General features: G+C 41.2%; 51 protein-coding genes and 1 riboswitch (2 of these 52 only partly in view). Of the genes, 39 read left to right on the top strand and 12 right to left on the bottom strand.

Annotation, left to right across the window (positions count from 1 at the left end; all coding sequences use genetic code 11):
• Positions 1-5,018, bottom strand: the 5' portion of a protein-coding gene (locus NYR25_08020; protein UWF33519.1) for a bifunctional glycosyltransferase family 2 protein/CDP-glycerol:glycerophosphate glycerophosphotransferase. The gene continues 13 nt to the left of window position 1, outside the view; only the first 5,018 of its 5,031 coding nucleotides appear in the window; its start codon is at positions 5,016-5,018; its stop codon lies beyond the left edge, outside the window.
• A 176-nt stretch (positions 5,019-5,194) separates the two neighbouring features.
• Between NYR25_08020 and NYR25_08015 the strand changes: the two genes are divergently transcribed.
• From NYR25_08015 to NYR25_07995, 5 genes are all read left to right on the top strand, one after another.
• Entirely contained in the window at positions 5,195-6,010 is an 816-nt protein-coding gene (locus tag NYR25_08015; GenBank protein UWF33518.1) for an ABC transporter permease, read from the top strand.
• A gap of 14 nt (positions 6,011-6,024) precedes the next feature.
• Complete coding sequence (locus tag NYR25_08010; protein UWF33517.1) at positions 6,025-7,086, top strand: ABC transporter ATP-binding protein; 1,062 nt, start codon at positions 6,025-6,027, stop codon at positions 7,084-7,086.
• A 132-nt stretch (positions 7,087-7,218) separates the two neighbouring features.
• Positions 7,219-8,946 (top strand): 6-pyruvoyl-tetrahydropterin synthase-related protein, encoded by a 1,728-nt coding sequence (locus NYR25_08005; protein UWF33516.1) that lies wholly within the window; start codon positions 7,219-7,221, stop codon positions 8,944-8,946.
• Between the two features lie 220 nt (positions 8,947-9,166).
• Positions 9,167-10,315, top strand: a complete 1,149-nt coding sequence (locus NYR25_08000; GenBank protein ID UWF33515.1) for a beta-lactamase family protein — start codon at positions 9,167-9,169, stop codon at positions 10,313-10,315.
• A 73-nt stretch (positions 10,316-10,388) separates the two neighbouring features.
• On the top strand, positions 10,389-11,594 hold the full coding sequence (locus NYR25_07995; protein UWF33514.1) for a CDP-glycerol glycerophosphotransferase family protein: 1,206 nt from the start codon (positions 10,389-10,391) through the stop codon (positions 11,592-11,594).
• 214 nt (positions 11,595-11,808) lie between these two features.
• Here the strand turns inward: NYR25_07995 and NYR25_07990 are convergent, their stop codons facing one another.
• A complete protein-coding gene (locus tag NYR25_07990; protein ID UWF33513.1) occupies positions 11,809-12,573 on the bottom strand; it encodes a DUF4811 domain-containing protein in 765 nt (254 codons plus the stop codon).
• Positions 12,573-14,051, bottom strand: a complete 1,479-nt coding sequence (locus NYR25_07985) for a multidrug efflux MFS transporter (GenBank protein ID UWF33512.1) — start codon at positions 14,049-14,051, stop codon at positions 12,573-12,575. Before NYR25_07985 ends, NYR25_07990 begins: the two co-directional genes overlap by 1 nt.
• 151 nt (positions 14,052-14,202) lie before the next feature.
• On the opposite strand from NYR25_07985, the gene NYR25_07980 reads away from it, so the two are divergent.
• The 9 genes from NYR25_07980 (at position 14,203) to NYR25_07940 (ending at position 22,354) form a co-directional block, all read left to right on the top strand.
• Positions 14,203-14,655, top strand: a complete 453-nt coding sequence (locus tag NYR25_07980) for a MerR family transcriptional regulator (GenBank protein ID UWF33511.1) — start codon at positions 14,203-14,205, stop codon at positions 14,653-14,655.
• A gap of 52 nt (positions 14,656-14,707) precedes the next feature.
• Positions 14,708-14,832: riboswitch (FMN riboswitch) on the top strand.
• A 125-nt stretch (positions 14,833-14,957) separates the two neighbouring features.
• The gene (locus tag NYR25_07975; GenBank protein ID UWF33510.1) at positions 14,958-15,539 is read left to right on the top strand and encodes an ECF transporter S component; all 582 of its coding nucleotides are present in this window, start codon (positions 14,958-14,960) and stop codon (positions 15,537-15,539) included.
• 589 nt (positions 15,540-16,128) lie between these two features.
• Positions 16,129-16,623, top strand: coding sequence for a biotin transporter BioY (locus NYR25_07970; GenBank protein ID UWF33509.1), 495 nt, complete (start codon positions 16,129-16,131; stop codon positions 16,621-16,623).
• A 284-nt stretch (positions 16,624-16,907) separates the two neighbouring features.
• Complete coding sequence (locus NYR25_07965; protein ID UWF33508.1) at positions 16,908-17,060, top strand: teichoic acid D-Ala incorporation-associated protein DltX; 153 nt, start codon at positions 16,908-16,910, stop codon at positions 17,058-17,060.
• A gap of 14 nt (positions 17,061-17,074) precedes the next feature.
• Complete coding sequence (gene dltA, locus NYR25_07960; GenBank protein UWF33507.1) at positions 17,075-18,601, top strand: D-alanine--poly(phosphoribitol) ligase subunit DltA; 1,527 nt, start codon at positions 17,075-17,077, stop codon at positions 18,599-18,601.
• Positions 18,601-19,800, top strand: coding sequence for a D-alanyl-lipoteichoic acid biosynthesis protein DltB (gene dltB, locus NYR25_07955; protein ID UWF34730.1), 1,200 nt, complete (start codon positions 18,601-18,603; stop codon positions 19,798-19,800). The genes dltA and dltB overlap by 1 nt, the downstream gene beginning before the upstream one ends.
• Before the next feature lie 17 nt (positions 19,801-19,817).
• The gene (gene dltC, locus NYR25_07950; GenBank protein UWF33506.1) at positions 19,818-20,060 is read left to right on the top strand and encodes a D-alanine--poly(phosphoribitol) ligase subunit DltC; all 243 of its coding nucleotides are present in this window, start codon (positions 19,818-19,820) and stop codon (positions 20,058-20,060) included.
• 10 nt (positions 20,061-20,070) lie between these two features.
• Positions 20,071-21,339: a D-alanyl-lipoteichoic acid biosynthesis protein DltD gene (dltD, locus tag NYR25_07945; protein ID UWF34729.1), complete on the top strand. Its 1,269-nt coding sequence runs from the start codon at positions 20,071-20,073 to the stop codon at positions 21,337-21,339.
• A 184-nt stretch (positions 21,340-21,523) separates the two neighbouring features.
• Positions 21,524-22,354: a YitT family protein gene (locus tag NYR25_07940; GenBank protein UWF33505.1), complete on the top strand. Its 831-nt coding sequence runs from the start codon at positions 21,524-21,526 to the stop codon at positions 22,352-22,354.
• A gap of 540 nt (positions 22,355-22,894) precedes the next feature.
• On the opposite strand, the gene NYR25_07935 is transcribed toward NYR25_07940, so the two are convergent.
• On the bottom strand, positions 22,895-24,754 hold the full coding sequence (locus NYR25_07935; protein ID UWF33504.1) for an FAD/NAD(P)-binding protein: 1,860 nt from the start codon (positions 24,752-24,754) through the stop codon (positions 22,895-22,897).
• 259 nt (positions 24,755-25,013) lie between these two features.
• On the opposite strand from NYR25_07935, the gene NYR25_07930 reads away from it, so the two are divergent.
• A complete protein-coding gene (locus NYR25_07930; protein ID UWF34728.1) occupies positions 25,014-25,652 on the top strand; it encodes an HAD family hydrolase in 639 nt (212 codons plus the stop codon).
• Between the two features lie 116 nt (positions 25,653-25,768).
• Here the strand turns inward: NYR25_07930 and NYR25_07925 are convergent, their stop codons facing one another.
• The gene (locus tag NYR25_07925; protein UWF33503.1) at positions 25,769-26,014 is read right to left on the bottom strand and encodes a hypothetical protein; all 246 of its coding nucleotides are present in this window, start codon (positions 26,012-26,014) and stop codon (positions 25,769-25,771) included.
• A 296-nt stretch (positions 26,015-26,310) separates the two neighbouring features.
• Here NYR25_07925 and NYR25_07920 point away from each other — a divergent pair, with 296 nt between their 5' ends.
• From NYR25_07920 to NYR25_07895, 6 genes are all read left to right on the top strand, one after another.
• Positions 26,311-26,883, top strand: a complete 573-nt coding sequence (locus tag NYR25_07920; protein ID UWF33502.1) for a CPBP family intramembrane metalloprotease — start codon at positions 26,311-26,313, stop codon at positions 26,881-26,883.
• 18 nt (positions 26,884-26,901) lie between these two features.
• Positions 26,902-28,242 (top strand): MATE family efflux transporter, encoded by a 1,341-nt coding sequence (locus NYR25_07915; protein ID UWF33501.1) that lies wholly within the window; start codon positions 26,902-26,904, stop codon positions 28,240-28,242.
• A gap of 71 nt (positions 28,243-28,313) precedes the next feature.
• On the top strand, positions 28,314-28,856 hold the full coding sequence (locus NYR25_07910) for a hypothetical protein (protein ID UWF33500.1): 543 nt from the start codon (positions 28,314-28,316) through the stop codon (positions 28,854-28,856).
• A 143-nt stretch (positions 28,857-28,999) separates the two neighbouring features.
• Positions 29,000-29,527 carry a hypothetical protein gene (locus tag NYR25_07905; GenBank protein UWF33499.1) on the top strand — a complete coding sequence of 176 codons (528 nt, stop codon included), beginning with the start codon at positions 29,000-29,002 and terminating at the stop codon, positions 29,525-29,527.
• Positions 29,528-29,820: 293 nt separating this feature from the next.
• Complete coding sequence (locus NYR25_07900) at positions 29,821-30,552, top strand: hypothetical protein (GenBank protein UWF33498.1); 732 nt, start codon at positions 29,821-29,823, stop codon at positions 30,550-30,552.
• 497 nt (positions 30,553-31,049) lie between these two features.
• Complete coding sequence (locus NYR25_07895; protein ID UWF33497.1) at positions 31,050-31,874, top strand: hypothetical protein; 825 nt, start codon at positions 31,050-31,052, stop codon at positions 31,872-31,874.
• Positions 31,875-32,011: 137 nt separating this feature from the next.
• Here NYR25_07895 and NYR25_07890 read toward each other — a convergent pair whose 3' ends face one another.
• The 3 genes from NYR25_07890 to NYR25_07880 all read right to left on the bottom strand — a co-directional run bounded on the left by NYR25_07890 (position 32,012) and on the right by NYR25_07880 (position 35,791).
• Positions 32,012-32,977, bottom strand: coding sequence for an ROK family protein (locus tag NYR25_07890; GenBank protein UWF33496.1), 966 nt, complete (start codon positions 32,975-32,977; stop codon positions 32,012-32,014).
• A gap of 649 nt (positions 32,978-33,626) precedes the next feature.
• Entirely contained in the window at positions 33,627-34,439 is an 813-nt protein-coding gene (yidA, locus tag NYR25_07885; protein UWF33495.1) for a sugar-phosphatase, read from the bottom strand.
• A gap of 11 nt (positions 34,440-34,450) precedes the next feature.
• On the bottom strand, positions 34,451-35,791 hold the full coding sequence (locus NYR25_07880; protein UWF33494.1) for an HD domain-containing protein: 1,341 nt from the start codon (positions 35,789-35,791) through the stop codon (positions 34,451-34,453).
• A gap of 158 nt (positions 35,792-35,949) precedes the next feature.
• Between NYR25_07880 and NYR25_07875 the strand changes: the two genes are divergently transcribed.
• The 6 genes from NYR25_07875 to NYR25_07850 all read left to right on the top strand — a co-directional run bounded on the left by NYR25_07875 (position 35,950) and on the right by NYR25_07850 (position 41,899).
• On the top strand, positions 35,950-36,387 hold the full coding sequence (locus NYR25_07875; protein ID UWF33493.1) for a DUF1934 domain-containing protein: 438 nt from the start codon (positions 35,950-35,952) through the stop codon (positions 36,385-36,387).
• A 44-nt stretch (positions 36,388-36,431) separates the two neighbouring features.
• Complete coding sequence (rpoE, locus tag NYR25_07870) at positions 36,432-36,968, top strand: DNA-directed RNA polymerase subunit delta (protein UWF33492.1); 537 nt, start codon at positions 36,432-36,434, stop codon at positions 36,966-36,968.
• Between the two features lie 212 nt (positions 36,969-37,180).
• A complete protein-coding gene (locus tag NYR25_07865) occupies positions 37,181-38,785 on the top strand; it encodes a CTP synthase (protein UWF33491.1) in 1,605 nt (534 codons plus the stop codon).
• Positions 38,786-38,979: 194 nt separating this feature from the next.
• Positions 38,980-40,251, top strand: coding sequence for a UDP-N-acetylglucosamine 1-carboxyvinyltransferase (locus NYR25_07860; GenBank protein ID UWF33490.1), 1,272 nt, complete (start codon positions 38,980-38,982; stop codon positions 40,249-40,251).
• A gap of 27 nt (positions 40,252-40,278) precedes the next feature.
• Positions 40,279-41,553, top strand: a complete 1,275-nt coding sequence (gene rho / locus NYR25_07855; protein ID UWF33489.1) for a transcription termination factor Rho — start codon at positions 40,279-40,281, stop codon at positions 41,551-41,553.
• Between the two features lie 100 nt (positions 41,554-41,653).
• Positions 41,654-41,899 carry a type B 50S ribosomal protein L31 gene (locus tag NYR25_07850; protein UWF33488.1) on the top strand — a complete coding sequence of 82 codons (246 nt, stop codon included), beginning with the start codon at positions 41,654-41,656 and terminating at the stop codon, positions 41,897-41,899.
• A 95-nt stretch (positions 41,900-41,994) separates the two neighbouring features.
• Here NYR25_07850 and NYR25_07845 read toward each other — a convergent pair whose 3' ends face one another.
• The gene (locus NYR25_07845; protein UWF33487.1) at positions 41,995-43,221 is read right to left on the bottom strand and encodes a multidrug efflux MFS transporter; all 1,227 of its coding nucleotides are present in this window, start codon (positions 43,219-43,221) and stop codon (positions 41,995-41,997) included.
• Between the two features lie 77 nt (positions 43,222-43,298).
• Between NYR25_07845 and NYR25_07840 the strand changes: the two genes are divergently transcribed.
• The 10 genes from NYR25_07840 (at position 43,299) to NYR25_07795 (ending at position 52,493) form a co-directional block, all read left to right on the top strand.
• Positions 43,299-43,988 (top strand): class A sortase, encoded by a 690-nt coding sequence (locus tag NYR25_07840; protein ID UWF33486.1) that lies wholly within the window; start codon positions 43,299-43,301, stop codon positions 43,986-43,988.
• 70 nt (positions 43,989-44,058) lie between these two features.
• Positions 44,059-44,640 carry a LemA family protein gene (locus NYR25_07835; GenBank protein UWF33485.1) on the top strand — a complete coding sequence of 194 codons (582 nt, stop codon included), beginning with the start codon at positions 44,059-44,061 and terminating at the stop codon, positions 44,638-44,640.
• Between the two features lie 23 nt (positions 44,641-44,663).
• Positions 44,664-45,560, top strand: coding sequence for a zinc metalloprotease HtpX (htpX, locus tag NYR25_07830; GenBank protein UWF33484.1), 897 nt, complete (start codon positions 44,664-44,666; stop codon positions 45,558-45,560).
• 47 nt (positions 45,561-45,607) lie between these two features.
• Complete coding sequence (locus NYR25_07825) at positions 45,608-46,393, top strand: hypothetical protein (protein UWF33483.1); 786 nt, start codon at positions 45,608-45,610, stop codon at positions 46,391-46,393.
• Between the two features lie 218 nt (positions 46,394-46,611).
• Complete coding sequence (locus tag NYR25_07820; protein ID UWF33482.1) at positions 46,612-47,991, top strand: UDP-N-acetylmuramoyl-tripeptide--D-alanyl-D-alanine ligase; 1,380 nt, start codon at positions 46,612-46,614, stop codon at positions 47,989-47,991.
• 571 nt (positions 47,992-48,562) lie between these two features.
• Positions 48,563-50,101 carry a DEAD/DEAH box helicase gene (locus NYR25_07815; GenBank protein UWF33481.1) on the top strand — a complete coding sequence of 513 codons (1,539 nt, stop codon included), beginning with the start codon at positions 48,563-48,565 and terminating at the stop codon, positions 50,099-50,101.
• A 214-nt stretch (positions 50,102-50,315) separates the two neighbouring features.
• A complete protein-coding gene (gene acpS, locus NYR25_07810; protein UWF33480.1) occupies positions 50,316-50,669 on the top strand; it encodes a holo-ACP synthase in 354 nt (117 codons plus the stop codon).
• A gap of 2 nt (positions 50,670-50,671) precedes the next feature.
• Complete coding sequence (alr, locus tag NYR25_07805) at positions 50,672-51,799, top strand: alanine racemase (protein UWF33479.1); 1,128 nt, start codon at positions 50,672-50,674, stop codon at positions 51,797-51,799.
• 54 nt (positions 51,800-51,853) lie between these two features.
• Positions 51,854-52,102 carry a hypothetical protein gene (locus NYR25_07800; GenBank protein ID UWF33478.1) on the top strand — a complete coding sequence of 83 codons (249 nt, stop codon included), beginning with the start codon at positions 51,854-51,856 and terminating at the stop codon, positions 52,100-52,102.
• A 28-nt stretch (positions 52,103-52,130) separates the two neighbouring features.
• A complete protein-coding gene (locus tag NYR25_07795; protein ID UWF33477.1) occupies positions 52,131-52,493 on the top strand; it encodes a type II toxin-antitoxin system PemK/MazF family toxin in 363 nt (120 codons plus the stop codon).
• Positions 52,494-52,583: 90 nt separating this feature from the next.
• On the opposite strand, the gene cbpA is transcribed toward NYR25_07795, so the two are convergent.
• From cbpA to NYR25_07780, 3 genes are all read right to left on the bottom strand, one after another.
• On the bottom strand, positions 52,584-53,231 hold the full coding sequence (gene cbpA / locus NYR25_07790; GenBank protein ID UWF33476.1) for a cyclic di-AMP binding protein CbpA: 648 nt from the start codon (positions 53,229-53,231) through the stop codon (positions 52,584-52,586).
• 55 nt (positions 53,232-53,286) lie between these two features.
• Entirely contained in the window at positions 53,287-54,660 is a 1,374-nt protein-coding gene (locus NYR25_07785) for a L,D-transpeptidase/peptidoglycan binding protein (GenBank protein ID UWF33475.1), read from the bottom strand.
• A gap of 241 nt (positions 54,661-54,901) precedes the next feature.
• Positions 54,902-55,873, bottom strand: coding sequence for an L-lactate dehydrogenase (locus NYR25_07780; protein ID UWF33474.1), 972 nt, complete (start codon positions 55,871-55,873; stop codon positions 54,902-54,904).
• A gap of 241 nt (positions 55,874-56,114) precedes the next feature.
• Here NYR25_07780 and pth point away from each other — a divergent pair, with 241 nt between their 5' ends.
• Together pth and mfd are read left to right on the top strand one after the other, a co-directional pair.
• Positions 56,115-56,672 carry an aminoacyl-tRNA hydrolase gene (gene pth / locus NYR25_07775; GenBank protein UWF33473.1) on the top strand — a complete coding sequence of 186 codons (558 nt, stop codon included), beginning with the start codon at positions 56,115-56,117 and terminating at the stop codon, positions 56,670-56,672.
• Between the two features lie 10 nt (positions 56,673-56,682).
• Positions 56,683-57,671, top strand: partial view of a transcription-repair coupling factor gene (gene mfd, locus NYR25_07770; GenBank protein ID UWF33472.1) — the start only. It continues 2,509 nt past the right edge of the window; the window shows 989 of its 3,498 coding nt (coding positions 1-989); its start codon is at positions 56,683-56,685; the stop codon falls past the right edge of the window.

The raw sequence follows: 57,671 nt of genomic DNA, 5'->3' as shown, positions 1-57,671 counted from the left end.
TGGTTTGTGGAAGGCTCAGTTTGCTGGTGGCTTATAGCATCAGAACTGATCCAAACTATTTGATTATTACTATTGATAGATGCCTTAATCCAGGTCCCACCAGTAAAAATACCTGAGTCACTAAAATCACGCGGTTCTAAAGTAGCTATTTGTTTAACAGTAAAGGAATCTTCGCTTGCATTACTGTCAAAATTACCAATGAATTCAGTGTATGGTAAACCTGGTATGCCCGTCCATAAAATTGTGCCATCAGGAACTTTAATAATATCTCCTACAGAAATAGAACTATTGGATGAGATATCTTTTAAATGATATGCAGGCTGTTGTTCTAAAACAGTTTTCAATAACCGCTCCGTTGCATGACCATCTTCCCAAATCGCAAACTTATTTAGAAATGATTTGTACTTTGTTGAGTTTACGAACGTTGCAGGTTCATGCAAGGCGCGCTTGATTAGAGGCATTAGAGCCTCATTAGTTTCCACAATTGGACCAGGAACTGTTGCGTGGTAATCAACATAGAAACCACGAATATCATTTGCATAAGCTTTTAAATCATATGCAAAGAATAGTATTGGCCGTCGCAAAATACTGTAATCAAAGAAAACACTTGAGTAATCGGTAATTAAAAGATCGCTAATTAAATACAAATCCGTTATATCTTCGTAGTCACTAACGTTAATTACACGATTGCCGTAGCTGCTTAGATCAAGATTGTTAGCTATTAGATAATGTGTCCGAATTAAGATACATGTATCAGACGAAGTTTCTGACAAGAATTTTTTAAGGTCTAAGTGCAACTCTGCTTTAAAGTGATCAGCTCGTACATAATCGTTGTCTCGCCAAGTTGGCGCATATAAAACGACTTTAGAGCCATCTTTAATACCCAATTGTTTTTTAATTGAGTTAATTTCAGAAAATGATGGCTGACTTAGACGATCATTTCGCGGATACCCAGTTGGTAATAATTGAGGGTACTGTTTGCGAAATGCGCGTTGCATAATCTCATACGAATAGGGATTAGGTGTTAGTAGATAATCCCATCGTGCAGAATCCCGAGCAACTTGCTTATGGTATTTCATCCTAGTCACTCCAGGCATGGTGACTTGTTGAACATCGGTTCCGATTGTTTTTAGAGGTGTTCCGTGCCAAGTCTGCACTACAATCGTATCTTTAGGTTTATTCCATCTAAAAGGACGTCGTACATTGGTAAACCAGTACTTTGCACGTGCTTGTTTCCAAATGCCCTTAAAACTAAATCGTTGTACATATGGAATATTATGGTCAATGAAGTATTGTTCATACTCAGGATTAACATTCCAATACGATTTAATATTAGGATAATGAATTTTCATATATTCGTAAATAGCTTTAGGATTGTCTGAATATTGTCGCCCAAAAAAGCTTTCAAAAATTGCAATATCAGTTTTAGGTAAAACTTGGCCTAAATAGTTTAATAATTTAGATTGCAAATTGGTTAGTTTTAATAAACGACCTATTTTAGTAAGAATTAAATGTTTGACTACTGAATCCTGAACTTTAGGATTTAAATTCAACATAGCTTCGGTTAGTTGCTTTGTTGCGTCGCCTGTACGTCCATATTGACAGAAGCGTTCATAAAATTGTTCTAATTTACCAGAATACTGTTTTTTAATGCTATCTAGCTGTTGAAGGTTTTTAATGACTGATTCTGTCGTCTTTGCTACAGGGCCGGGTACAGTAGTGTCATAATCCATGTAAATTCCACGATTTGCTGGATCAAGATACCATTCTTTATCATAAGCAAAAAAGATCATAGGACGTTTTAGGTATCCAAAGTCAAACATAACGCTAGAATAATCAGTGATTAAGACATCACTAATGAGATATAGGTCATTGATATTGTTGTAATCACTAACATCATAGACAAACCCGGTTTGGTCAATAAAGTTTTGTGTATGAGAAACAAAATAATGGAGACGAACTAATAGGACATATTCGTCACTTAATTGTTGTTTCATTTTTTCAAGGTCAAGTTGAAAATTAAAAGGCATATCGGTGGTCCGGTAGGTTGGTGCATATAAGATAACTTTTTTATCTGCAGGAATTCCTAACTTAGACTTAACTTTTTTAATGTAATCAGGATGATTATTATGAATTAATTCATCAGTGCGCGGAAATCCAGTTTTTAAAATCTTTTGTTCAGGATAATCAAAAGCTGTTGAACCGTGTACATACATGAAGTCTGACGGAACGCTCATCAAATCCCAACGCCCAATTCGAGTAGCAAAGTTTTTTTGAACCCGATTGGTAGCATTTTTAAAATGGGGTTCATCAAAGCCCATCACCTTCATAAAGGTACCATGCAAAGTTTCAACTTCAATTTGGCCTCTTCGTTTTGCATACTGCGTTGGAAAATTAGTATTTTGTATTAAATATTTAGCACGTGCCATATAATACCAATACTTAAAAGATAATCGCCTAACCCTAATTCCAGGTCCATCAATTGGGGTTTGTTCATTTTTTAATATCCAGACAAATTTCATATTAGGATAGTGTTTAACCAAGTATTGATACATTGCTCGAGGACTATCGTTATAAGATTGCCCCCACAAACTTTCAAAAACTACTGTATTTTTCTCTAAAGGTAGCAAGCGCATTAGGGGATAAATAATGGAATATGCTATACCTCTGCGAACTTTACTACGATCGATCCACGGGCGGTTTTGTTTTACGCTAAGTTTTAGTTCCCCTTCATCATTAGCCTTAACTTCAACAGAAGCTAGTTGACCAATTGTGGCATTTTGTGACGTTAAATTAGGTGCGCTGACTTTAAAACGGTGTGCGATTGATTTTTCGCCCAGTCCTTGATTTAAGTTTAGATAAATAGTGTAATTACCAGCTAACACGGATAGTTGCTGATAATCGCCAATTAAAAGTTGACCAACTATTTTTTGCCCCGTTAATTTTAGAGAGCCAATGTTTAAGTAGCGGTTAACTAAATTACTTGATAGGAGCTCCAATTTACCATCCGTAATTGAACTAATATTTTTGTTTAATTCAATAGTTAAATAAAATTGTTTATCAACTTGTTTAATTTGGATAGATTGGGCAGTAATTGTTGGAACATCAGGTTTAATCCAAAGCCCTGATCTTAAGCGTTGTTCTAAGCGAATGCTTAAATGTTTACTGGATAAAATGTTTGTTAATCGATTGCCATTACTAAATTCGGGTTTGACTTCTAATCCAGTTATTGGATTTCTAAACTCTACCTTAGAAGCGTGATTTAGAAAGGTTTCCAAGAATTCATTTGGAAGACGGAATTGAAACTGTTTAGAATCATCATATTGATTTTTGAATACTTGTTCATTAATTTCTAATTGCAGCGCTTCTTCGTTAGAAATCCCCTTTAACACTAAATTATCTTGATCATCTAAAGAAATAGTCTCTACTACTGTGGGTTGAATACTATCTCCCGAAGCTAATTCGGTACTAGGAATTACCTTAATAACCGTATCCCAATTTGTATTGTGACCGTAGATAACAGATAAATCACCGTCCTGAAGGGTAAATGGGGTAATTTTACCAGCACCCTTTCGAGGTTGTCCTAAATAAACAGATAATTTTTTAGCATTTGGTTTAATTTGATAGTCAAAACGAATTTTATACGTTCCGGGACCTAGATGTTTAATACAATCTAACAAATTAAAATCTAATTGGAAACGACTTGCAGGAGCGGTCATTTTTTTTAGATGAAAGTTAAATAAGGTAAAGAAACGTTTAAAAGTATTTAAGGAAATAGAATCCCCCGTATTAATATTTTCGATAACCACGTCAACAATTTCTTTTCTTACAGGGAAATAGTGGGGAATCTTTTTACCCACTTGTAGTTTTCCTGTGAATTGGAATTGGTTATCATTTAAGCGAACTTTATCAATACCTACGTTCAGTTTTTTAGGTGAATAGAACGTTGGTAGTCCAGCATTTTTTCGTTCAAGTTTAGCAATTCGTCCATTAAATGGCTGACCAAATGAAAGTTGTTTTAGAAAATTGAATTTGCCGTTGATTAACGCGTAATACTGATATTGTTTTTTAGCGGACAACTCTTTAATAATTGAACTATTCAGTAATTGCCACTTTCTAAAGAAGTTAATGGTGGTTTCCTGGAAAGCATAAACAAAAGAATCGTCAGCATCGGCAATATCATCCATAAATAACGGTATATCCACATCTAACAGCTTAAATAGTAGTTGATGTTTAACCTTTCCGTCCCATAATTCATTTTTTTGTAAGATGGTTACTACTTGGTGAAAACTCTTTAGTCTATCTAAATAATGAGATAATTCATTTTTAGATTGCGTGAATGAAACGTTATTACTATCCCGCCAACGCCAATAATAGACGGGTTTAGTAATAATATCGATTCCATCACTATGTAAAAAAGCTTTCAAGGTAAACGCAACGTCTTCATAAATTTGATTTACAGGAAAGAAAATTTTGTTTTGACGCAGCAAACTAGTTGAATAGAGCTTATTCCAGCTCGTAGTATCGTACAAAAGCTCGGGATGTTTTTCAAAACTAGTATGACGATAATCATCAATGATAGCTTTCTTATGTAGGAAAGAAGGTTTGTCGCGGTTTTTGTCGAAGCGACGTACAAAACCTGTCACCATTGTAGAGTGACTTTTGATTAAAGAATTAATCATCACTTCATACGCATTAGACGGTACGATATCATCCCCGTCAACAAAAGCAATCCATTGCCCGTTTGCTAAATTGATTCCCTTATTTCTTGAAGCACTTGGTCCAAGATTTTGTTCGTTATGGATTGCTGTAAAATTGTCGTACTTTTGAGCATATCTTTCTACAATTAAAGAAGTCGCATCTTCAGAAGCATCATCAATCATGATAACCTCAACGTTTTTGAAAGTCTGTGATGCTAGCGAATCTAGACATTCGGAGAGGTATTCTGCTACGTTGTAACAGGCTACAATTACACTTAGTAAATTGCCCTGTTCTTTAAAGGCCATTTGTTTATTCAAGTTATTCACCTTTTGCTTAAAGTTATTTAATATTTATCTATCCAGTAATGTATTATAATATACGTTATTGGTTTTTACATAATATAAGAAAGTAATGGGTTACATTGACGAAATTAGATAAAAATAAGTATACTGTTCGAAATGTACCCAACTTACAAGCTTAAGGAGCATGAAGCATGAATACAATGTTTAAAATAGTTAGTGATCAGTTCACTAATTTTAAAATTATTAGACGTATGGCTAAATATGATGACCGTGCAAGCTATCAAAGCCATTACCTTGGATTAGCATGGGAATTTCTCAATCCGTTAATTCAAATCGGTATTTATTACTTAGTATTTGGTGTTGCGCTTAGACGGGGAGACCCAATGCCAGGAGTTCCCTATTTACCATGGATGGTTACTGGGATTGCGCCGTGGCTATATATGAATAAGACTACGTTGGATGCGTCTAAAAGCGTTTATCAGCAAGTTGGACTCGTTTCGAAAATGAAATTTCCAATTAACGTATTACCATCGATTAAAATATATGGTAATTTATACAGCTTTTGGACGATGATAGCTTTTGGAATTTTCTTGATGTTCACCAACCATATTTGGCCAACTATTTCGTGGATTCAATTTATTTATTATTTCATTTGTATGCTAGCGTTAATGTACTCTTTGGGAATTTTAAATTCGACCATCAGCGTGTTAATTCGTGACTGGCAAATCGCGTTGCAATCAATTTTGCGAGTACTATTTTACATGAGTGGAGTGCTTTTTAATTTTGTGACGTCAAGTTTTCCACCAGTATTGGTTAGATTACTAGAAATTAACCCGTACTATTACGTGATTAACGGGATGCGAGAATCGCTACTTTCCCGGGGATGGGTTTGGCAACAACCTAATCTTAATTTAACGATTACATTTTGGTTGTTTGTTTTTATTACTTTGACAATTGGCAGTTATCTACACAACAAGTTCCGTTCTAATTTTGTAGATTTAATTTAACTAAGAGGTTTGAAATGGATAATTCATATAAGATTAAAGTAGAAAATGTAACCAAAGAATACGACTTATTTAAAACAAAAAGTGATAAATTAAAAAACTTTTTCAACTTAGGGAAAGTGGATGTACCACATTTTTGGTCCTTAAAGGGAGTAAGTTTAACGATAAAGCCAGGAGAAACTTTTGGGATCATCGGAGTTAATGGTTCTGGAAAATCCACGATTTCGAATATTATTTCAGGGATTATCCCACAAACTACTGGTAAAGTTGACGTTCGTGGGGATACTTCCATAATTGCTATTGGTGCTGGACTAAAGCGGAACTTAACTGGTGCAGAGAATATTCGTTTGAAAGGGCTAATGCAAGGGTTAACTATTCAAGAAATAAATGATGTCCGTGATGCAATTGTCGATTTTGCTGATATTGGTACATTTATCGATCAGCCAGTTAAGGATTATTCTAGCGGTATGCGGTCGCGACTAGGATTTGCAATTGCCGTGCATATCAACCCTGACATCATGATTATTGATGAAGCTTTATCAGTCGGAGATGATACATTCTACCAAAAGTGTGTGGATAAAATTATGGAATTCAAAAAACAAGGAAAAACCATCTTGTTTGTAAGTCACTCACTGAGACAAGTAGAAATGATTTGTGATCGAGTAGCATGGATGCATTTTGGTGAACTTCGTGAAGTAGGTGATACCAAAACAGTAGTTGACCATTACCGTCAGTTTTCTAACGATTTTAAGAAGAAAAGTGCCAAAGAGCGGAGAAAATACCAGCAAGATCGTAAGCGAGAACAAATTGAATTTGACATAGATAAGTATAAACAAGAGTTAGTTGAGCAAGAAATTGCGAAGGGAACTAGCCCTAAGAAAGCTCAAAAAGTTGTCCAGAAGGCAATGTATGACCAAATTACTCCGGACAAAATGTCTCTTCCAACGCGGATCATTGTTGGAATGGCTATGTTGTTATTTCTTTTCTTTGCAATGGTCAATATTTCAGGGCACTCAGTTACCCATTCTATAGAACATCCAACTACTTTAGTACATCCTGTCAAACATAAGGTTAGGTAGTGGCGTCCGTTCAAGAAAAATTGAGTGTTTTTAACTATTTAACTTTATCTTTGTCATATAAATTTAACTCTTATTTAGGTAAGAAATAATGGCGAAGGACGTTAAAATTAATATTTTGGGGGAGAATGGGGAATGTTAACTAGTTTGACAAGAGGTAAAAGACACCTGCCTTTTATAATTGTTTTGTATTTTATTGTCATGAGTATCCTGTCCTTTTATTTTTTGTATAGAGGACATGTTATTTATAGAGGAGCTGACGTGCAGTTCCATGTAAATAGAATTGAAGAATTATACCAAAATTTAAGACATGGCAATATGTTTCCAATGATATCAACTTATTCTGCTAACCAAGTAGGGATAGCAACCAATATTTATTATCCGCCATTGTTTTTATACATGTTTGCAGTGCTTCGCTTTTTGCCGGTAAGCCCAATTACAGCTATATACTTAGGATTAATGGTAATTAATCTAGTTACCTTTTTAATTGCTTATTACACATTCAAGGATTTTAGTGACTCAAGAAAAAAGGCTTTTATATTTGCTAACCTGTACTTCTTTTCTACGTACCGTTTTTTAGACATTCTTAACCGTTTTGATATATCAGAATTCATTGCCTTAACTTTTATTCCATTAGTCTTTTGGGCATTTTACAAAATTTCATTTAAGAATGAATTTGACAAATGGATTTGGTTAGCGGCAGGGATGGGCGCTTTGCTTTATTCCCATATTTTAACCGCGCTGATAGTTACAATTACAATGGGACTGCTTATGGTTTTTAACGTTAACTCATTAAGTGATTTTTCCTCTGTTATAAAAGCATATTTGAAAGCGGTAGTGCTATTTTTGGGATTATCTAGTGCTTTTATATATAGCTTTCTAGTTAATTATTTACATACACCAGTGAAGATGCCAAAAGAGTTTTTGTTTTCTAATACAGCAATGCAATTAGGTACTTTTGTCAACAATTCCATATCTAATAATATTACTGGTAATGCAAGTACTTTTAACATGGGGATAGTCGCCTTACTGATATTAATTATAGGTGCCTTTAGATTTAATACCTTTAGTAGGCTTTATAAAAAAATTTACGTAGTTTCGATAGTCACTACGTTATTATCTACTAATTTATTTCCGTGGTCCTTACTACAAAATACTCCCGTTTCGTTATTACAATTTCCTTTTAGAGTATTTGTTGTAGCAACTTTCTTTATTGCGTTACTGGGAGTGGAGCTGTTAAATGAATTACGGATAAAGCATGTAACTTTATTATTAGTAGCTATTCTTTATATATTTAATATAAGCTCTACCCAAAATTTTATTAATACAAGGAAAGATTTTCCGACATTACAACATGCTTTCGCACCAAATGCTAGTTTGAAAGAAAGGTACAACATTAAGGTAGACAGAAAGACGTACTTTAAGTTAATTAAGGCAAATCCTAATCGAGATTATGTACCAATTAACAAAAAACAGAGTTCTAATAAAAATTACCAAAACGGTTTAAAGATATATGACCATTATCTAATGAAGGACGGGCGTTGGATTAATAAAAAAGTAGACTTTACAAGCATACCTAATGGGATGATTTTTAAGTTGAATGGTGAAAGTGGGCACGTGAGTTTACCTTTTTACTTGTACAATAAAACAAATTACAAAGTTTACGTAGATGGAAAAAGGGTTAAATGGGATACTAGTCAAATGAAAACACTGACTGTCAATTTACACCATAATAGTCGAGTTAAAGTGCTGTATAGTTTGAGTAAAATGCAAAAACTATCTATTATAATTTCAATTGTTAGTACAATATTTTTGGTGTTTAAAGTAATAATACGTTTTATAAATAGACGAAGGGCCTGGTAGGCAGTATAAATGTAATACTATTTTTATTTAAATCTATATTCATATAAAAAGAACTAGTCGTAAGTTAGACTAGTTCTTTTTATATTTTCAGAAAGTTTATTTTTAAAGCTTTGTTCAGCAATATTTAAGCTTATACTTAATTTTTCCTTCAAAGCTAGTTCTTTGGCGCCATTTAGTGTAAAACTATATCTGGTAATCTTATTTGGGGGAGAAATCGAAAATGTCAAAAAAATTGATTAATAAGTTGGTTATCGGTGGGTTAATCGTTCTCGCATTGATAATAGTTTGGGGACAGGCAAGTACATACTTAAAAAAGCCCGCCGCAACTGAAAAAAATAATCATCTGGCGATTCCACGAGCGACTCACTCGACGGAAAAGGGAAGGTTGCAACAAGCACTTTCACCAACCGGATTTAGTGGCTCAGCAATTTTAGTAAAGAACAACCAAATTGTTGATAGTTACACAGCGGGAGTGGAAGATAATGCGGGTGGCAAAAATAATCGGCTAACTACTGCTTATGAAATTGATTCTTTGCAAAAATCACTCACGGCTGGACTAGTAATGACTTTAGTTAATAGGCATGAAATTGCGCTTACGGATCACCTTAACCAGTACATAACGGGCATACCGGGTTCTGCGGAAATTACTATTCGTCAGCTACTCGACATGACATCGGGATTATCATTGCCTAAGCTTAAATATAAAGGTGATAGTTTATCTAGAAAACAGTATTTAAAAATTCTTCGAAAGAACGTTAAATTTCAGCCGCAAAAATATGGTAAATGGAATTATCAGCCCGTCAATTACGTGCTATTATCAATGATTTTAGAAAAAGTTACGGGGGATAGTTACCAACAGCTATTCACGGAACGTTACACAAGCAAGTTGAACTTACAGCAAACCGTATTTGCAACTGATACTACTGGTTACGATACGGCTAAGGGATACTATCTCAAAAAACAGGGGGATGAGGTTAAGCAAATCCTCCAAAAGCCTAACTTAGCTACGGTTGAATCAGAATTAGGGACGGGCCAAGTGTACATGTCCGTTGCGGATTATTATAAAACATTAGCTAAATTGCTTAACGGTGGACTACTAGGAAAGCCCGCTGTGCAAACACTGTATCGACCGGTTAACGGCGCCCAAGTTAAATATCATGGAGGACTTTACACCAATCACCAAAATTATTATTCAGCTAATGGCTACGGCTACGGATTTGAAGACCATATTCGAATTAGTCCGGATGGTAAACAAGCCCTCATCGTATTTAGCAATCATCAAGGCAATAAAATAAAGGGCCAAAAATTAAAACAAGCAGTTGATAAATTGACCAACCAATATTTTAAAAAAGCACAGATAAACGAGTAATGTACTATTTTTGATGTGTAAGATTATATCCTATAATGGATACAAACAATTAAAAAATAGGGGATAAATGTAGATGGATTTGATTACGATTTTGCGGAAAGTCAAACGGCGCCTCCTAACCTACGCTTTCAAACTTAACTACCGGCCCGCAAAACGGCCCACCGTTATTTTTGAAAGCTTTGGCGGCCGGCAAATTAGTGACTCGCCGTTAGCGATTTATAAAGAAATGAAAAAAGAACATCCCGATTATCGATTAATCTGGGTGGTAAATAAGCAACTATTTGAAGAAGGTTTTCCGAATGGAGAACGTTACGATTACGTGGTTCGGGGATCTTTTAAATGGGTCCGTACGATCGAAAAAGCGCACGTCTGGGTTGAAAATGCACGGCTCCCTCGTTGGGTGAAAAAGCCGGCGCACGTTAAAATACTACAAACTTGGCACGGCACACCGCTGAAAAAGTTGGGCCTGGATATTGCACAAGTAACCATGCCCGGAACCACTACGGAAAAGTATCACGAAAATTTTGTTCACGAAGCAAACCGGTGGGATGCATTAATCAGTCCTAACGCCTATTCTACGAAAATTTTTCGGCAAGCTTTCGGTTACCAAAACGAAATTTTGGAAATTGGTTACCCCCGCAATGACGAATTAGCACATCCTAGTGCGGCTAAAATCCGGCAGCTTAAGGAAAAGTTAGGGATTCCCCTGGATAAAAAGGTGGTTTTATACGCGCCGACTTATCGGGATAACCAATTTTTTACTAAAGGAAAGTATTCTTTTAACTTGCCATTTGATTTGGCAAAATTACGGGATGCGCTCGGAAAAGATACAATTTTGCTTTTACGGATGCACTATTTGATTGCTAACGCGTTGGATCTTTCTGCTGCAAAAGACTTCGCAATCGATGTGTCAAATTATCCGGACGTTGCGGATTTATACTTGGTGGCGGACGTATTGGTTACGGACTATTCTAGCGTCTTTTTTGATTACGCCTACTTAAAGCGCCCCGTTGTGTTCTTTCCGTATGATTACGAAACTTATCGTGACGAGCTCCGTGGATTTTATTTGGATTATCAAAAAGATTTACCGGGCAAGATTGTTTACAACGAAGACGAACTTACTCATGAATTAACTCAACTAGCTAAGAAGACTAATCAACAACCAAGTCCCCAATTTGAGCAATTTTACGCAAGGTTCTGTGCCATCCACGCAGGCAATGCAGCGGCCCAGGCGACAAATTGGGTAAGTCAACAGTTGCAAGCTTACGAGACTAAATAAGCGTTATAAGCTTGTGAAAGACATTTGTCAGCAAATGCTTCAAAACGGATGTTAAGAGCTTTTAAGGGCGCTTAACGGGCCTTGCTGGTTAATAGCATAAATTCGATAAATAACGGCAACGGATTTACAAAATTTTTTAGTCAATATAAAACCCCCGATACTGGATTCAGGTCCAATATCGGGGGTTATTTAATTTTCGTAAAGCTTTTTAAAACTATTCTTTAGCCTGTTCAATTAGCTTTTGCATCATTTGTGCTTGATACTCTGCACTAAACTTTTTAGTAGCTTCAGCAGTTGTCTTGTCAGTCAACTTCTTCTGTTCGGCAGGACTCATCCGTGGATTTTTCTGCAAAGCAGCTTTCAAGGTATCCTTAACCGTTGCGGTTACCTTAGCTTTTACGTACTTAGTAGCATCCTTTTTCATAGAAGCTTGGTTTTGTTTAACCAATTTTTGCAATTTAGCAGCTTCGGTAGTTGACAAGGTTGGCCAACTCTTAGGCACGTAGAAGGTGTTGATCCGGTGAGAAACTTCCCGGTCGTTTCCGGCGATGCCAAACCAAAGGCGGTAGGTATCGTTTTTGTATACCCAACGGGTGGTTTTCTTCTCTAAGCGAGCGTGATCATCATTAGTGGTCTTGACTCGGTTAGTAGTTTTTTCCAATTCCGTATGAGAAGTTTTCTTTTGGTTTGCATCCTTTTTATAAACGTAAACCCGTTCCTTACCATCAGTCCCGATGTTTTTATAAAGCAGCATGGGCATCTGTTTTGAAGGTGAAACCGAGTAAACGGTTTGGGTGGTCGTTTCGGTTACTTTTTTCATTCCAAAATGTTCGCGGTCGTTCAGTACTAGTAAGACTACTGAGCAAACGACCACAATCGCCGAAATTGCGGTACAAATGTAACGCAGCATTGGTTTTGGAATTAGGGTCATTGAAATAAAGGTTGCGATGACAGCGAGTATTAATAGAAAGATAATCATTATTCTGCACCTCCAGCTTGAGGTTGTACTTTAGCTGAGCTACCAGAACGGTTGCTAACGAAGAAGGCAATGATTAAGCCTAACGCACTGAAGCCAACCGCAATCCAAAACGAGGCGTGATAGCCGCTGATAGTAGCGTTAAATGCTTGATCTTTGTAAGCAAGTGGTTCGGCTTTCAACAAGTGTTTAGCAGGCATTTGGTTGTTAGTAACGTTGGTCAAAACACTGACTAAAATGGCAGTCCCCATGGAACTAGCAACTTGTCGGAGGGTGTTATTAACTGCGGTTCCGTGCCCCATCTTATCGAATGGCAACGAGTTCATACCGGCAGTAGTAACCGGCATCATCGCCATGGAAATTCCGGCCATCCGAATTGCGTATAACACGATAATGTAAAGCATTGGAGTAGTCCGGGTGATGAAGGCAAACGGCAACGTTCCAATGGTTAAAAGGAACATTCCGGTGGTTGCGAGCCGGCGTGCGCCAATTTTATCGAATAAACGACCAGTAATTGGGCTGAGAACCCCCATCATCAATGCCCCCGGCAATAATGTTAGTCCAGAGTGAAAGGCTGATTCGCCACGTACAGTTTGGATGTAAAGAGGAAGAACCATTTCGGCACCCACCATGGCAATCATTGAAACCGAACTAAGGGCTGCTGAAATTGAAAATTCTGGAATCCTTAAAACACGTAGATCAAGGAACGGATTTTTACTCCGTAATTGACGTGCCCCAAATAGGATTACGAAAATTGCCCCAATAATTAAGGTCGCTACAACTAATGAATCAGTCCAGCCCTTATCCCCAACTTCGGAGAAACCAAAGAGCAAGCTTCCAAAACCGATGGTTGAAAGTGCAGCTGAAACCCAATCAAGTTCCGTGTGTTCAGTTTTCAAAACGTCTTTCATAAAGAAGAAACCAGCAATTAAAACTACAATGACGATTGGAATAATCATTCCAAATAAAGTCCGCCAGTGGTAGTTATCAATTACCCATCCAGAAAGGGTCGGTCCGATTGCCGGAGCCACTCCGACAACTAAGCCAGCAAGTCCCATCGCTGAACCACGTTGGTTAGCAGGGAAAATGGTTAGCATCATGGTTTGCAAAAGGGGCATCGTAATTCCAACCCCTAATGCTTGAATTAATCGGCCAGCAAGGAGTACTGAAAACGATGGTGCTACATAACAGAACGTGGTTCCAATCAGAAATACCGTCATGGCTGAAAGATATAGCCGTTTGGAAGGAATCCGGCTAGTTAGCCAAGCGCTAATTGGAATCATGATTCCGTTGACCATCAAGAAACCAGTCGTGAGCCATTGCACAGTCGAGGTACTGATATCGAAGGCCTTCATTAAAGTAGGAAAGGCCGTGGTTAAAATGGTTTGATTCAAAACGGTACAAAATGAACCAATTAAAAGCACAAGGATTAATAGAGACCGCTTATAGGGTTTTCCATGTGCATCAAATGCTTGTGTCATAAGCTTACAACCTCTTTTCATAAAAACTATTCTTAGATACTATAGTCCGGTATACCATCTTTGTCAACTTATTTGACAAAGATGTTAGAGAAGTTATAATTAAGCTAAGTAAGAGGACAAGGTTAATTCGGTTAACTTTAGGAGGAGAATCATGGGAAATCCGTCAGATCGGGTCGATATGTTAAAAAGAATCATTGCTAGTGAGTCCTTATTGTTAAGTATTGGCGATGTGGCAAAGGCGATTGATGTGTCACCCCGCCAATTACGTTATTGGGAAAAGAAGGGCTATGTAAAGACTAACGTATCGGAGTCAGGGCAACGTAAATATACTTACCCGGCGCTTATTCAGGCTGGAAATATAGCGCATTACCTTAACAAGGGATATACCTTGGCAATGGCTGCCAAAAAAGCTGAAGACAATCGTAAATTAATGAAAATGTTACGGATTTTTTTGCAGTCCCGAGTAAATAAAGGTTACGAAATTGAAAATGGCTATGAAATCGACCTGGGTGAAGTGAAGAATTTACCCGCGGAAGAACACCTATTAATTGACGTAATGCAAGACGGTGAAAGCTATTTCAAAATTAAAAAAACAAATGATTGACGAAGGTTAATTGGTACGCTATATTTATAGTGAAATACTTATAAAAAATAAGGTTCATCTTCAAGGGGCAGGGTGTAATTCCCGACCGGTGGTACAGTCCATGACCTGTCATTTTTGGCAGCTGATTCGGTGAAATTCCGAAACCGATAGTTAAAGTCTAGATAAAGGGAGATTGAATTTATTGACGCGTACTGAATTTTTTAATTCGGTTTTTAACGCTGTTGCCCCGAACTCGAGCAACGGCGTTTTTTTGTGGAAATAAGTTACCAAGAAGGTGCTCCGATTCTAAAGGAGGCAGTAACATGAGTGTTTCTAAAGTTAATAAAATGGTGATTGTCGCAATGCTGGCAGCCATTTCGTTTGTTTTGATTTTCATTGATTTTCCGATTTTACCGGGGTTTTCGTTCTTAAAGATTGACTTTGCGGACGTACCGGTCTTGATTGGGACCGTTTTGTTTGGGCCCGTGTGGGGAATGGCGACGGCTGGCTTAGCCGGGCTATTAGATATTATTGTTCGGGATAGTAACCCGGCGGGTGCCCTCGGAGCGGTAGCAAATTGGATGGCGGCAGTAGCGTACGTTTTGCCAATTTATTCGTTTCTGAAACGCGCAGAGGATCAACCACATCATCAAGCTGTGATGGCGCTGGTTAAGGGAGTGCTGTTAGGAACGGCCTTGATGACCGTGGTAATGAGTGTGGCAAATCTGTTTGTTTTGTTACCACTGTACATGAAGTTGGCAAGTTTCCAAATAAATATCTCGACGTTAAATATGGTGTTGTACGGAATCCTGCCATTCAACATTTTAAAGGGAATCATAGTAGGAGCAGTAATTGGATTGCTGTACTTTAGGCTGATGCCGATAGTGAGAAGGGGAGAAAAATAAAGAGCGTTCTGGAACCCGGGTAGCTCTTGAGGATTAACAGAAACAGGGACTGATCGCGGTTTTTGGCGATTGGTCCCTGTTTTGGTTAACCGGAGAGAGTTGGGTTCCAGAACGCGTTTCGACCATGCGGCAGTAGGACGCAAAGGACTAACGGAATTGGGGAGCTAATCGCGGATTGAGCGATTAGTTCCCTAATTTGGTTAGCCGGAGGAGATTGGGCACTGAAGCCCGGTTCGACCATGCAGCAACAGAACGCAAAGGATTAACAGAAACAGGGACTGATCGCGGTTTTTGGCGATTGGTCCCTGTTTGGGTTAACCGGAGAGAGTTGGGTTCCAGAACGCGTTTCGACCAAACAATCTCACAGCGATACAGACGTTATTTAATCTAAATCGCAAAAAATTACTACTATAATAGTATCGGTTATCGGTGACCAAAGTTAGTGGCTAAATCGGAACATGCTATAATAAAGCTTCATCAAAAATGGTTGGTTGACAACTTTTTTGGAATAAGGCAGTTCCACGGTTCGGTTGGAAGGCCAAATTTAGAGGTGAAGTTTATGCGGCTTAACGCACGAAGTGTAACAAAAATGGCATTATTACTGGCAATTATCATTGGCTTAGGGTTAGTCCCCAATCTTCCAATTGGATTGATCCCGGTACCCATTACGGTCCAAAACATTGGAATCTTATTAGTAGGCTTAATCCTTACACCAGGAGAAGCTGCAATCACTATTGGCGCCTTTTTACTACTGGCCTTGGTAGGAATGCCAGTCTTAACCGGAATGCGCGGCGGAGTAGCCGTATTCATGGGCCCAACGGGTGGCTATCTACTAGGTTATCTCGTTGGTGCAGTTTTGTTAGCATGGTGGACGGCACACGGCCGGCAAGATTGGTTTAGTCTTTTTGCAAAGGTGGCCATTATTGCAGTACTAGTAATTGATTTATTGGGAATTGTTGGTTTTGCAATCAATATGCGGATGGCCCTTTCTAAGGCGGTCCTTGCGAACGCATTTTTCATTCCAGGGGACGTGATTAAGTCGGCTTTGGTAGCGTTGGTAGGGCGACGCTTAAAATTAAAATAGACGGTTACAAAGCTAAAATTTAGTCAGGACAAGCTTTCAGAGGCTAAATTTTAGCTTTTTTTAAACTTTTATGAGATAAATTTGGTAAATGCCGTAACGACGGAAATAATACGGGAATATTTTATGAATAGAGTGTGACAAATGTGAACTTTTTAAGCCCGTAATGTTACGGTTACTTTACAAAAAATTCAAATCATGCCATAATTTTGCGTAACGTTTAGCAGGGTTAGTGTTTTATCATAACCTTTGCAAACTAAACCAATAGCAAAAAAACAGGGGGGATTGTGGTGATAGGTTTTCTTAAGAATCTGTGGCAACACGATTCGGTTAAATTCATCACAAGGACAATATTTTACTTTTTAGTTTTTGTGATTTTACTTTATTTATACGGGTATAGTGGAATGTCCGGTGGGACTTTCATTTACAACGAATTTTAGCAGGAGGTTTTGTTTTGCAAAAAGTTACAAACGTGATTGAAAAGATTGATTCAATTGCCCAAGAGCATCCCGATTGGATTGCTTATGACTATTTGGGAACTAAGCATACTTATGGTGAATTAAAAGCTTTCTCAGATAATTTAGCGGCTTACATTTTAAAGCAAAATATTATGGAACATGCTCCCATTATGATTTATGGGGGACAAACATTTGAAATGGTGGCAGCCTTTTTAGGGATAGTTAAAAGCGGGCACGCCTATGTGCCGATTGATCGCCACTCTAATCCAGAACGGCTAACCATGATTAATGAAATTGCGCATCCCGGGATGTGCATTGCGATTGAAGATTTGCCGGTATCGCTAGATGACTTGCCAATTTTAGAAGGGCAAGAACTTGCGGACGTGTTTGCAAATGTGCAAAGCGTACAGCTAGATCAAGCAGTTAGCGGAGATGAAAATTATTACATTATTTTCACTTCGGGTACGACCGGTAAACCCAAAGGGGTGCAAATTAGCCACAACAACTTATTAAGTTTTATTAATTGGCAAATGGAACAATTTGATTTGCCTGATCGACCGGTAACTTTGTCTCAGCCACCATATTCATTTGACCTATCGGTGATGGACTTGTATTCAACCTTAGTACTAGGTGGAACACTAAAAGCAGTTCCCAAGACGGTTACCGATAATTTCAAAGAACTCTTCGAAGTTTTACCAACGCTAGGATTAAATGTCTGGGTTTCGACACCATCCTTTATGGACGTGTGTCTTTTACAACCAACTTTTGACGCAGACCACTATCCGGCACTATCGCGGTTCCTATTCTGTGGTGAAGAGTTGTCGCACTCAACGGCGCAAACTTTAAAACAACGCTTCCCAGCAGCCCGGATCTTTAACACCTATGGTCCAACGGAAGCCACGGTTGCGGTTTCGGCAATTGAAATTACCGACGCCGTTTTGCAACAAAATGAACGCTTGCCAATTGGTCGGCTAAAACCCGACATGGGTGGCTACATTTTAGACGAAAATAATAACGTTGTTAAAGCTGGTGACGAAGGCGAACTAGTACTTTACGGGCCAGCCGTTTCGAAGGGATACATCAATAACGAAGTTAAAACCAATGAGGTCTTTTTCAAGTATGAGGGGCACCAAGCCTATAAGACTGGTGACTTAGTAGCAATGGACCAAGATGGTATCTTATACTACCGAGGTCGAACAGATTTCCAAATCAAGTTACATGGTTACCGGATCGAACTTGAAGAAGTAAACCATTATTTAAATAACAATCCGCTCATCAAGGCGGGAATTGCCGTTCCTAAGTACGGTAAAGATCAAAAAGTTGCGCAATTAGTTGCGTATGTAATTCCGGCAACGGATGAATTTGATTCACAAATTAAACTCACGGTGGCCATTAAGGACAGTTTGAAGGCTAACATGATGGAATACATGGTCCCAAACCGGTTTATTTTTGTGGAAGAACTGCCGCAAACGGCGAACGGCAAGTTAGACATTAAAAGTATGATCGCGCGGGTTAACTCATGATGTGGACAGCTACGCCTTACGAAAACCCGACCTACTTTTTCATGTTAGCCATTGCCCTAGTGCCCATTGTGTTTGGGATGCTACGGGGACGCCGTTTTCATTGGTACGAACTGTTAGTATCGTTTTTCTTCTTGTTGCTAACTTTTGGGGGACCAAAGTGGCAACAGGGGATTGCCTTAATTGGCTATTTAATTTTTGAAGTGGTGCTAGTTTCACTGTATAACCACTATCGCAAGCAACATAACGCGACCGGGATTTTCGTGGGGGCCGTAATACTGGCTATTTTGCCCCTTGCGGTTGTTAAGTTAACGCCGCTTTTGCAGAATGGAAGCTCCTCATTGATTGGCTTTTTGGGGATTAGTTACCTAACTTTCAAAGCGGTGCAGACCATCATGGAAATTCGGGACGGGGTCTTGAAAGATTACGATCCATGGTTCTTCTTACAATTCATGGCCTTCTTCCCGACGATTTCTTCAGGACCAATTGATCGCTACCGGCGTTTTAAAAAAGATTATTTAACAGTGCCTGAACGGGGACATTACTTGGACCTGTTGGAAAAGGGTGTGCATTATCTTTTCTTAGGATTTGTATACAAGTTTATGTTGTCCTACGTATTTGGCTCCTTAATGTTGCCAAGGGTACAACACATTGCTTTACAAACGCACGGTCTTTCATGGGGACTATTGGGCGTAATGTACGTATACAGTTTTTACCTATTCTTTGATTTTGCTGGTTATAGTTTGTTTGCGGTAGCCATTAGCTACTTTATGGGTGTTGAAACCCCAATGAACTTCAAGCAGCCATTTAAATCGCACAACATCAAAGAATTCTGGAATCGTTGGCACATTACCTTGTCATTCTGGTTCCGCGATTATGTTTACATGCGGCTCGTGTTTTTCTTCATGAAGCACAAGACCTTCAAAAACCCTAAAACAACGGCAAACGTAACTTACGTTTTAAACATGCTGTTGATGGGATTCTGGCATGGAGAAACTTGGTTTTACATCCTGTACGGTTTGATTCACGGGGTTGCCCTTGTAATTAACGACTGGTGGCTTGGATTTAAGAAAAAGAATCCAGGACGCTTGCCGCACAACCGGTGGACTGAAGCACTTTCGATTTTTATTACTTTTAATTTCGTGTGCTTCACTTTCCTAGTTTTCTCAGGATTTCTAGATAAATTATTTTTCGCTAAATAAAGGAGATTGAATAAATTATGGACGTAAAAGAAACGGTTTTAAATATTTTGACAGATTTGATTGGTACTGACGTAAGTGACAGTATGGACGATAACCTTTTTGATGCTGGTTTATTGGATTCAATGGGGACGGTTCAATTATTGTTACAATTACAAACCGAGTTAGGGATTGAAGTTCCCGTATCTGAATTTGAACGTAGCGAATGGGATACCCCAAACAAAATTATTGCAAAAGTAAAGGAACTCCAAGCTCGTGGCTAAAAGGTTATGGATGATTTTTGGTCCCGTTTTAGCAGCTGCGCTGATTTTAATCGGACTTTTATTTTCCCCATTCAAAATAAATAAGATTAACTCAGCCGTTGAGCAAAAGGCTGCTACAGCATTATCACCGGACACGCTCAAGGGAGACGCTGTTAAACGGGCCGCCTTAGGAAACGGGGATTACGTTCCCTTTTTTGGGTCATCAGAACTTTCCCGGTTTGACTTAGCCCATCCATCCGTAATGGCGGAAAAGTATGATTGGGATTTCCGCCCATTTTTACTGGGGGCACCGGGGACCCAATCGTTGACCCATTATTTTGAGATGCAGGGGATTAATTCCCAATTGAAAAATAAAAAGGCCGTTTTCGTGATTTCGCCCCAGTGGTTTGTTAGAAAAGGGGCCGACCCACACGCCTTTGCGTTTTACTTCTCGCAATTACAGGCCGTTAACTTCTTGGAAAACCAGACTGGAAAAACGAGTGAACGTTACGCCGCTAAGCGTTTGTTGACCATGTTAGACGATCGTAGCAATAGCACTAACCGGCAAGTGGTTGCTGCTTTGCAACGGGTGGCAGATGGCCAACAAGTAACGTCAGGACAACGGACTTACTTGAAGTATTACAAACGGTTGTTAGCTCACGAAGACCAACTTTTCTCCCCACTTAGTTTACGGGGAACAAATCAGGATCACATTAACCGACAGGTAGAGGCACTACCTAACAGCCCGTCGGATGGGATGATTCAGCAAGCATTAACTCGCCAAGCTAAACGGCAAACGTCGAATAACCAGTTTGGAATTCAAAATCAGTTCTATAACAAACGGTTGAAGAAACGGATTGCTGCTTTCGAAGGGATGCAGAAGCACTATGACTATACGCAATCGCCAGAATTCGCTGATTTTCAGTTAGTTTTGGATCAATTTGCAAAGAATCATACCCAAGTAATGTTTATTATTCCACCAGTTAACCAAAAGTGGGCCGATTACGTGGGCTTATCCCAAGAAATGCTTCGCGGATTTGACCAAAAAATTAATTACCAATTGCAAAGCCAAGGATTTAAGCAAATCCTCGATTTATCTCGCGATGGTGGTAAGAAATACTTTATGCAGGATACGATTCATTTGGGTTGGTACGGCTGGTACGTCGTTGACCAAAACGTCAAGAACTTTGTTGACCAACCAAGTCAACCAACCCATTATCAAATTAAGCACCAATTCTTTGACGAAGAGTGGCAGCAATTGAAACCTTCTGATTTAAAATCTTATATCAAGCATAATTAATAACTTTTAGGTATAATAGAAGGAGAATCGGAGATGGGGAGCCAAACGTCGCGACTTTGAAAATTGATTTTGAAATCTACAACTGCCGAGCCTTGGGCAAAATTGTGAGAACGGAATTGGAAGCTAGTCGAGCGTTTTCCCACTCTTTTTAGGACAACTAATTTAGGGGAACGGGGGAAGATAGATGCGCGAAAAAAGCTTTCGATTAATCAGCCAATTTGCCATCATGCTAGTTGCATTAGAAGTTCTAGCAATTAGTATTAACATGTTTTACGCACCACATAACGTGGCCGCGGGTGGTGCGACGGGGATTTCAATTTTGTTAGAAGACGCGTTTGGCTGGAACCGGGCACTGATTGTCTTTATCATCAACGTGGCAATGCTGTTAGCTTCATATTTTACGTTGGGAAAACAGACCACGGCCCGAATTACGGTGGGAAGTTTGCTATTACCAGTTTGTATGGCGATTACGCCAAGCTTAAGTTTGGTATCGGATCGCACGCTGGCAGTAATTGTTGGAGGCGCGCTATACGCAGTTGGAGTGGCGCTGTTATACCAAATTGATGCTTCTAGTGGTGGAACTACGGTACCGCCGTTGATTTTAAAAAAGTACTTTAACTTTAAGACTTCGGTCAGTTTGCTGGTCCTTGATACGATTGTTTGTCTGATGAATATCTTTAGTTCGGGAATGGAAGCTTTCATTCTAGCGCTATTTTCATCGGTGATCACGCTGTTAGTGATGAATTATATTGAGACCGGGATTGACCGGAAGAAGAGTGTTTACATTATGAGTAGTCGACTTAGTGAAGTCGAGGAAATTATCTCGGAGTCGTTGGATCAAAGTTACACGAGTTTGAACGTACAAGGGGGATTCTCGGGAGATAACCGCCGAATGCTAATGCTGGTGGTGGAAAATGCTGAGTATCATCGCATTATTGAAAGAATTAGGGAAATTGACCCAAAAGCGTTCATTTTAACGACTAACGTGGCGGAGATCCATGGGGGACAGTATTAGAGTGTTTTCAGCCCCGGGCAGCTTCGGAGGATTAACAGAATTGGGGACTAATTGCGGATTTGGCAATTGGTCCCCAATTTGGTTAACCGGAGGAAGTTGGGGATGAAAACACGTTTCGACTACGCGGCCGAAAAGCGCCGGAATTAAGGGGATTAATCGTGATTTTGGCGATTGATCCCCTTAATTTGGTTAGCCGGAGAGGGCTGGGTTACAAAACCCGTTTCGACTACGCGGCAAAAAAGCGCCGAAATTAAGGGGATTAATCGTGATTTTGGCGATTGGTCCCCTTAATTTGGTTAACCGGAGGAAGTTGGGGCTGAAAACACGTTTCGACTATGCGGCCGAAAAGCGCCGAAATTAAGGGGATTAATCGTGATTTTGGCGATTGGTCCCCAATTTGGTTAACCGGAGGAAGTTGGGACTGAAAACACGTTTCGACTACGCGGCAAAAAAACGTATAACGATCAATAAAGTAAAAAAAGGACCTAGGATTTCAATCAGAAATCCTAGGTCCCTTTTTAATATTAGAAAAGTTCCAGTTTATTCAGCAAATACCTGAGCCGCAATCCGGTCGGCAATTCGAAGACGAACGTCGTTAACTCCTGGAATGGGAGCACCGTTAGTTAACCAGTGGCGTTTTTCAGTAGGAAGTCCCCAAACAAAGAAATGGGGAACCACGTTGCCATTTTGGTCTATTAATTCGGCGGTATCATCCGTAACGTCTAGGGCCCCGGTTGAATAACTAGTGCCGTCGTGAAGTTGCAAAGTGAAGATGCGAGCCAATCCCTGCCGCAGTAAATTGTTTACTAGCGGATTGGTGTTATTAGCGGCGTTAGGCTGTGGAAGACGACCTTCAATTAAGACGTTGCCAACATAGCGCTGGTGATCCGCCAGCCGGTTAGAGTAGGTCACAAATTGGTTATCGTCAGTTTCGACTTTCATATCTGGGCCAATAAGGGTTAAGACTCCCGCCTTGATAAGGGCCAGAATCTGCTCAATTCGAAATGCTGGTGGACCCACCGCTAAGAAACTGTTTAAGGAATTGAAATGCTTAAGCACTTGTTCCACATAGTCGTCAGCGCTAATTAGACGATAGGTAACCACTTTCCGGATGTTAGTACGCAATTCACGCAGCTTCTCGATTGCGCTTGTAAATGGGGCGGTTAAGTTACCCTCGTTTGCTAAGTCAACATCTTGTTGCAAGTAGGACTTAATAAACTGGGTAAAACCGGCCGCATCGTTAACATCTTTAGGAATGGGGTTTTTCCATTCTTCCCAATTGAGCCGGTCTTTAGCGGCAATTCCGTAGCTATCTAAAATTTTCTTAAACCCGTTTGTGCTAGCAGCTAAGTCAGCTTCAAAAGCCTGCAGATCAATTTCCGGATAGTTGTTTTTGGCAATGGTTACGTAATAAGTCAACTCGACATCCCACTGGATTCGGTTAATAAATTCAGTTCCGCTAATGACTTGATGGGTGCGTACCAAATCGTCGACAAATTGGTCACTTAAGAAGTAGCGTGGAAAAGTTTCTCCCACGGCCTTTTGGTCTAACCCCCGAGCATGGTAAGGCAGTCCCCGACGTGAACTAGCGTAGATGGTTGGTTCATCACCAGAGCGACTGTAAGTTAAGTTACCATGTTCGTTACGTTGAAAAGTGCCACCCCGGCGTTCTGTAAGTTCTGCAAGGTAGTCAATGAAACTCAAGCCTAACCCGCGAATAATTACGTGGTCACTAGCAGCAACGTCATCAACGTCCATTTCAGCAGGATATGCAATGGGCACGTATTTTAACTGGTGGGTGGTAGCAAAGTGTTGTAACTGCCGTTCTTCATCACTTAATGGATTATTGCCTTCCCCTAAAGCAGCCGAAACGACGTCTACGCTATAAGCTGCATCCTCGGTAATTACGACGTACTGGTGCTCGTGTTTTTGGACGTTGGTTACCCATTCGGAATGGGTGGTTACGGCAAAATTATCCGGTAAATGGTTAATGATTTGTTCATAAAACCATTGCTGATAAATACCGAAGAGTGCCCGCGAACTGTAAGAATGCTTATTTAAGTTTGCTAATTCGTTTAAGAGCAATTTTTGGTGCCGATACTGGTGCTCTTCGATGAAGCTTTGTCCCTCATTAAGCGCCCAGTCAAGTAAGCTTGGTCCTACGTGAACTGGGCCAGCCATTTCAACGGATTGATCCGTATATAAGGTAATTTTTTCCGCTAAGGAATTCATTTTAAGTTCGTGATTTTGGTCAGGATTCCAAACCCGACCGCCAATGCCAAAGGGATCAAATAGTTCGATTTCAACCTTGGCTGAGTAATTGGTGTTAATCCCCCAACAAACTAAACGTTCGAGGGCCATTAGATTGCGCGGACCCGCGCCGATTAAAGCAATTTTCATATTGTCCACCCCGTTTATTTTTCATCTTTATCATAGCATAATAACGAATGCTTGCGGCGTGGGTTTCTAGGAACGCGGCAAGATGCGGTTTGAAAAAATAGGGTAATTATATAAAAAAATGAAATCGAATACATCTTTTTTGCTCAATCTATTAAATAAAATGTAAAAAAAGTGGCTTTGAAGGCGATTTCCTCTTTTTATCTAAAGGGAAACGGCGTAGTATAGGTGTAAAATCACATTGAGTGAAAGGATAACGATGATGTATAAAGTAGTATTTTTTGATTTAGACAACACCTTGTTAAAAACGGAAGATGCTTCAGTGGCGGCATTGAGCTATGCTTTGAAACAAGACGGCGTGACGGTTACGCCAGAGGCGATTATTAGTTTGATGGGAATCCCTGGTTTAGAGATGGCTAAACAACTTGGCGCTCCCAACCCAGAAAAAACCATCGAAATCTTTAACCAACAAATTGGTAAAGAAGTGGACTTAATCAAACCGTACGATGGAATTGAAGCAATGTTTGCCGGCTTGCGGGACCGCGGAATCGAATACGGAATCGTAACTTCTAAGCTAAAACGGGTTTTTGACGATGAAATGAAGCATTTCCCTAAGATACGGCAAATCAAGCGGGTGGTCTTTTCCGACGATACGAAAAAGCATAAGCCTAATCCAGATCCAATCCAGTTTGGAATCAAAAAATACTTTGCGGGAATAAATTTGAAGGATGTCTTATATGTAGGAGATTCGTTATTTGACATGCAAGCAGCACACGCAGCAGGCGTGGATTTTGCTAATGCCGGATGGGGTGCAATTCCAACCAATGACTTCTCCGCAGCAGAATACGTTTTACAAAAGCCTGAACAACTTTTAGACGTCGTGCAACAAGTAAAGAAATAGATTTGAAATTAAATGGACGACTTAGTGGCAGATTAATGAACGGCAACTAAAAAGTCCTGAAAAAAGAGGTTGAGAAAATTAATTGAATTTTCTCAACCTCTGTTGTTTATCTAGTTTTACATTGAAGGTACCAACCAGTCGTTTTCTAACAAGTGGTGAAATTGCTTAGTGATCGGTAGCCACAGTTTGTTGTTGATGATGTCCTTTAAGCACTGCCAAAATAACGGGTCGCGTGCTTGGCGGGCGGTGGGGTAAACAAATATGTATTCACCGGTCCGTGTCCGGGCTTTGATCTTATTATTTTCGTGTCCGATAAGCTGAACTTCCAAATACTCGTGCATATTCGGATCGTTGATAATCATTACGCATCATCCTCCCTCACTTCTATAAGGCTACCACGAGGAAGCCAAAGTGGGGCAAAATTTGCTCATAATTTAGCACATCTTAAATAAAAAAATATTTTCTTAAATATATCAAACTTAGTGGAGTTATTAATTGCATTTTAAAGATAAAGCGACTATCATCTTTCAAGCTGAATAACTCAACTAAGGCTAAGGAGGAGTTTCTTCTGAAAGGTCTTAATGTTATTAAAAATTGTCTGTTCTTAGTTTTACTCTTTGCGATGGACCAAGTGATTTCTTTACCGCAGGTGGCGGCAATGCATATTCACGATACCCATCCAATTGTGCACGTACTTTTGGTAGTGGTGTACACGCTAACTACTTTAGCAGTAATAATCTTCTTGATTCAGTTTTACCGCTACAAAGTGCGCAAGAATCATAGCACGTTTGCTAATTACCCGTTGAACAGCAAGCGCTTTCGGATTATGTTATTAATGGTTGCTTTATGGTTTTTATTTATGCTCTTGCAAACGTGGTACGTGTCCTACTTTAACATTGGTACTTCGGAGAACCAATCGACCATTGAGCAATTACTACGGGATACACCGATATGGACGTGGATTGATGCAGTACTGGTCGCTCCGGTTATCGAAGAGTTGATCTTCCGGGGCCTCTTTTTTGAGTTCTTTTTTACTAAAGACACCCGGCTAGTACGTACAATCGGCGTGGTGGTAAATGGGGCATTGTTCGGTGGTTTGCACGACCTTGGCGCTAGTTTTCCTATTTACGCAATCATGGGAATGTTGCTAGCGATCACCTATTTATGGACTAAGGATCTCAAATACAGCATTACGTTACACATCTTAAATAATTTTATTTCATTTTTATAACGGCTACGGAGGATTAGTATGGATAGTATTTTAACTAAAGGAAGCCCAATTAAGGGAATTATCTTATTCAGTATTCCGCTGCTTTTAGGTAATATTTTCCAACAAATTTACACGCTCTCTGACACTTTGATCGTTGGTCGAGTAGTCGGGGTACAAGCCTTAGCTGCGGTGGGAGCCACCAGTGGATTGACTTTTTTGATCATTGGTTTTGCACAAGGGATGACGACCGGATTGTCAATCATTACCGCCCAGCATTATGGGGCGGGAAATTTGAGGGCGGTCAAGCAAAGCTTTGCGACCAGTATTTGGATTTGTGGTGGGTTAGTTCTGGTACTTACGCCCCTGAGCGTTTGGGCCACCCGCCCGTTGCTACAGCTGATGCAAACACCGGCTAACATTATTGACGGCGCCGCCATTTTCTTGTCCATTATCTTTGGCGGACTAGTGGCAACGATGTTTTTTAACTTATTTTCTAATATGCTTCGGGCACTGGGAAATAGTCGTCTGCCACTAATTTTCTTGGTGATTGCTTGTATTATCAACGTGGTTTTGGACATTGTTTTAATCGTCTTCATGCACGTTGGAATCGCTGGTGCGGGAATTGCTACAGTCACGGCGCAATTAATTTCTTGTTTTCTATGTTGGTTTTATATCAAAGCTCGGGTCCCAGCGTTATCGCTAGAATGGCGCGAGATCACGACTAACTGGGCGTTAATCAAGGAACAAATTCGCATTGGCTTGCCAATGGGATTTCAGGCGTCAATCATTGCAATTGGTTCCATTATTCTACAAATTTCGTTGAACCATTTAGGTTCATCGGCGATTGCGGCTTACACCGCTGCCGGAAAGGTTGACCAGTTGGCGACCCAGCCAATGATGTCGCTGGGAATTACAATGGCAACTTTTACCGCACAAAACTTTGGAGCTAAGCAATATAAACGGATTTTAAAGGGAATCCGCCAAGCATTAACTACGTCGATTAGTTACGGTTTCGTAATGGGAATCCTGATTATTTTAAATAGTCGAACGCTAGTTAACCTGTTTATCGGGAACTCAGAGCAACACATTACTAATTTAGCACACCAATATTTTGTGATTGTCAGCATGAGCTACTTTCTTTTGGCAATCCTGTTTATCGTGCGGTATACCTTACAAGGATTTGGGAAGAGTATGGCACCTACGTTGGCAGGGGTCGCGGAGTTGCTCTCTCGAATGCTGGTTGGAATTTGGGTAGTTCCTGCCTTTGGCTTTATCGGAGCTTGTACGGCAAATCCTTTGGCATGGCTAGGTTCTAACTTAGTATTAATCTGGTCTTACGTACAAGTTGTTCGGCAATTAAGGCGAGATACAAAGGCATAAAGTGGCTTTTAAACGCGGAGACACTATAATGAAGTTAATGGATGGTTATTGTAGAGAAGGGGGTTTGGTTAATGATTTTTACGTATGATGTGTTAAAGGATGTTATCAGCACTGGTAAGCCAATAATTATTAATGAACAAAGTCAAATTAAAAAATTAGCAACCGACAAAATTGCCGCAATTAAGTTCGTTTCTAAAATCAAAAATGAACATGAGTACTACTGTTTTTTGGAGTTAAATCCAGGGAAGGGCATTGTGTTTTCTTCGGATGGCAATAGCTTTGACGGCTTTAGCGTTTTTCAAATTCCGTTAAGTGAATTTTATTTTGACGTTGATGTTGATAAGGGCGTGATTGGAATCGAAGATGGCGTTGGGAACGAAACCGACTTCTTAGATTTGTTTACGGGCCCGTCAATTGGCGAATTTAGCCGGAAGTACCACAATGCTAGTGACGAAGAAATTATGGCCGGTACTACGTATGCAATGACCGACCGTTACTTGGGGGATTATTTAGGATTTGAGGGAAAAGATGCCCAAAAACTCAACCTAACGCTTCTACGTTTTTTGATGGCGGTATATTTTGACCAAAACCCTGCTAGCAAACCAACTAAGTAACGGCAAAAAACACTCCGAAAGCTATAAAAATCAGTAATTAAAAAACATATTTTACATTAAGATTACAACGGTTGATTTTTCAAATGCGCGGAGTATAATTTCTTCTGTTCCACTATTTATGGTTATTTTTTGGAGGAAGAAAAATGATTTTTAAATATGATGTTTTATCTAAAGTAATGCAAGAAGATAAAACGATTGAAATCAATAAAGACAGCTGCATCAAAAAAATTGCGGGATTAAACGGAGTGGAATACGACGTTCGGAGCAGCAACCGGCACGATTACTTCGTCTTTTTACCGTTAAACGATGATGAAGGCCTAGTTATCAGCACCGATAACCATACCGAGCTGGGATTTGAGCTGTTAAGAACTCCTAAGAAAGAATTTTTCTTAAGCGTGAACACCAATATTAATCTAGTGGATTACTATGATGGTCCGGGAACCCAGACGGACTTCCCCGACGTGCTTGAACAAGAAGAACTAGACCAAAACTACAATCGTTGTTATGGTGCAAGTGACCAAGCGTTGAAGGAAACCAAATTGTATCAACAAGTGGATAATTGTGTAAGCAAATATTTACGGGTGGATGCAAAGTTAGAAGAAAAGTTAAACTTAGTAATTATGCGGCTCGCCTTTTTGGCACATAGTCAACGGCAACATGCGGTGGCTTAGGCTGCATAGTAGTTTGTAAGAACTAAAATACTCCAAGACTGATAAAGACGGATTTTTGTCGATCAGGGCTTGGGGTATTTTTTTAACCTAAATTATGCAACTTGTATAGTTTCGAATGTGCTTCGTTGAGGTGTTTAGATTGAAGCAATAAGTCGGATAAATTATTAAGACAGGTAAGTAGCTCATCCAAACGCGGGTAGACATGCATTAGAAATATGTTTATACTTGTTATAGTTAACGGCGTCAAATTGATTTATAAATAATCGTCGGACGAAATGAAGGAGTAATTGTCAATGAAAGTCGAACCGAACGTAGTCATTACCGAATTTATTGTGAATATGGATAATATTTTTCGCCTCTACGAAAATCATAATGTAGATGTTGCGGAACAGGTTCAAGATCAAGCCGCTTCACTGGCTCGGTTTAAGGTGCCTTTCTACGTGTTGACTAACGGTCCGGATGCTAAAGATGATGGAGACTTACACGTCGTACATTTAGATCTTTTCAATTATTATCCGAAATTAACCCTCTACTTTTACCGCTTTTTAATGGCCTATGATTTTTTACAAGCTCATCCAGAGATTGAAAAAGCGGCTTTGACTGACGCGAAAGATGTAACCATGTTAAATTATCCCTTTGATGAAGTTGAAGACGGCATTTTATACATTGGTGACGAATGGAAAAGACTAGGGGACGTCGATATTGTGGCTAATAATGCTTCACCGCAATACATGAAAGAATTTAGTGCTAAAAATGCCTTACGCACACTTTTAAACATCGGAGTGATTGTTGGAACACGGGAAGTATTAATGGAATATTTAGGAATTATGGTGAAATTAATTACTGACGAACAGGTGAAAATCCAGGAAGGCGATGACCGTGCAGGGCTTGGTCCGTTTGAAATGGAAATTGGCAATTACGTAGCGTACCAGTATTTTCCAGATCGTTTGGTTCATGGACGAAAAGTTACGACCATTTTTAAGGGATTTCAAGAACAAAGTAGTGCATGGTTTAAGCATAAATAGAAAAAATCATTAGGTGGAAGTTTTTGTCTACAAGTAATTATGAAATTAAAACATCCGGAATGTGGCAAACGAAAAAAATCTTTTGGGTTCACCGGCTTTTTGGAGAAATGGGGACGATAACTTCAATTTTGCTGTATTGAGGGTCACTAATTGACTTTGTGTAGGAGCATGCCTTTTTTCAATTATGGAAAAAATATTTTAATTACGCAAAGGGCCATTATTTCCAAGCGGATATAACAGAAGACAATCCTTAACCAGTAATTATGACCTGAATTTTACGTTTACTGGGTTAGTAGATGTAAAGCAATGAACGAGTTGCTGATTAAGATTTTAGACATAAACAACCCGTACTAGTTAAACCCGAGCGGATTTTGCTAGAAAACTAAAATGCATAGAATAAATTGTCACTGAGTAATTTAGTTGGAGTTACTTGTTTAAGTAAAACCACGCGGATTTTTGGTTTGGGATATTGAAATAAGTACGATTAAGGAGGAAGTGTGTTGAAAATTGACGAATTTAGAAAATTTATTTGTGACAAGATATGGTTTTGGCAACTAGAAGATCGGGACGCTATCTGGGACCGCGGTGTACTTTATATGGGGGACGGTGTAGATAAGGGGTACGGTTTTACAACACTCATTTTTAAAGAAGATGGTAGTATAAGCGTACCTACTAAAGTGGGGTTTATACCTCCAGAAGGCCACTACTGGGATTTCGATGAAGAAACTCAACAACTTCTTTTTTATGACCAAAACAGAAACCAAGTAAATTCGGCAGTTTTAGTGGATTCGGGAATGTACGGGGCTAACGAAATTGAATTTAGCGGTAAAACCTCGGTATTAATCAATTTCCCTAATTATGATTTAAAAGAAGAACGGCCAATCCCTCAAAATTTTTTCTTTGTGCCGAAAAAGAACTTTGAGATAGGCTTGCAACGAATTCTAACTCGGAAGGGTTATGAGATTTATCCAGTGAGTGAAGATCTTGCCCTAATTCCTTTTTTAAATGCGACCTACGAATGTTTAGCCAAGCATTCTGAGGTGGGAAACGTAGTTATTTCGCAAAAGGGTGAAATAGTAGATGATTTTCTTGTAGAAACGTTAACGTCAGGCGGATTATTAATGGCTGATGAGCAAGGGAAACCATCACTAACTTATTGTGCAGGCAGTCGAGAACTAATTATGGAACTATTAATTACGATTTTAACTGAGAATAATAAGCGACAATTAAATCCTGAAGATCATCGTACGGAAGAAGATTTGATCGAACAGATTATCACTGCACGTTTTGAAGGACGGTATAAGCTTAGGATAGTTAACTGAATATAAAAACGCCTTAAGTTTTCTAATGGTACATAGATCAGAAAACTTAAGGCGTTTTTATTTATCGTAAATAAATGTCTAGGTTAAGAAAACTTGTAAATGAGGATGATTACCTACTTTACAGAACCGGTCAACAACTATTGTTCCGTTGTTGGGGTTTGAGACTCTAAATTATCAACGTAATTTTTAAAATCAAACTGGGATAATGCAAAGTAATAGGCGCCGTAAAGGTCGGTATCTTGCTTGAAGACGGAGGTTTCAACATTCGGCATGTGTAACGTTTCTTTTAAGAGTGAGAAATTATCCCGAATGACCTGAAGTTGATGGTTAATTTCAGGAACTAAAATGCTTTGGGTGCTAATCCGGCCGCAAATCACGTATTTATTTAAATCGAGCACTGCCTGGGTATTAGAAATCATGTAAGCGACGTTGCGACAGTATTCGTTGAAAAGTTCGCGTGCGTTAGCTTCCCCGTTTTCAATCGCTTTGAAAACTTTGGTGTCGTCGTTCGGATCGGAAAGCTGCAAAACGTTACCAATCTTTTGAACCATTTTGGTAGCAGAACAAGCGTTGAACATAATTTGCGATGGTGAAGGGGCGTCAGCTTGTGGATTAGCCAAAATCATACCTAAAGCGCCAGCTTCTAGATGGTTACCGGTAAAAATATGATCGTTTAAAATAATGCCAGCTTCCACGCCATCATCCAGGATTAAGGCCGCACCATTATGAATACCTCGTAAGTTGCCGTTCCAATGTGCTGCAGTTGCCGCGCAAATACCTACGCTTTGCATAGCTACGGGAAGGTCGTAACGGGCCGCAATGATTTTGCCCAAACTTAGCCCATGAAGAAGTGGGAGGGAACCACCTTGGTAGATAATTCCATCCGTTTGATCCACTTGCCCTGGAACGCTGATTCCAATGCCATAAATGTTTTTTTGGTTTTCTTCGACAATGTTATAAATTGCTTTTAGAAAATTATCAATGTTATCAGTAGGGGTGGGCACGCTTTTGCGCACTTTTAGTTCACCCTGATCGTTAAAGAGTGCATACCGAATTGCTGATTCATTGATTGCGATGCTCAATTGTTCCGTGTTATTCATCATAATCATTCCTTCGTGTACATTAATTATACATAGTTTGAGAACGATTTCAATGTTAGGAATCAAAAAGGGGGTAAACCCCCGTTTTTTTATTAACAGTCATTATGTTAATACTGCTAAAGTTTTTTGCTCATTTTTATTAACAGATAAAGTAAGTAAATCGTAAAGATGGACAAAATTATAAAAGAAAGTAGGCCAAAAATACCATTTTGTCCTAATGGAGTGAAGGTTTTAAGCGCCATCACGGCTAGGTTAGCAATTATATAGATGACCAGAACTTTTTTTAAAAATTGTGAGCTATGGTTCATTAAGCGGACCTCCCTTCGTTTATAAGCCGGTTTAAGTTTCTCCACACGACCAGTAATAAAAGTTGATTATATAATAACCTAGTTTGGCAATTATTAGGAAGGTTTTTCAAGGAAAGGTAAATTATGCCGTTTGCTTCCGCTATTACCTACCTAACTAAATAAGGGAACCAATCGCTCAACCCGCGATTAATTCCCTAATTCCGTAGTTTTTTTGTAGCGTAGCCGAAACGCGCTCAGCCCCCCAGCCCTCTGCGGCTAACCAAATTAGGGAACTAATCGCCCAACCCGCGATTAATTCCCTAATTCCGTTAGTCCTCAAGAGCTACCCGGGGTGCGGAGCGCTCTTATTTATTAATCACAAACTTCCTAATTGCCTTTGCCACACCACTTTCATTATTGTTTGCCGTGATGAATTGGGCATTTTCCTTTACCTCGTCAATCCCATTTTCCATCGCGACCCCTATTCCGGCCGTCTTAATCATTGACAAGTCGTTTCCTTGGTCACCGATTGCCATTACTTGGTCAAGACTGAGATGCAAGCGTTCCGCCAATTCCTTGACCGCATTGCCCTTGCTGACGTTTTTAGGCATTAATTCAATAAAGTAGGGTTCGCTTTGAACCACGCTAAATTCATCTTGGAAACGATTGAAGATTTGGTCACGGGCCTTACTTAAAACCTTCGGGTCGTCGATAAACATTACCTTAGGCATTTCTAGGTCCGGATTCATTTCTTCAACACTGCGGTACCGCAAGCCCATTTCTACTAAGAAACTTTCTCCAACCGTGTACTGGCTAATATTTTTGTTGGCAGTGTAGATATGGTTCTTGCCATCCACATGGAAATGAACGCCCACTTGGCGACTGAAGGCTTCGGCAGCTAGGTAGTCTTGGAAACTTAAGGTGTGTTTAATTAAAATTTCCCCATTAATGGTCTGAGCAAGCCCGCCGTTATAAGTAATGGCGTATTCCTTTTCGTTTTGGAGCTCAAGTTGGGCTAAGTAGCGCTGAATCCCGGTGATGGGGCGTCCGGTACACAAAACAATGTTAACGCCCATCTTAGAAGCCGCATTGATGGCGGCAATGTTTTCTTCGGTTAGTTGTTTATTATCGTTTAATAGGGTGCCATCTAAGTCGATGGCTACTAGCTTAATACTCATTGGTAATCCTCCTAATTGATGATGCCGTTTTTAATGTGCGATTGAAATGCTTCAAAGGTAGCCGAGAATAAATTTTCGGTATTGTTGGTGAGCATTTCCTTTGGGAAATAGAACCGCTCGTCGCTTGAAACCTTACCCGAAATGGCCCGAACTAAATCACTAGCTGTGGAAAGTTCTACTAGGGAACCGTCGGCTTGCATTAATTCAATTTGGGTCCGAGGTTTTTGCGATGTAGGGTCATAAGCATCGTACGGTAGATCGTAGCTATCATTTTCGGCGGTATAGTATTCCGCGTCAAAACCAGCCGCGGCCACAAGCTGTTTTAATTCAGGTAAAAGCGCCCGAGTCTGGTTACTAATTCGTGCCGATTTAAACGGAATTCGGTTCAAAAACCGGTTGGCTAAATCATTTAAAATGGGGTCTTCCGCATCTTCCCATTGTAAGAAGTAGGTGTTAAGTACCCCGTCGTCTAATTTTAAATAGTCATCTAAAGTGAACTGTTTATTGAAAAAAGGCATTAAAAACTGCGGGGCCTGTTGCCAAGGCGTGGTTGAATTTAGGTATAGCTGATGGGCCCGCGCAAGCAAATGTCCGAGAATAACTTCCATGGAGCGTGAAACGGAGTGGAAGTAAACCTGAACGTACATTTGAAAACGGCTGACGATAAAGTCCTCAACCGCGTGAATTCCGCTAATTTGAAAAGCAATCCCCTTCGAGTAGGGGCGCATCACCCGTAAAATGCGGGTTAAATCAAACGTACCATAGTTTGTGCCGGTGTAATACGAATCCCGTAGTAGATAGTCCATCCGGTCGGCGTCGATTTGGCTGGAAATCAATTGCACCACCTGAGGATTCGGGTAGTCATGACTGATTACGGCAGCAACCTGGGTCGGAAAATCCGGACTGATTTGCCGTAAAACCTGGTTAACTTCCGTAGTCGGGTCCGTGATGATCTGGGTAGTAATTTGTTCGTGATTGGTGTGGAAAATGTGCTCAAACGTGTGTGAATAAGCACCGTGACCAATGTCGTGTAATAACGCTGCGCAAAGGGTCACTAAACGCTCCTCCTTACGCCATAAACCATCGTTAGGACGTTTGGAAAGGTAATTTCGTTCAAAGTTTTCAACAATGCGCCGGGCCACTTCGTAACAACCCAAGGAATGTGAAAAACGGGTGTGTTCCGCGCCGTGAAAAACGAATGAAGTAGTTCCTAACTGATGAATGCGGCGAAGCCGTTGGAATTCTTTTGTGTTAATCAGATCCAAAATTACTTGGTCTTGGACGTAAACGTAATCATGGATCGGGTCACGAAAAACTTTTTCCATCGGCAGGCGCTGATTTTTAAGGGCCATGATGCCACCTTCCTGATTTTTATTAAATAAATCCTTTACTTAGAATTATACTAGTTTTCGCTAAAGCTTGTAAAAGTTGAACGGTAGAATAGTACATTTATATGTAAAATGAATTATAATTGGCATGGTAATAAAGTGAAAGGAAGAGGAGCATTCAAATGGCACTAGATAATGGAATTCCAATTGCGATCCATTTAGAAACGTTTATTGAACAAGAAGGCGAAAAGAATCACCTAGTTTTCGATGAACCAGGGCAAGTATTTCAAATGGGCAATTCAATTTACTTACGGTACCAAGAAGTTGACGAAAAAAGCGGGCAGAAGATTCCGGTTACCATGAAAATTGACGGAGAGGGAACGGTCTTATTAACCCGGGTTGCGGAAAGTGAGATGCGACTACGGTTTGCTAGTGGAAAACGGATTGAAGCGCGCTACCGCACCCCATACGGACTGTTCCCAATTGAGACCGTTACGCCCCTGCTGGACGTGCAGCTACAAAACGAACCACTAGCGGGTCAAGTAAACATTGATTACCAACTTTTAGCGGGCAAACAGTTGATTGGTAACTATAAAATCCGATTGCAATTTACGGCCTGAGTGTAGTATCATTAAGGACAGACTGTGGAAAGGACGTGCACCAGTTGGAATTAGAAATTTTTAAGGGTCAAAACAAAGACGAACTCTCGATGATCGAAGTTGCTCACGCCATCTTAGCTAAGAATGGTGAACCAATGGCATTCGTTGATTTAGCTAATGCAGTTCAAAATTACTTGGAAAAGACGGACGAAGAGTTTCGGAATCGGTTATCGCAATTTTACACTGATTTAAATATTGACGGCAGTTTTATTTCCCTTGGTGAAAACACCTGGGGACTTCGGACATGGTACCCATTTGAATCAATTGATGAAGCCCTAATTCACACTGAAGAAGAAGACGAAGATCGTCCGGTACGTAAAAAACGTAAACGGGTCAACGCCTTTCTGGCTGACGCCGCCGATGATGACGACGTAATTGATTACGATGCGGATGACCCAGAAGACGAAGACGTTACCGCCGCTGACGATGCGGATGCCGATGATCCAACTTATGAGGATTTATCTAGCGATGATGATAACGACACGCTTCCTGACGGTATTGAAGGTCAATTAACAGAATTAAATGATGATGAAGAAGAGTAAATTATCAGCTTGACTTATGGTTGATTACTCGGTATTATATTTTTTGGGCTCCGGTAAACCTGATTGGGTTTAGCGGACAATGAACGGTTAATACCCCCTATTCATGGAATAGGGGGTATTTTTATTGTTGGGTGAGGGTTACCCGATGATAAAATCCGCTTTCAGGTTTCCTATAGTTAACCAGTTAGAAATGTTAGAAAAGGAGAGTTTTGATGACCAAATATATTTTCGTTACAGGTGGAGTGGTTTCATCTTTAGGAAAGGGGATTGTTGCAGCTTCCTTAGCACGGTTATTAAAGAATCGGGGCTTGAAGGTAACAATTCAAAAGTTTGATCCATACATTAACGTTGATCCAGGAACAATGAGTCCGTACCAACATGGGGAAGTTTTTGTTACCGATGACGGTACAGAAACGGACTTGGATTTAGGACATTATGAACGTTTTATTGATATTAACTTAAATAAGTATTCTAACGTTACCACTGGAAAAATTTATTCGGAAGTATTGCGTAAGGAACGCCATGGAGATTACCTTGGCGCAACTGTCCAAGTAATTCCACACATTACCGATGCAATCAAAGAAAAGATTATGCGTGCCGGAACCGTTACGGATTCGGATATCGTCATTACCGAAATTGGTGGAACGGTTGGGGATATTGAATCCTTGCCATTCCTAGAAGCAATTCGGCAAATGCGGAGCCAAGCGGGTGCTCAAAACGTATTTTACATTCACACTACCCTGGTACCTTACCTTAAGGCAGCTGGTGAAATGAAAACTAAGCCAACCCAACATAGTGTTAAAGAATTACGTGGGTTAGGAATCCAACCAAACATGTTGGTAGTGCGTACCGAAGAAGACATTACGGATAGCATGCGTTCAAAGATTGCTGCCTTCTGTGATGTTGAGCCTGAAGCGGTAATCGAGTCTAAAGACGTAGCTAGTTTGTACGAAATTCCGTTGAATTTGAAACGCCAAAAGATGGACGAAATTGTCGTTAAGCACTTTGGTTTAGACGTACCAGAAGCGGACATGGCTAAGTGGGCAGACCTCGTTGATCACGTAAACAACCGCCTTGACCACACGATTAACATCGCGTTGGTTGGTAAGTACGTTGCTTTGCAAGATGCCTACATTTCGGTTAACGAAGCCTTGAAACACGCGGGCTACGTTGTGAATGCGGACATTAAGATTACGAAGTTTGATTCAGAAAAGATTACTAAAGAAAACGTCGCTGAATTAATGGCTGGCCAAGACGGAATCATCGTGCCAGGAGGCTTCGGAGACCGGGGTATTGAAGGAATGATCGACGCAATTCAATACGCTCGGGAAAACGACGTGCCGTTCTTAGGAATTTGCTTGGGAATGCAAATGGCCAGCGTAGAATTTGCGCGTAACGTATTGGGTTACCAAGACGCCAACTCTGCGGAAATGGATCCTAATACACCACACAACATCATTGACCTAATGGCGGACCAAGAAGACGTGGAAGACTTAGGGGGAACCCAACGGCTAGGATTGTATCCATGCAAGTTGAAGGAAGGTACCGTTGCGGCTCGGGCGTACGATAATCAAGAATTGATTCAAGAACGTCACCGGCACCGCTTTGAATTCAACAACCAATACCGTGCGGAAATGGAAGCTAAGGGGTTGGTATTCTCAGGTACTTCACCAGATAACCACCTCGTAGAAGTGATTGAAATTCCTGACAAGCGCTTCTTCGTTGCTTCGCAGTACCACCCTGAATTCCTTTCCCGGCCACAACGTCCGGAAGGATTATTCAAGGCATTTATTGCGGCTGCTAATCAAAGTAAATAATTAGTTTTTTATTACTATTTCTAACGAGGTCGGAACCTATTTTCCGGCCTCGTTTTACATAAGGATGTTTGAGTTTTTTTAATAGGTGAAGGCTTGTGGTTGTATTTTTGCAACAAATTATTTATGATTGAAGTTGACTGTAAAATACATTCCTTAGTTTTAAGTACTTTAAGTTCATTATGTGAGGAAAAACCATGAAAAAAATGATAATCAAGGGTGGACAGCGACTGACTGGAGAAGTGTCCATTGGCGGAGCAAAAAATAGTACGGTTGCTCTAATACCGGCGGCCATTTTAGCGGACACCCCAGTGCGGTTCGATTCGGTACCCGATATACTTGACGTCCATAACTTAATGATTATTCTTGAATCAATGAATGTTCATTCAACCTTTAAAGATGGCGTGATGGAAATCGACCCGACGGAAATTGTCGAAAACCCACTACCAAGTAAAGCGATTAAAAGTTTACGAGCTTCATACTACTTTATGGGCTCGCTTCTAGGACGCTTCAAGCGTTCCACCGTGACTTTCCCAGGTGGGGATAATATTGGCCCAAGACCAATTGATCAACACATTAAGGGATTCAAGGCATTAGGAGCAAACGTTACTGAAGATGAGGACACGGTTTACATTTCTGCTTACGAGCGGGGATTACACGGAGCCCACATCTTTTTAGACGTGGTTTCTGTAGGGGCCACCATCAACGTAATTTTAGCGGCGGTGAAGGCCCAGGGAGTTACCACGATCGAAAATGCAGCTCGGGAACCTGAAATCATTGACCTAGCCATGTTCTTAAACAACATGGGGGCTAAGATTCGGGGCGCCGGGACGGATGTGATTCGAATTGAAGGGGTCGATAAATTAGTTTCTACCGCGACCCACACCATTATTCCAGATCGGATCGAGGCTGGTACATACTTATCGTTAGCAGCTGCCGTAGGAGACGGAATTTTAGTTAACAACATCATTCCGGAACATCTAGAGTCGTTCACTTCCAAGATGATTGAATTGGGAGTTGATTTGAAAATTGACGGGGATAAGATTTACGTCCCTAAGGTTACGGGAATGCGAGGAATTGAAGTTAACACCAACCCGTTCCCTGGATTTGCGACGGACTTACAGCAACCTTTGACCGCTTCGCTTTTAAAGGCGCAAGGACAAAGCGTAGTTAATGACCATATTTATCCTGAACGGGTAAAGCACGTTGCGGAATTGCAAAAGATGGGTGCAAACATTAAACACGCCGATGGGGTAATTTACGTAGATTATACCGACCAATTATTTGGTGCCCAAGTTGAAGCAGGCGAAATTCGTGCTGGTGCCTGCTTAATGATTGCGGCGTTCATGGCTGAAGGGACTACCACCATTACGAAAGCCGACAACATCTTGCGCGGTTATGACAGCTTGGTGAAGAAATTGACCAAACTGGGTGCTGACGTGGAAATTACCACGGACCAAGCGCTTTAGAATTAACAATTAGGAGAGTTAATATTCATGGATAAATTTTTAACGATGAATGATTTACAAGAAATGACTCTCAAAGAAATTTATAACCTTGCACGCGAATACAAGATTTCATACTACAGCCAGATGAACAAGAAGGAGTTGTCACTGGCTGTTTTGCGTGCTCAGGCCAAAAAGCAGTCATTTGTTGAGATGGAGGGAGTCCTCGATATTATTGGCAACGAAGGCTACGGCTTTCTTCGACCAATTAATTACGGCTCTTCCCAAGAAGATATCTATATTTCAGCTTCCCAGATCACCCGCTTTGGTTTGCGAAACGGCGATTTAGTGGGTGGCGAAGCCCGCCATCCGCGGCCAGGTGAACGTTATTACGGATTAATGCGGGTGACTTCGGTTAATAATAAGGATCCCGAAGAAGCTAAGCAACGGCCACATTTTCCAGCGCTAACGCCGATTTATCCTAACCAACAATTAAACTTAGCAACGACGCCCGATGTGCTATCGACGCGGTTAGTGGATCTATTTTCCCCAATTGGGTTTGGTCAACGAGGTCTGGTAGTAGCACCGCCTAAAGCTGGAAAAACCACCCTTTTGAAAGCAATTGCTAACGGAATTAGCAAAAATCACCCGGACGCTAAGTTAATCGTCTTGTTGATTGACGAACGGCCTGAAGAAGTAACCGATTTAGAACGTTCCATTGATGGCGAAGTGGTTTACTCAACTTTTGACCAGGAACCACGGAACCATACGCGAGTTTCCGAATTGGTCTTGCAACGGGCGATGCGGTTGGTTGAAGATAAGCAAGACGTGGTAATTTTGCTAGATTCAATTACTCGTTTGACCCGGGCATATAACTTAGTTACGGCACCTAGTGGGCGCACACTATCGGGTGGGGTGGATCCGGCCTCCTTCTATAAACCAAAGAAATTCTTTGGGGCAGCCCGCAACATTGAAGAGGGCGGCTCTTTGACCATCATCGGTACCGCACTAGTAGATACGGGTAGCCGGATGGACGACGTAATTTATGAAGAATTTAAGGGAACCGGAAATTCCGAATTGGTACTTTCCCGTAATTTAGCGGAACGAAGGGTCTTTCCTGCTCTTGATATTCGGCAATCGGGAACCCGCAAGGAAGAATTGATGATTCCACAAGACGTTCTCGAACAGTTATGGAATATTCGCCGATCCATGCGTGGCGACGCGCTAGAATATACCGAACAAATTTTACAATTAATGAAAAACACCAAGAATAACGACGAATTTATTGCTAATTTGAAAAATCTCAATTTTGGTAAAAAGTCTTAATTGAGGTTGTTTGAACGGATAATCTATGCTATTATTGTGGTCGTTGGTTTTATAATAACTATGATTCAGCAAATGATTCATGGCAAAGGAGCGTAATATCATGAAAAAAGGAATTCATCCAGATTACCATCCAGTTGTATTCCAAGATTCAGCAACTGGGTTCAAGTTTTTATCAGGTTCAACTGCATCATCTTCTGAAACAATCAAGTGGGAAGACGGTAACGAATACCCATTGATCCGGGTTGAAATTACTTCAGATTCTCACCCATTCTACACTGGCCGTCAAAAGTTCCAACAAGCCGACGGTACGGTTGCGAAGTTCAACAAGAAATACGGTTTGGCTTAATCATAGGTCAAATGGTAAAACAAAAAGAGCTAATCCATCATGGATTAGCTCTTTTTATTTTGTCGTGGTAATTAGTTCCTGAAATCTAGGGATAGTTAAGCAACGGACCGGCCGTTTAACCACCGGAAGAGGAGGAAATTGATTAATACCAGTACGGAAGTGGCAATGAAAACCGCGTTGTAATCAAACAATCCCGAAACTGCTGAACCTAATAACGGACCGATCATGTTGCCTAACGCCTGAAAAGATTGGTTCCAACTGAAAATTCGTCCGGTGACTTCCGGAGGGGTTCGCTTAGATAAAATACTTTGTACCGCTGGTAACATAGCGCCATCCGAGATGCCGATAAAGAAACGGAAAACGCCTAACCAGAATACTGAAGGCACGAACGCCATCGGTACGTAAAGGACCATTGCAAATAGGAAGGCGACCGATAAAATTTTCTCGGTTCCAATCCGGTCACCGAGTTCACCCAGTCGGGGAGCAGCAAGCATATTGGCAATCCCGGGGATGGCGGCGATTAAACCGGCAACCATGGTAACTCCGGCACCGTTATGCATCAGCTCCTTAACGTACAAACTAATAATTGGGGCGATGGAATTATTCGAAGCCTGAATAATCATGGTGGTGATAAACATCCCAAAAACTGCTTGCGGCCGGTTTAATTTATGGACCACGTCCTTAGCGGTGAGGGAACCTTCCGTACTTTCAATTGGTACAAAGTGTTCGTGAACTAAGAACAAACTAAGGAAGAATACGATTAATAATAGTGCTCCGGTAATGAAAAAGGTGATACGATAAGAGAAGATGGAGGCCAACGCCCCGCCGACTAGGGGACCTAAAAGGGATCCCGATACGGGTCCAGTCGATAGGAAACCGAGTGCGTATCCGCTTTTTTCTTTCGGGGTTTCCGTTGCAATTAAGGCGTTTGCGTTGCTGATGTAACCAGCAAAGACCCCTTGCAACAACCGGAGGCCGATTAGTTGGTAGACGTTTTGGACTAATCCCATCGCACCTAATACAAATGCCATACCAAGGGAAGCCCGTAAGATCATTAGCTTCCGGCCACGTTTATCAGCAATCTTTCCCCAGATTGGTGAAATGATGGCTAGAACTAAAAAGGTTGAGGAATAAGTTAGTCCACTGTATAGTGATAATTGAGATTTCGAGAAATTGCCGAGTGTATTGACATAGAGGGATAAAAAAGGCATAATCTCACTAAATGCGATACCGGCAATAAACGTTCCGAACCACAGTACAAAGAGGTTTTGCTGCCATGGTTCGCGTTTTTTTCTAGCTCGTCCTTCTCGATGAGAAAACATCTAAAAGCCTTCTTTCTAAAAAAGATATACCTTTATACAATACCATAAAAATAAAATATATATTGGAGATCTAAAAGATGAATAGTAAGTTAAAAAAATTGCTTAGTTCAATTGCGTTAACACTAGTGGTTATTTTTAGTTTAGCACTAATTTTTAATCGACAGATCAAAACCTGGATGGTATCACAATATAATCCAACCGTCAGTGAAAAGGTAGTTACTAAGAACGAAAAGAAGAAGGCAAATTTTGATTTTTCAAAGGTTAAGTCACTCGATTGGCAAACGGTGATTAAGGCGCGTGCTTCGGAAAAAAGGATTAAGGTAATTGGCGAGATTGCCTACCCTGACGTTGGAATTCACCTTCCAATTGGAAAGGGAGTCGACAACTTGACGTTAGCGTTGGCAGCTGGAACGCTTAAGGAAAATGAAAAGATGGGCGAAGGAAATTACGCCTTGGCTGGTCACCACATGATTGATAAAAAAGTCCTGTTTGGGCCATTATATTGGAAAGCCAAGGTAGGCCAAAAGGTATATTTGACGGATGAAAAAAATATTTATGAATACCAAGTAACAACCCGGAAATTCATTGAGGCCACGGACGTCCAGGTGATTGACGACGTAAAAGACCAGAAGTTACTCACGCTAGTTACTTGTGATGCAACTGGCGCAGGTCGATTAATGATTCGGGGGAAACTAGTTAAAAAAATGAACCACCAAGATGCCCCAGCAAGCGTACAAAAACTATTTTCACGGCAGTTTAACCGCTAATTTAGTGGCTTTTTGGTGACAGTCTGCTACTATTAAGGTAATCAGGCAACTTTGAAAGGAATGGATAATAATGAGTGGAATGGTCATTGGGATTATTATTGTAGCAATTTTAGTGGTGGCAATTGTTTTGATGTATAACGGGCTGGTAAAGGCGCGCACATATACCCAAGAATCTTGGAGTCAAATTAACGTTCAACTAAAACGGCGGAACGACTTGATTCCTAATTTAGTAAACACGGTTAAGGGATACGCAACCCACGAAAAGGAAACTTTGAGTAAGGTAGTGGAATTGCGTAACCAATTGGTTGACCAAACAAAGGTAGCGGACCCGTCAACTGCCCAACGGCAAGCGGCAATGCAAACTTCTAATCAGTTAAGTGATACTTTAAAAAGTATTTTTGCGCTTTCGGAAAATTATCCTGACCTAAAGGCTAACCAAGAATTTAACAAGTTAATGGAAGAATTGACGAATACTGAAAATAAAATTGCGTATTCTCGTCAACTATATAACTCAAGTGTGGCTAGTTATAACATTAAATTACAATCCTTCCCAAGCAACTTAGTCGCGGGAATCGGTGGCTTTAAGGCGGTTGACTACCTTCAAGTTCCCGAAGAAGAAACTGCTGCACCAAAAGTTTCTTTCGATAAATAACGGTATTTAAAGAGGGAAGACGAATGTTATATCAACAAATTGCAAGTAACAAACGCAAGACCATCTACGTGATGGCGGGCTTTGCGATTTTGGTCCTCCTGATTGGTGCGTCGGTTGGTTATGTATTTTACAATAGTGCTGGCGCAGGAGTAGTGATGGCGGCGGTCATTGCCGCAGTTTACATGGGACTAATGATCAGCAATTCAACGAACGTGGTGATGCGAATGAACCATGCGGCAGAAATTAGCGAAGCCGATCATCCTGAACTATGGCATATTGTAGAAGACATGGCGCTGGTCGGAAAGGTACCGATGCCTAAGGTATACATCGTAGATGATCCTAGTCCGAATGCCTTTGCAACTGGAAACGACCCCCAACACGCAGCGGTGGCGGTGACGACTGGTATTTTAGCGCGCTTAAACCGTGAAGAAATGGAAGGCGTAATTGGTCATGAAATTTCGCACATTCGAAATTATGATATCCGCCTTTCCACAATTGCGTTAGCACTTTCAGCAGCAGTCTCATTGCTAGTAAACTGGGGGATGCACGCGTTTTGGTGGGGCGGCGGTCGCCGACGGGATAGTGATGATGACGAGGATAATAGCTTAAGGGCTATTTTAATGATTCTCGCCTTGTTGCTGGTGATTTTGGGGCCGATTGCGACTTCCATTGCCCAATTAGCCCTTTCCCGCAACCGTGAATACCTCGCGGATGCGTCTAGCGTAGAATTGACGCGGAATCCGCTGGGGTTAATTAACGCGTTAAGAAAGATTTCGGCTAGCGAACCCATGCAGGAAGCGGATCCTAGCAGTGCAGCACTATACATTGCGGACCCCTTTAAAAAGAAACGCTCGTTAGCCCATCTATTTGACACCCATCCGCCAATTGAAGATCGCATTGCTCGACTAGAGAAAATGTGAGTTGATCAATCAAAGATATCATTTAATTGAAAGTGAGATAAGGGTCCATGTTGCGTGACGACTATATTTTTGTACATTTAGAATCAATTGTTAACTTAATTTATTCGCGCGGAATTACTGCCAAAGATTTCTTGGATGGAATTTTGCAGATGCCGACCAATATTTTACTTTTAAACCGAGAAGTTAGTGACGACGTGCCGATTGACAACCATACTTTTTTGAATGAAATTAACGATGCCAAGACAATAAGTCAGTATTTACTTGATCCGCATAGCAGTAAAAATTGGATCGACTTTTCCCAAGAAGAGGCGCTTAGTGAATTAACTCCGAACGATATTGCTAACTTGTTGTATATGGGGCACATGAAGAGCCATCTAGACACCCCATTTTCTTACAAACTGCAAAATGACTACGTTTATTTAGAGGTGGGAACTAACCAAGTAAAAACATACTACCGCCGGCTAAAAAATTTCTACGCGGTTTTAAATCGGTCGGTAATTCGGCATGCTGAACAGACTTATAACGAACACCGGCTAGTTTTTCGGCGAATTAATCATTTTTCGGAATTACCAGCAAGCATGGTGAGGCAATTGATCCCGGTGCTGGGTGAAGGAGTAATTTTTGCTTTTGACCAAGCTATTGAGCAAGATCACGAGTTACGAATTCCAATTTTAATTGCGAGTGACAGTAATTTAGCCCCAACGTTGCGAAGTAAGGATTCACTGTATAACCAGGCGCAGCAAATTGCCGTGTTAAAATATAACTTAAGAAATCAAGATTGGCATTTTATCATTACCAATCCCAAAGCGTTTGACGCCGAAGCACTGTACTAACAGAATGGCGCTCCGCGTTAGGCGCATAATTAATGAATTATTATAGTAGCGAATGGAAGCCCAGTTTTTGTTAACCCAAACTAATTTTCAACGGTATGTTTCTAGATTAAGTTGGTTGTTAAAATTTACTGGGCTTTTTTGAACCCGTAGCCTTAGGAACGAAAAGAGTGGCTATGGTATAATTGAGGGTAGGTTTGAATAGGGGGAGCTTTAGAAATATGAAAATGCAACTAAGTGAAATTGCCCGTGCTCTTGGAGTAGATGAGTACCCGGAACAATGGAATGAGGTTAGTGTCACTAGTGTTCAGTTTGATAGTCGCCAATTGACGCCGGGTTCTTTGTTCGTTCCGATTAAGGGACAACGCGACGGTCACCAATTTATTGAGCAGGCTATTCAGGCCGGCGCGGTCGCAACGTTATGGGCGAAGGATCATGAAGATACCCGTCCGGCAGATCTGCCAAGTATTGAAGTGGAAGATCCACTGGCCGCGTTGCAAAAATTAGCGAAATACTACTTAGATAAAATTAATCCTAAAGTTGTGGCAATTACGGGAAGCAACGGTAAGACCACGACTAAAGATATGACTGCTGCCATTTTGGCGACCGAGTTTAACGTGGTAAAAACGGAAGCCAACTTCAACAACGAAATTGGGGTGCCAATTACCATTTTAGGGATGAACGCGAATACCGAGGTACTGGTGGTTGAATTAGGGATGGATCGTCCCGGCCAGCTGCACTTCCTAAGTGAGTTAGTACAACCGGACATCGCGGTAATTACCATGATTGGGGAAGCCCATATCGAATTCTTTAAGACGCGTGATCGAATTGCGGACGCTAAAATGGAAATTACGGACGGCTTAAAAGAGGACGGTTGCTTTGTTTACGATGGCGACGAACCATTATTGACAGAACGCGCTAAGACGGTCGATGTTGAACAGCTTACGTTTGGGATGCGAAATGAAAACGACGTATTTGCGACTGACGTAGCCGGGAACGATACTGAAACGACATTTAAGACCAACCTTGATTCGGAAGTCGAAGTTAAGTTGCCAATTATTGGCGAATACAACGTAATGAATGCTTTAGCAGCAATTACGGTAGGCAACCGGTATCACGTTGGAATTGCGGATAGCGCCCGTGCATTGGCAGATTTTAACTTAACTAAGAATCGAACCGAATGGCTAAAAGGACGTCAGGGAGAACGGATTTTAAGTGATGTATATAATTCGAATCCTACGGCCGCAAAGGCGGTGTTAAACTCTTTTGCACACACTAAGAAAACGGGACGCCGTTTTGTGGTGCTTGGCGACATGCTAGAACTTGGGGAAGATGCTGACCAAATGCACGCCCAGCTAGCAGATAATTTAGATCCTGCCCAATTTGAAGAAGTATTTCTCGTGGGCGCACACATGCAAGCATTGGGAAAACGGTTGGTTGATGAAAAAATATATCCAGCGGAAGCCGTTCATTTGTACGCCGCAAATGAGCTTCCTCAACTGACTGCAGACTTACAGCATAAAATTAAGGCCGACGACTGCGTACTATTAAAGGCAAGTCACGGAATTCATTTGGAAAAAGTAGTTGAAGAACTCAAATAGCAAGCTAAAGACCGGGGAGGCTCCCGGTCTTTTTTGTGGTCGGGAGTTCGCACTTAAGAAGGCTGAAATGGGAATACGCCTTTGGAACGTTGCGGCTAACCCAATTTAGTTCTCAATCGTCTAACCCACGATTAAGCCCTAAATTAAGTTAATCCTCAAGCCCAGACCAAGGGCTTCCACGCTCTTTATTAGGAAACGAGTTCCAGCCCTTAGGGTTCTGCGGCTAACCCAATTTAGAACTCAATCGCCTAACCCGCGATTAAGCCCTAAATTAAGTTAGTCCTCAAACCCAGACCAAGGGCTTCCACGCTCTTTATTAGGAAACGAGTTCCAGCCCTTAGGGTTCTGCGGCTAACCCAATTTAGAACTCAATCGTCTAACCCACGATTAAGCCCTAAATTAAATTAGTCCTCAAACCCAGACCAAGGGCTTCCACTCTCTATTTTATTTGCTAATCCCACTTCGCGGGTGTATGATTATAAAGTTATGTTTACATGATTGTTACTGTGGGCTTTGCCCTAAAAGACGGATTTTCTTTGATGCAGTAGCAGAAATTTAGGAGGAATTATATTTGAAATTTACCGAACTAGGGTTGGAAGAAGACATTTTGAAAGCTGTTTTAGACAATGGATACGATGAACCCACTCCAATCCAAGCTGAAACAATTCCCGATGTCTTAGCGGGGAAAGATATTATTGGACAGGCACAAACCGGAACCGGAAAAACGGCTGCGTTTGGATTGCCAATCTTACAAAATGTTGACCTAGATAATCCTAATATTCAAGCAATTATCGTTTCACCAACGCGTGAATTAGCTGCCCAAACCCAAGCAGAAATTTTTAAATTGGGTAAGTACAAGCGAGCTAAAGTTCAAGTTGTGTATGGTGGAGCAGACATTCGCCGGCAAATCAATGCGTTGAAGAGCCACCCACAAATCGTTGTGGGAACTCCCGGCCGACTTTTAGATCACATTGGCCGACACACTATTCGCTTAGACCACGTTAAAACCCTGGTACTTGACGAAGCGGATGATATGTTGGACATGGGATTCTTACCAGATATTGAAAAAATTATTGAACAAACCCCAAGTGAACGGCAAACGTTACTATTCTCAGCAACGATGCCAGCACCAATCAAAAAGATTGGGGTTAAATTTATGACTGATCCTAAACAAGTGACGGTTAAGTCAAAAGAACTAACCGCTGATTTGGTTGATCAGTACTACATTCGTTCTAAAGAATTTGAAAAATTTGATATGTTAACCCGAATTATTGACGTGCAGTCACCTAAGTTAGCAGTAGTCTTCGGTCGGACAAAGCGCCGAGTTGACGAAGTGGCTAAGGGATTGGTTGCTCGTGGGTATAACGCAGCGGGAATCCATGGAGACCTAACGCAACAACGCCGGATGAACATTTTGCACCAATTCCGGGATGGGCAATTAGATATTCTAGTTGCTACCGACGTTGCGGCACGGGGATTAGATATTTCTGGAGTTACCCACGTTTATAATTACGACATCCCCCAAGATCCTGAAAGTTACGTTCACCGGATCGGGCGGACTGGCCGGGCCGGTGCTCACGGAACTTCCGTAACCTTTGTAACTAACTGGGAAATGGATTACCTTCGGGATGTAGAACGTTTAACTAAGAAACGTTTACTTCCATTAAAGCCACCAACAGAAGAAGAAGCCTTCATTGGTCGGGCAGCAATGGCAGAACAAAACGTGCAAGAATTGGTTAAAAAGACGGATGTTGATAAGTTTGGCGAACAAGCAGACCGTTTATTAGAACAATACGACGCGCGTACATTAGTAGCGACCTTATTAAATGACGAAACTAAGGCAGACGCAAGTGAAATTAAGGTTAAAATTACTCCTGAACGCCCATTGCCACGGAAGAAGAGTGGTAATCACAAGGGTGGTGGCGGCTACCGAGGTGGTCGGCGTCACGGCGGTGGTAATGGCTACCGGCGCAACGGCAATGGTGGCAAATGGAACGATCGTAAGAACGGTCATCGACGAGATCGTGACGATCGCCACGCGGGTTCAAACCACCGGCAAGATAGTAATAAAGGCGGCAACAAACGTCACTTTGTTATTAAAGAAAAATAAAGTTCAAACGGATTAATGAGGTTACCGAAGCGTGGGTTTCGGACCTCATTTTTTTATTCAGCAGTTTTAGAAAAACTTTACCAATCCGCTTGAGCCCCGGGATGGTAGTTAAGGAAGGCAAAGGGATGGCAAAGCCCATCGTAGCGGGGTTAAGTTGGGATGTTCTTTCAAAGGTAAGTTTGATACAATAAATGACGACAATGGGAGGATTCACATGATCTACGGAATTGGCATTGATATTACCAATATTGATCGGTTTAAAACGTTGCATAATCCAACGTCTTTTATCAAGAAAGTATTGACTACTAAAGAGCAAGCCGAATTGGCAAACATGAGCGGTCAGCGAGCGTACGAATTTTTGGCTGGCCATTTTTCAGTCAAAGAATCCTATAGTAAAGCTTACGGTACGGGATTAGGAAAGCACCTTAATTTTCAAGATATTGAAGTTGTGTATGATGACAATGGTCGACCAATGTTTAGCAAGCATCCTTTTAATGGGGCAGCACACGTGTCGATTTCGCATTCAAAACACCATGTCGTAACACAGGTAATCTTAGAGGGGGATTAACAATGGTTGAAGGATGGCATCGTTCAAGTCGACTAGTAGTTGATGCGGCGGCAATTCGACAAAATGTAAAAAAAGAAATTGAACGATTAGATCAGCAAAGTGAGTTATTTGCCGTAATCAAAGCAGACGCGTATGGTCACGGACTGATTCCGGTCGCCCGGTATACTGAACAAGCGGGGGCCACCGGTTTTTGTGTGGCAATTTTAGACGAGGCGCTTACGTTACGGGAAGCGGGTTTTGCGGAACCAATCTTAGTTTTGGGGGTTACCAACATGAAGTGGGCGGCATTAGCTGCGGAAAAAGACATTTCGTTAACCGTTGGTGATGTAGATTGGTTAATTAAAGCAGCTCCGCAATTAACGGCGGAGCATCCGTTGAAGGTGCATCTTGGACTTGATACAGGAATGGGACGAATTGGTTTCCAAGAAGCAGGGGAGCTTAACCGAGCTGCAAAGTTACTCAAAGAAGACGAGCGGTTCATCTTTGAAGGTGTATTTACCCATTTTGCAACTGCAGATGAAAAGGACCCAACTTATTTCAACCTGCAAGTTGACCGTTTTCATAAAATGGTGGATACTTTGCCTGAAAAGCCACGGTACGTGCACGTTTCTAACACCGCGACTAGTCTATGGCATGCGGCATGCAATGGTAACATGATCCGATTTGGAGTTGGTATTTACGGGATGAATCCGTCTGGATCCGTTCTGGAACCACCGTATGATTTAAAACCAGCGATGTCGTTAGAAGCCCAACTTTCATTTTCAAAATTATTGAAAAAGGGTCGTTCGGTTAGCTACGGAGCAACTTATACCGCTGAACAAGACGAATGGATTGGTACCGTTCCGATTGGCTACGCGGATGGTTACCCACGATGCCTACAAGGGTTCCACGTGCTAGTTGATGGGCACTTCTGTGAAATCGTGGGGCGGGTCTGCATGGACCAATTAATGATTCGCCTTCCGCATGAATATCCGGCAGGTACCCGGGTAATTTTAGCGGGACAATCGCAAGGAAAGAGTATCAGCATGACGGACATTGCTGATTACGCAGGAACGATTAATTACGAGATTACTTGTGGCTTTACGGAGCGGATTCCGCGAGTTTATAAGAATAATGATATAGTAAAATAATTTTATTGATGGTAGAATGAAAGTAATAATCAGGAATACAGGAGAGCGAGCCTAATGAGTAATCAACTAAGGGATATATCTGTTGAAAAAGAGATTTATTGTGAAATGTTTGAAGTTGAACCCACTGGGGTAAGTGATCAACTAATCCATGCTTTTTTTGAACGTCATGCTGCGGAACATTTAGAGCTTTTAAAAGCGGGCTACCAACAAATGGCGGATATTAACGCTAAGATTACCCAAGATTTCACGTCCTGCGAGGCGGCTTGCGAAGAACACGTATTCAACGTGTTGAGTAGTGATTAAATTAATAGATTAAAGATGGGGTGGCACTGTGGACGAATCCAAGATCAAGCGCGGCGATTTGTTCTATGCAGACTTGTCACCAGTTGTTGGTTCTGAACAAGGGGGAATGCGTCCGGTTTTAGTGATTCAAAATAACGTTGGCAATCACTATAGTCCGACGGTAATTATCGCAGCGATTACGACTAGGATTACTAAACCAAAGATGCCCACCCACGTTGCCATTCGTGCAGGCGAAGCCGGCAATCCGCGGGCTTCGGTAATTTTAATGGAACAGATTCGAACAATTGATAAACAACGTCTACATGATCGAATTGGCCGGTTGGACGGCCAAAAGATGAAACGCGTCAACGAGGCCCTTAAAGTTAGTTTGGGTCTGGTTGCGAATACATAAAGGACCATTACAGCAAACGTTACTCACAACACTGTAATAGCCCACAAAAAATAGCGACCAGGAATTTTCCTGGTCGCTATTTTTAATAATCTAAGCTAAACGATGCGATTGTAAATCCTCAACCTCAGGGACTTTGAAACCTTTTCGCTCTAAATTGCTAATAATGCGTTGTAGCTTTTTTGGTGGAACTCCCGCTGGTAAGGTAAACAACGTCCGATGAATCAGTTCATCTTCGTTAGAGTCCAAAGTAATGACGCTTGCAATGGAAGTATACTTTGTAATGATTTTTGCGCTAGTTGCTAAATCACCGCGTTCGTCACTAGAAACCACCGTGATTACGTAACTCCCTACGTTAGTATTCCAAGATTGGGAAAGGGCGTCTAGCAGGCGCGCATGGGTTAAAATCCCGTAGAAATAATTATTATCATCTAAAACGGTGATGTAAGGTAAATCCTTGATGGTAAAAAATACGGTGAAGAACGCGGCACTTAAGTTAATATACTTGGTCGCGTTTTTCAATAGACTGGTCACCGGGTCTTGCATTGAGCCACCCCGCGACTTATGCCGGTAAATGTGCATTTTATAAATATTTCCGCGGAAAAGGCGCCCGGTTTTATCTAAAATGGGAACGCACCGGAAACCAGAATCTTCTAAAATTTTAAGAGCTTCTTCAAGTGTGGCATCTTCTTGGACGGTAGTTAGCCGTTGCTTGGGTTTAACCATTGATTTTAATAACATTATGGATTACCCTCCATATCTTAATCTATTTTTAATAATAGCATAGATTAAGGTATTAGAATACCACTACCGGAGTTCCAACTGGAACAGCATCGAACAATTTTTTCATTGTGGCGGGTGGGGTGTTAACACAGCCGTGTGAGCCGTGCGACTTATACCAGTCACCACCGAATTTAGGTTGCCAAGGAGCGTCGTGGAGGCCCACTCCGGTGTAGTCAATCGGCATCCAGTAGCTTACTGGAGAAGCGTAGTTGGAACCATCATCGTTTTTGCCGCGTAACGTTGCGTTACGTTCTTTGTTCCAAACGTAAAAGACTCCCGTAGGCGTGGTGTTACCGTTCGATGGCTTACCAGTTACCACGTCGGTAGAAATTTGCAGTTTACCATCCTTATAGAACCACATGTGTTGGTTAGTTTTATCGACTTCTACATACGTAGAGCCAAGGTCACCCTTTTTCAAAGATTGCCCCGAACCAACGATGGTAGCTTTTTGGGTAAAACTAGCGCCTTTTAGAATGTTGGTACTTAGGTTAGCGGCATCGGCCGTGGTGTTGATTGACCAACCAAAAATTCCATCCTTAACGGTTTGGGTACCGCGCTTAGTACTGTTGAAGGTCACGTCCGCTCCGTAAGTAGCGTATTTTTGGTTTAAATCCGCTAAATAAGCCTTTACTTTGGATTGATCCACGCTTAATTTTTGCTGGCCTTGAGAATCGGTTTTAACGTCGAGCCAACTTTTTATAGTGGTTTTAGGAATCACCACGGTATTGCCGTTTACGTCATAGGTGATTTTTTCATTTTCGGCTTGAATCCGTTGAAGTTTAACCTGAGCAGCATTATTCTTCTTCGAATAGTAGGTTTTTTTTAGGTCCAACTCTTGAGCGCCTCTAGCAGTGCTGGCTTGAATTTGCTGTGCCAGAATTTCTGGACTAACAACGTGAGCAGTTGATTTGGTATTAGAATTTAGTTTTTGATTTAGTTCGTCAGCGGTAGTTTTAGCATAGGCATTTAACTTTTTAGTGCCCGCCTGATCAAGACTAACGGAAGGTTTGTCTGCAGCGTTGGCTACGTGCATTAGATGAAGGGGCCAGGCCCATCCATTTTGTGATTTGATTGCGCTAGTGATTGACTGGCGACTGGTTGAACTGATTCCCGCGTCAGCAAGGTCAACCTTTTTTACAACTTTGCCGTTCGCAGTCAAATTTAATTTTTGATTACTTAAGTGGTTTTCAATCAACTGCTGTGCTTGGGCAGCAGTTTTGCCGCCTACGTTAGTGCCCGCTAACGTTGTGTTTGGCATAAAGGTTTTGCTATTTTGGTAATGGTGGGCGATACCGGCGTAGCCCAATCCCAAAATAACCACTGCACCAACCGTGATGGCAATTTTTGAATGGTGTGGTCGCTGGTGCTGATGTTTTCGTTGTTGCATAGTACTTCCCCCAAATGAATTGATTCTTTCTTTGCTTTTACTTTCTTCTGTAACATTACTGTAATATTTCTGATATATCAAGTCTACTATGCGAATCTTAACAAAAAAATCGGCCTTTGGCATCAATATTTACGTAATTACTCATTTTTGGTACAAGATTGGGGAGAAAATGGCGATAAAGAAAGGTGAGCACAAAAAAAGCACCGGTTGCAACCGGTGCTTTCGTTAATAAATTTAATTATTATTTGTCTTGTTTTTCAGCAAGAGCGTTTAGACCGTCAGTAAGAACTTTCTTCAAAGTAGTTGCTGAGTCAGTCATCTTCTTCTTTTCGTCATCGCTAAGTGGTGCTTCGATAACGCGGTTTAGACCTTGACCATTGATAACTGCAGGAGTACCAATGTAAATGTCGTTCAAACCGTATTCGCCGTCCATGTATGCACCAACAGGTAGTACAGCATTTTCGTCGCGAAGGATTGCTTTAGAAATCCGCATCAAGGCAGTACCAACACCGTAGAATGTAGCACCCTTCTTGTTGATGATTTCGTAAGCTTTGTTACGTACGCTGTCTTCGATTTCAGCCAATTCGTCAGTTGAAACGCCTTCTTCTTTAGCGATTTCAAGCAATGGCTTTGTACCGATTGTAGCTGATGAGTAAGCAGCAAATTCACTGTCACCATGTTCACCTAAGATGTAAGCATCTACAGATTCTGGGCTAACGTTGAATTTCTTACCAAGAGCTACGCGCAAACGAGCTGTGTCAAGTGAGATACCTGAACCGATAACTTTTTCCTTAGGGAAGCCAGAGAATTTCCATGTTGCGTAAGTAAGGATATCAACTGGGTTAGCAGCAACAAGGAAGATACCATCAAAACCAGAATCAACAACTGGCTTAACAATTGTTGAAAGGATGTTCAAGTTCTTGTTAACAAGGTCAAGACGTGTTTCACCTGGCTTTTGTGGTGCGCCAGCTGTGATAACAACTAAGTCAGCATCCTTGCAGTCTGAGTATTCACCAGAGTAGATGTTCTTTGGAGCTGTGAATGGAGTAGCATCTTCAAGGTCCAATGCGTCCCCAACTGTACGATCCTTAACAACGTCGACAATGACGAATTCTTCAGCGATTCCTTGTTGTGCCATCGCGAATGCGTAACTAGAACCTACGGCACCGTCACCGACGAGGACAACTTTTTGATGATTTTGAATATTAGACATAATATCCATTCCCTTCATTTATTAGATTATATATTTGGTCCACCAGAGTATTATAGCATTTTAACAGGGGAAAGTTGAGACCTAATTTCAGAATGAGAATAAGTTTGTCTAAAATAATTGTCGGGGGAATGAAAGTAAAATCTAAGCTTTTATAATGATATATGATAAGATTATTTAAAACGAGCTCAAGCTGAAGGGGCGGATTCCTTTCAGCTATTTTTGCGTATGAGGATGATAAATAATGAAAATGATTGTTGGTTTAGGGAACATTGGAAAAGAATATGATCAAACGCGACATAATACCGGGTTTATGGTGGTGGACGCGCTAGCTAAAAAGTATGGGGTGGAGCATTTTAAGATCCATCACCAAGCCATGGTGGGCGAATTTTTCTTAAATGGTGAAAAGGTTTTATTAGTGAAACCAACCACCTACATGAACGATTCCGGGCGGGCCGTGCGTCCCTTGATGGATTACTATGATTTAGCCTTAACGGACTTGATCGTGGTTTATGATGACATGGACATGCCGGTAGGTAAAATTCGGTTACGCCAAAAGGGTTCGGCAGGCGGTCACAACGGGATCAAGAGCTTGATTGCCCATTTAGGTACCGAAAAATTTCGGCGTCTCCGAGTGGGAATTGAGCATCCTGCACACCAAAAGGTGGTCGATTACGTACTCGGAAGGTTTACTAAAGAACAACAAGCTGACTTTGAAATTGGCGTCCAAAATGCAGTTGCGGCACTCGACGACTGGTTAGCGGGCGCAGAATTCAGTCAATTGATGAATCAATACAATTAGTGGGGCAAGTATGAATATTGAAAAGATTTTTGCAGATACCAAAGCGGTCAATGAAGTTACTAGTAACTTAGGGCCGCAAACGCGGCAATTAGTGACCGGATTATTGGAACCTGCTAAACAACTTTTTTTGAATGCGCTATTGCAAAGCCAACAACGCCCGGTTTTGGTGGTGACGGATAGCTTAGCGCACGCAGAACGTTTATATAACGATTTGGCAGAGGGACAGCTAGATTTGCAAGCGTATTGGTTTCCCGCCGAAGAGATTATTGCGGCGGAAGTGGCGACTAGTTCACCTAACTACCGGACGGCCCGGGTGCGATTCTTAAACGCCCTTGCTAATCGTCAGTTGGGAGTTTACGTCACCTCGGCCTCGGGATTCCGCCGGATGGTCCCCGCTGCAGCTGACGTTAAGCAGGCCCAGCTGGAACTTACCGTGGGCGAAGAATATGATCCGCAAGAATTGATTCGCCAGCTGACTCAGTTGGGCTATCAACGGGTCGAGCAGGTGGAAAAGAAGTCGGAATTTGCCGTTCGAGGCTCGATTGTGGATATTTTTCCACTTAATCAAGACGTTCCGGTCCGGGTGGACTTTTTCGATGTCGAAGTGGATTCGCTCCGTACTTTCGACCAAAATAACCAGCGTAGCATTGAAAATATCACCCAGACTAAGATTCTGCCGGCAACGGATTTAATTGTGACGGAAGAACAATTTAGTCAGGGGATTGAAAAACTGCAAAAGCAGGTCCAAGCTGCACGCAAGCGTCTGGATGAAGACGACCAGGAAGCTTTACAACAAAACATTGCGGAAGTTACGGACCGGTGGCGAAAACACCAGATTATTCCAGAAGACGTAATTTACACCAAGCAACTTTACGCAAAACCGAATTCGTTGCTCGACTATTTGGCCGACGGGGTGCTGGTGGTTGATGACTACCCACGGATCTTAGATGCGGAGTTAGATATCCAGAAAAACGAAGCAAGCTGGATTGTGGATCAGTT

Origin of the sequence: Pediococcus acidilactici, from assembly GCA_024970065.1 — a bacterium.
Classification (GTDB): Bacteria; Bacillota; Bacilli; order Lactobacillales; family Lactobacillaceae; genus Pediococcus; species Pediococcus acidilactici_A.
Note: the sequence above shows the minus strand (reverse complement) of the source record. Positions and strands in the feature narration are given on the sequence as shown.

Excerpts from the sequence above, each read along its gene's own strand:
- NYR25_07980 (UWF33511.1), top strand. The coding sequence starts at position 14,203 with ATGGGAAATCCGTCAGATCGGGTCGATATGTTAAAAAGAATCATTGCT.
- NYR25_07915 (UWF33501.1), top strand. The coding sequence starts at position 26,902 with ATGGATAGTATTTTAACTAAAGGAAGCCCAATTAAGGGAATTATCTTA.
- NYR25_07940 (UWF33505.1), top strand. The coding sequence starts at position 21,524 with ATGCGCGAAAAAAGCTTTCGATTAATCAGCCAATTTGCCATCATGCTA.
- NYR25_07905 (UWF33499.1), top strand. The coding sequence starts at position 29,000 with ATGATTTTTAAATATGATGTTTTATCTAAAGTAATGCAAGAAGATAAA.
- NYR25_07840 (UWF33486.1), top strand. The coding sequence starts at position 43,299 with ATGAATAGTAAGTTAAAAAAATTGCTTAGTTCAATTGCGTTAACACTA.
- NYR25_07820 (UWF33482.1), top strand. The coding sequence starts at position 46,612 with ATGAAAATGCAACTAAGTGAAATTGCCCGTGCTCTTGGAGTAGATGAG.
- acpS (UWF33480.1), top strand. The coding sequence starts at position 50,316 with ATGATCTACGGAATTGGCATTGATATTACCAATATTGATCGGTTTAAA.
- rho (UWF33489.1), top strand. The coding sequence starts at position 40,279 with ATGGATAAATTTTTAACGATGAATGATTTACAAGAAATGACTCTCAAA.
- NYR25_07900 (UWF33498.1), top strand. The coding sequence starts at position 29,821 with ATGAAAGTCGAACCGAACGTAGTCATTACCGAATTTATTGTGAATATG.
- NYR25_07880 (UWF33494.1), bottom strand. The coding sequence starts at position 35,791 with ATGGCCCTTAAAAATCAGCGCCTGCCGATGGAAAAAGTTTTTCGTGAC.
- NYR25_07995 (UWF33514.1), top strand. The coding sequence starts at position 10,389 with ATGGATTTGATTACGATTTTGCGGAAAGTCAAACGGCGCCTCCTAACC.
- NYR25_07910 (UWF33500.1), top strand. The coding sequence starts at position 28,314 with ATGATTTTTACGTATGATGTGTTAAAGGATGTTATCAGCACTGGTAAG.
- yidA (UWF33495.1), bottom strand. The coding sequence starts at position 34,439 with ATGAGTATTAAGCTAGTAGCCATCGACTTAGATGGCACCCTATTAAAC.
- alr (UWF33479.1), top strand. The coding sequence starts at position 50,672 with ATGGTTGAAGGATGGCATCGTTCAAGTCGACTAGTAGTTGATGCGGCG.
- NYR25_07845 (UWF33487.1), bottom strand. The coding sequence starts at position 43,221 with ATGTTTTCTCATCGAGAAGGACGAGCTAGAAAAAAACGCGAACCATGG.
- NYR25_07850 (UWF33488.1), top strand. The coding sequence starts at position 41,654 with ATGAAAAAAGGAATTCATCCAGATTACCATCCAGTTGTATTCCAAGAT.
- NYR25_07865 (UWF33491.1), top strand. The coding sequence starts at position 37,181 with ATGACCAAATATATTTTCGTTACAGGTGGAGTGGTTTCATCTTTAGGA.
- NYR25_07920 (UWF33502.1), top strand. The coding sequence starts at position 26,311 with ATGCATATTCACGATACCCATCCAATTGTGCACGTACTTTTGGTAGTG.
- cbpA (UWF33476.1), bottom strand. The coding sequence starts at position 53,231 with ATGTTATTAAAATCAATGGTTAAACCCAAGCAACGGCTAACTACCGTC.
- NYR25_08000 (UWF33515.1), top strand. The coding sequence starts at position 9,167 with ATGTCAAAAAAATTGATTAATAAGTTGGTTATCGGTGGGTTAATCGTT.
- NYR25_07925 (UWF33503.1), bottom strand. The coding sequence starts at position 26,014 with ATGATTATCAACGATCCGAATATGCACGAGTATTTGGAAGTTCAGCTT.
- dltD (UWF34729.1), top strand. The coding sequence starts at position 20,071 with ATGATTTTTGGTCCCGTTTTAGCAGCTGCGCTGATTTTAATCGGACTT.
- dltB (UWF34730.1), top strand. The coding sequence starts at position 18,601 with ATGTGGACAGCTACGCCTTACGAAAACCCGACCTACTTTTTCATGTTA.
- NYR25_07875 (UWF33493.1), top strand. The coding sequence starts at position 35,950 with ATGGCACTAGATAATGGAATTCCAATTGCGATCCATTTAGAAACGTTT.
- NYR25_07890 (UWF33496.1), bottom strand. The coding sequence starts at position 32,977 with ATGATGAATAACACGGAACAATTGAGCATCGCAATCAATGAATCAGCA.
- NYR25_08005 (UWF33516.1), top strand. The coding sequence starts at position 7,219 with ATGTTAACTAGTTTGACAAGAGGTAAAAGACACCTGCCTTTTATAATT.
- NYR25_07800 (UWF33478.1), top strand. The coding sequence starts at position 51,854 with ATGAGTAATCAACTAAGGGATATATCTGTTGAAAAAGAGATTTATTGT.
- NYR25_07970 (UWF33509.1), top strand. The coding sequence starts at position 16,129 with ATGGCATTATTACTGGCAATTATCATTGGCTTAGGGTTAGTCCCCAAT.
- NYR25_08010 (UWF33517.1), top strand. The coding sequence starts at position 6,025 with ATGGATAATTCATATAAGATTAAAGTAGAAAATGTAACCAAAGAATAC.
- NYR25_07825 (UWF33483.1), top strand. The coding sequence starts at position 45,608 with ATGTTGCGTGACGACTATATTTTTGTACATTTAGAATCAATTGTTAAC.
- NYR25_07990 (UWF33513.1), bottom strand. The coding sequence starts at position 12,573 with ATGATTATCTTTCTATTAATACTCGCTGTCATCGCAACCTTTATTTCA.
- NYR25_07860 (UWF33490.1), top strand. The coding sequence starts at position 38,980 with ATGAAAAAAATGATAATCAAGGGTGGACAGCGACTGACTGGAGAAGTG.
- pth (UWF33473.1), top strand. The coding sequence starts at position 56,115 with ATGAAAATGATTGTTGGTTTAGGGAACATTGGAAAAGAATATGATCAA.
- NYR25_07985 (UWF33512.1), bottom strand. The coding sequence starts at position 14,051 with ATGACACAAGCATTTGATGCACATGGAAAACCCTATAAGCGGTCTCTA.
- NYR25_07780 (UWF33474.1), bottom strand. The coding sequence starts at position 55,873 with ATGTCTAATATTCAAAATCATCAAAAAGTTGTCCTCGTCGGTGACGGT.
- htpX (UWF33484.1), top strand. The coding sequence starts at position 44,664 with ATGTTATATCAACAAATTGCAAGTAACAAACGCAAGACCATCTACGTG.
- dltC (UWF33506.1), top strand. The coding sequence starts at position 19,818 with ATGGACGTAAAAGAAACGGTTTTAAATATTTTGACAGATTTGATTGGT.
- NYR25_07975 (UWF33510.1), top strand. The coding sequence starts at position 14,958 with ATGAGTGTTTCTAAAGTTAATAAAATGGTGATTGTCGCAATGCTGGCA.
- NYR25_07935 (UWF33504.1), bottom strand. The coding sequence starts at position 24,754 with ATGAAAATTGCTTTAATCGGCGCGGGTCCGCGCAATCTAATGGCCCTC.
- NYR25_07785 (UWF33475.1), bottom strand. The coding sequence starts at position 54,660 with ATGCAACAACGAAAACATCAGCACCAGCGACCACACCATTCAAAAATT.
- NYR25_08015 (UWF33518.1), top strand. The coding sequence starts at position 5,195 with ATGAATACAATGTTTAAAATAGTTAGTGATCAGTTCACTAATTTTAAA.
- NYR25_07930 (UWF34728.1), top strand. The coding sequence starts at position 25,014 with ATGTATAAAGTAGTATTTTTTGATTTAGACAACACCTTGTTAAAAACG.
- NYR25_07835 (UWF33485.1), top strand. The coding sequence starts at position 44,059 with ATGAGTGGAATGGTCATTGGGATTATTATTGTAGCAATTTTAGTGGTG.